Origin of the sequence: Xanthomonas vasicola (assembly GCF_000772705.2) — a bacterium.
Lineage (GTDB): Bacteria > Pseudomonadota > Gammaproteobacteria > Xanthomonadales > Xanthomonadaceae > Xanthomonas > Xanthomonas vasicola.
In genome coordinates this window covers 1-57,502 of record NZ_JSBW02000023.1, presented here as the reverse complement: position 1 = coordinate 57,502, position 57,502 = coordinate 1, and the positions used below count along the sequence as shown (strand labels likewise).

52 protein-coding genes and 5 pseudogenes are annotated in these 57,502 nt (G+C 62.2%); 33 read left to right on the top strand and 24 right to left on the bottom strand.

The genetic code is table 11. From position 1 onward, the window contains the following. Positions 1-306: 306 nt before the first annotated feature. Positions 307-1,122 (bottom strand): annotated as a pseudogene (locus tag NX05_RS21815) (GH12 family glycosyl hydrolase domain-containing protein). Positions 1,123-1,600: 478 nt separating this feature from the next. Between NX05_RS21815 and NX05_RS23585 the strand changes: the two are divergent. Together NX05_RS23585 and NX05_RS04915 are read left to right on the top strand one after the other, a co-directional pair. Further along, positions 1,601-2,564: pseudogene (locus NX05_RS23585) on the top strand (DegV family protein). Positions 2,565-3,011: 447 nt separating this feature from the next. Beyond that, entirely contained in the window at positions 3,012-3,350 is a 339-nt protein-coding gene (locus tag NX05_RS04915) for a hypothetical protein (protein ID WP_039432235.1), read from the top strand. On the opposite strand, the gene NX05_RS04910 is transcribed toward NX05_RS04915, so the two are convergent. From NX05_RS04910 to NX05_RS04880, 7 genes are all read right to left on the bottom strand, one after another. Beyond that, the gene (locus NX05_RS04910; protein ID WP_080764492.1) at positions 3,347-3,679 is read right to left on the bottom strand and encodes a DUF4386 family protein; all 333 of its coding nucleotides are present in this window, start codon (positions 3,677-3,679) and stop codon (positions 3,347-3,349) included. The two genes, NX05_RS04915 and NX05_RS04910, sit on opposite strands and share 4 nt — an antisense overlap. A 65-nt stretch (positions 3,680-3,744) precedes the next feature. Then, positions 3,745-4,575, bottom strand: a complete 831-nt coding sequence (gene fghA, locus NX05_RS04905; protein ID WP_010377839.1) for an S-formylglutathione hydrolase — start codon at positions 4,573-4,575, stop codon at positions 3,745-3,747. Between the two features lie 59 nt (positions 4,576-4,634). Next, positions 4,635-5,210 carry an S-(hydroxymethyl)glutathione synthase gene (gene gfa / locus NX05_RS04900; RefSeq protein ID WP_039432237.1) on the bottom strand — a complete coding sequence of 192 codons (576 nt, stop codon included), beginning with the start codon at positions 5,208-5,210 and terminating at the stop codon, positions 4,635-4,637. Positions 5,211-5,279: 69 nt separating this feature from the next. Further along, positions 5,280-6,389: an S-(hydroxymethyl)glutathione dehydrogenase/class III alcohol dehydrogenase gene (locus NX05_RS04895; protein WP_010365569.1), complete on the bottom strand. Its 1,110-nt coding sequence runs from the start codon at positions 6,387-6,389 to the stop codon at positions 5,280-5,282. Positions 6,390-6,453: 64 nt separating this feature from the next. Continuing rightward, positions 6,454-6,729 (bottom strand): metal/formaldehyde-sensitive transcriptional repressor, encoded by a 276-nt coding sequence (locus tag NX05_RS04890; protein ID WP_010365571.1) that lies wholly within the window; start codon positions 6,727-6,729, stop codon positions 6,454-6,456. 327 nt (positions 6,730-7,056) lie between these two features. After that, on the bottom strand, positions 7,057-7,425 hold the full coding sequence (locus NX05_RS24700; RefSeq protein WP_039438396.1) for a hypothetical protein: 369 nt from the start codon (positions 7,423-7,425) through the stop codon (positions 7,057-7,059). A 428-nt stretch (positions 7,426-7,853) separates the two neighbouring features. Continuing rightward, positions 7,854-8,954 (bottom strand): glycosyltransferase, encoded by a 1,101-nt coding sequence (locus NX05_RS04880; RefSeq protein WP_039432239.1) that lies wholly within the window; start codon positions 8,952-8,954, stop codon positions 7,854-7,856. A 138-nt stretch (positions 8,955-9,092) separates the two neighbouring features. Between NX05_RS04880 and NX05_RS04875 the strand changes: the two genes are divergently transcribed. Both NX05_RS04875 and NX05_RS04870 read left to right on the top strand, forming a co-directional pair. Further along, the gene (locus tag NX05_RS04875) at positions 9,093-9,812 is read left to right on the top strand and encodes a response regulator (RefSeq protein WP_010365575.1); all 720 of its coding nucleotides are present in this window, start codon (positions 9,093-9,095) and stop codon (positions 9,810-9,812) included. Next, positions 9,809-11,308 carry an ATP-binding protein gene (locus NX05_RS04870; RefSeq protein ID WP_010377830.1) on the top strand — a complete coding sequence of 500 codons (1,500 nt, stop codon included), beginning with the start codon at positions 9,809-9,811 and terminating at the stop codon, positions 11,306-11,308. Before NX05_RS04875 ends, NX05_RS04870 begins: the two co-directional genes overlap by 4 nt. Positions 11,309-11,340: 32 nt before the next feature. Here the strand turns inward: NX05_RS04870 and NX05_RS04865 are convergent, their stop codons facing one another. Both NX05_RS04865 and NX05_RS21805 read right to left on the bottom strand, forming a co-directional pair. Further along, complete coding sequence (locus NX05_RS04865; protein ID WP_039432242.1) at positions 11,341-12,261, bottom strand: hypothetical protein; 921 nt, start codon at positions 12,259-12,261, stop codon at positions 11,341-11,343. Further along, positions 12,261-12,707, bottom strand: a complete 447-nt coding sequence (locus NX05_RS21805; RefSeq protein ID WP_230597580.1) for a hypothetical protein — start codon at positions 12,705-12,707, stop codon at positions 12,261-12,263. Before NX05_RS21805 ends, NX05_RS04865 begins: the two co-directional genes overlap by 1 nt. A 527-nt stretch (positions 12,708-13,234) precedes the next feature. Here NX05_RS21805 and NX05_RS04860 point away from each other — a divergent pair. Beyond that, positions 13,235-13,720 (top strand): hypothetical protein, encoded by a 486-nt coding sequence (locus NX05_RS04860; RefSeq protein ID WP_039432244.1) that lies wholly within the window; start codon positions 13,235-13,237, stop codon positions 13,718-13,720. 62 nt (positions 13,721-13,782) lie between these two features. On the opposite strand, the gene NX05_RS04855 is transcribed toward NX05_RS04860, so the two are convergent. Both NX05_RS04855 and yihA read right to left on the bottom strand, forming a co-directional pair. Beyond that, complete coding sequence (locus tag NX05_RS04855) at positions 13,783-15,147, bottom strand: glutamate--cysteine ligase (protein WP_010377823.1); 1,365 nt, start codon at positions 15,145-15,147, stop codon at positions 13,783-13,785. A gap of 391 nt (positions 15,148-15,538) precedes the next feature. Then, on the bottom strand, positions 15,539-16,162 hold the full coding sequence (yihA, locus tag NX05_RS04850; RefSeq protein WP_017112268.1) for a ribosome biogenesis GTP-binding protein YihA/YsxC: 624 nt from the start codon (positions 16,160-16,162) through the stop codon (positions 15,539-15,541). A 144-nt stretch (positions 16,163-16,306) separates the two neighbouring features. On the opposite strand from yihA, the gene NX05_RS04845 reads away from it, so the two are divergent. From NX05_RS04845 to NX05_RS04815, 7 genes and pseudogenes are all read left to right on the top strand, one after another. Then, entirely contained in the window at positions 16,307-17,104 is a 798-nt protein-coding gene (locus NX05_RS04845; RefSeq protein WP_039432246.1) for a c-type cytochrome, read from the top strand. 94 nt (positions 17,105-17,198) lie between these two features. Further along, on the top strand, positions 17,199-17,849 hold the full coding sequence (locus NX05_RS04840; RefSeq protein ID WP_010365583.1) for a thiol:disulfide interchange protein DsbA/DsbL: 651 nt from the start codon (positions 17,199-17,201) through the stop codon (positions 17,847-17,849). 91 nt (positions 17,850-17,940) lie between these two features. Beyond that, complete coding sequence (locus NX05_RS04835) at positions 17,941-18,756, top strand: thiol:disulfide interchange protein DsbA/DsbL (protein ID WP_010377816.1); 816 nt, start codon at positions 17,941-17,943, stop codon at positions 18,754-18,756. A gap of 49 nt (positions 18,757-18,805) precedes the next feature. Beyond that, positions 18,806-19,543 carry an endonuclease/exonuclease/phosphatase family protein gene (locus NX05_RS04830; protein WP_010377815.1) on the top strand — a complete coding sequence of 246 codons (738 nt, stop codon included), beginning with the start codon at positions 18,806-18,808 and terminating at the stop codon, positions 19,541-19,543. 133 nt (positions 19,544-19,676) lie between these two features. Next, a pseudogene (locus NX05_RS04825) lies at positions 19,677-20,746 on the top strand (BCCT family transporter); the annotation flags it as partial. Further along, positions 20,734-22,051 (top strand): annotated as a pseudogene (gene betB, locus NX05_RS04820) (betaine-aldehyde dehydrogenase); the annotation flags it as partial. The pseudogenes NX05_RS04825 and betB, both read left to right, overlap by 13 nt. Before the next feature lie 168 nt (positions 22,052-22,219). Beyond that, positions 22,220-22,354, top strand: a pseudogene (locus NX05_RS04815) (choline dehydrogenase); the annotation flags it as partial. Positions 22,355-22,746: 392 nt separating this feature from the next. Here NX05_RS04815 and rimI read toward each other — a convergent pair. Genes rimI through pssA form a run of 3 tightly spaced genes read right to left on the bottom strand, consistent with a single transcriptional unit; the run spans position 22,747 to position 24,477 of the window. Further along, entirely contained in the window at positions 22,747-23,229 is a 483-nt protein-coding gene (rimI, locus tag NX05_RS04810; RefSeq protein WP_019768432.1) for a ribosomal protein S18-alanine N-acetyltransferase, read from the bottom strand. Next, the gene (locus NX05_RS04805) at positions 23,226-23,693 is read right to left on the bottom strand and encodes an alanine acetyltransferase (protein ID WP_039432250.1); all 468 of its coding nucleotides are present in this window, start codon (positions 23,691-23,693) and stop codon (positions 23,226-23,228) included. Before NX05_RS04805 ends, rimI begins: the two co-directional genes overlap by 4 nt. A 10-nt stretch (positions 23,694-23,703) precedes the next feature. After that, entirely contained in the window at positions 23,704-24,477 is a 774-nt protein-coding gene (gene pssA, locus NX05_RS04800) for a CDP-diacylglycerol--serine O-phosphatidyltransferase (RefSeq protein ID WP_039432252.1), read from the bottom strand. Positions 24,478-24,609: 132 nt separating this feature from the next. Here pssA and NX05_RS04795 point away from each other — a divergent pair, with 132 nt between their 5' ends. The 3 genes from NX05_RS04795 to NX05_RS04785 all read left to right on the top strand — a co-directional run bounded on the left by NX05_RS04795 (position 24,610) and on the right by NX05_RS04785 (position 27,441). Beyond that, positions 24,610-25,011: a DUF4124 domain-containing protein gene (locus NX05_RS04795; RefSeq protein WP_010365591.1), complete on the top strand. Its 402-nt coding sequence runs from the start codon at positions 24,610-24,612 to the stop codon at positions 25,009-25,011. Positions 25,012-25,144: 133 nt separating this feature from the next. Further along, entirely contained in the window at positions 25,145-26,839 is a 1,695-nt protein-coding gene (locus NX05_RS04790; RefSeq protein WP_039432254.1) for a proline--tRNA ligase, read from the top strand. Between the two features lie 143 nt (positions 26,840-26,982). Then, entirely contained in the window at positions 26,983-27,441 is a 459-nt protein-coding gene (locus NX05_RS04785) for an H-NS histone family protein (RefSeq protein WP_010365593.1), read from the top strand. 59 nt (positions 27,442-27,500) lie between these two features. Here NX05_RS04785 and NX05_RS04780 read toward each other — a convergent pair whose 3' ends face one another. Continuing rightward, positions 27,501-28,760 carry a threonine/serine exporter family protein gene (locus NX05_RS04780; protein WP_039432257.1) on the bottom strand — a complete coding sequence of 420 codons (1,260 nt, stop codon included), beginning with the start codon at positions 28,758-28,760 and terminating at the stop codon, positions 27,501-27,503. A 51-nt stretch (positions 28,761-28,811) separates the two neighbouring features. Here NX05_RS04780 and NX05_RS04775 point away from each other — a divergent pair, with 51 nt between their 5' ends. The 4 genes from NX05_RS04775 (at position 28,812) to NX05_RS04760 (ending at position 32,539) form a co-directional block, all read left to right on the top strand. Then, complete coding sequence (locus NX05_RS04775) at positions 28,812-30,041, top strand: MlaE family ABC transporter permease (protein WP_172645690.1); 1,230 nt, start codon at positions 28,812-28,814, stop codon at positions 30,039-30,041. A gap of 85 nt (positions 30,042-30,126) precedes the next feature. After that, positions 30,127-30,969: an ABC transporter ATP-binding protein gene (locus NX05_RS04770; RefSeq protein ID WP_039432259.1), complete on the top strand. Its 843-nt coding sequence runs from the start codon at positions 30,127-30,129 to the stop codon at positions 30,967-30,969. Positions 30,970-30,971: 2 nt separating this feature from the next. Beyond that, complete coding sequence (locus tag NX05_RS04765) at positions 30,972-31,898, top strand: MlaD family protein (RefSeq protein ID WP_019300849.1); 927 nt, start codon at positions 30,972-30,974, stop codon at positions 31,896-31,898. After that, the gene (locus tag NX05_RS04760) at positions 31,895-32,539 is read left to right on the top strand and encodes an ABC-type transport auxiliary lipoprotein family protein (RefSeq protein WP_010365606.1); all 645 of its coding nucleotides are present in this window, start codon (positions 31,895-31,897) and stop codon (positions 32,537-32,539) included. The genes NX05_RS04765 and NX05_RS04760 overlap by 4 nt, the downstream gene beginning before the upstream one ends. Before the next feature lie 549 nt (positions 32,540-33,088). Here the strand turns inward: NX05_RS04760 and NX05_RS04755 are convergent. Then, positions 33,089-33,694 carry an alpha-ketoglutarate-dependent dioxygenase AlkB family protein gene (locus NX05_RS04755; RefSeq protein ID WP_039432262.1) on the bottom strand — a complete coding sequence of 202 codons (606 nt, stop codon included), beginning with the start codon at positions 33,692-33,694 and terminating at the stop codon, positions 33,089-33,091. A gap of 115 nt (positions 33,695-33,809) precedes the next feature. Here NX05_RS04755 and NX05_RS04750 point away from each other — a divergent pair, with 115 nt between their 5' ends. Further along, a complete protein-coding gene (locus NX05_RS04750) occupies positions 33,810-35,459 on the top strand; it encodes an electron transfer flavoprotein-ubiquinone oxidoreductase (RefSeq protein WP_039432263.1) in 1,650 nt (549 codons plus the stop codon). Positions 35,460-35,568: 109 nt separating this feature from the next. Further along, positions 35,569-38,304 (top strand): rhamnan synthesis F family protein, encoded by a 2,736-nt coding sequence (locus tag NX05_RS04745; RefSeq protein ID WP_080764493.1) that lies wholly within the window; start codon positions 35,569-35,571, stop codon positions 38,302-38,304. A 23-nt stretch (positions 38,305-38,327) separates the two neighbouring features. Here the strand turns inward: NX05_RS04745 and NX05_RS04740 are convergent, their stop codons facing one another. Further along, a complete protein-coding gene (locus NX05_RS04740) occupies positions 38,328-38,966 on the bottom strand; it encodes a CoA transferase subunit B (protein ID WP_010365618.1) in 639 nt (212 codons plus the stop codon). Then, a complete protein-coding gene (locus tag NX05_RS04735; RefSeq protein ID WP_039432265.1) occupies positions 38,966-39,697 on the bottom strand; it encodes a CoA transferase subunit A in 732 nt (243 codons plus the stop codon). The genes NX05_RS04740 and NX05_RS04735 overlap by 1 nt, the downstream gene beginning before the upstream one ends. 133 nt (positions 39,698-39,830) lie before the next feature. Here NX05_RS04735 and NX05_RS04730 point away from each other — a divergent pair, with 133 nt between their 5' ends. Beyond that, complete coding sequence (locus NX05_RS04730) at positions 39,831-41,177, top strand: phosphohexomutase domain-containing protein (RefSeq protein WP_017118215.1); 1,347 nt, start codon at positions 39,831-39,833, stop codon at positions 41,175-41,177. A gap of 45 nt (positions 41,178-41,222) precedes the next feature. Beyond that, positions 41,223-42,626, top strand: a complete 1,404-nt coding sequence (locus NX05_RS04725; protein WP_010365623.1) for a mannose-1-phosphate guanylyltransferase/mannose-6-phosphate isomerase — start codon at positions 41,223-41,225, stop codon at positions 42,624-42,626. A 117-nt stretch (positions 42,627-42,743) separates the two neighbouring features. Here the strand turns inward: NX05_RS04725 and rfbD are convergent, their stop codons facing one another. From rfbD to rfbB, 4 genes are read right to left on the bottom strand one after another with little or no spacing between them, the layout of a single operon-like run. Then, positions 42,744-43,652, bottom strand: coding sequence for a dTDP-4-dehydrorhamnose reductase (rfbD, locus tag NX05_RS04720; RefSeq protein ID WP_039432267.1), 909 nt, complete (start codon positions 43,650-43,652; stop codon positions 42,744-42,746). Beyond that, positions 43,649-44,206, bottom strand: coding sequence for a dTDP-4-dehydrorhamnose 3,5-epimerase (gene rfbC / locus NX05_RS04715; RefSeq protein ID WP_039432274.1), 558 nt, complete (start codon positions 44,204-44,206; stop codon positions 43,649-43,651). Before rfbC ends, rfbD begins: the two co-directional genes overlap by 4 nt. Further along, complete coding sequence (rfbA, locus tag NX05_RS04710; RefSeq protein ID WP_017122399.1) at positions 44,203-45,090, bottom strand: glucose-1-phosphate thymidylyltransferase RfbA; 888 nt, start codon at positions 45,088-45,090, stop codon at positions 44,203-44,205. Before rfbA ends, rfbC begins: the two co-directional genes overlap by 4 nt. Before the next feature lie 53 nt (positions 45,091-45,143). Then, positions 45,144-46,199 carry a dTDP-glucose 4,6-dehydratase gene (gene rfbB, locus NX05_RS04705; protein ID WP_010377784.1) on the bottom strand — a complete coding sequence of 352 codons (1,056 nt, stop codon included), beginning with the start codon at positions 46,197-46,199 and terminating at the stop codon, positions 45,144-45,146. Positions 46,200-46,433: 234 nt separating this feature from the next. Between rfbB and NX05_RS04700 the strand changes: the two genes are divergently transcribed. The 10 genes from NX05_RS04700 (at position 46,434) to NX05_RS04655 (ending at position 57,335) form a co-directional block, all read left to right on the top strand. Then, a complete protein-coding gene (locus tag NX05_RS04700; protein ID WP_039432276.1) occupies positions 46,434-47,180 on the top strand; it encodes an electron transfer flavoprotein subunit beta/FixA family protein in 747 nt (248 codons plus the stop codon). Further along, positions 47,180-48,124 carry an electron transfer flavoprotein subunit alpha/FixB family protein gene (locus NX05_RS04695; RefSeq protein ID WP_039432278.1) on the top strand — a complete coding sequence of 315 codons (945 nt, stop codon included), beginning with the start codon at positions 47,180-47,182 and terminating at the stop codon, positions 48,122-48,124. Before NX05_RS04700 ends, NX05_RS04695 begins: the two co-directional genes overlap by 1 nt. A gap of 15 nt (positions 48,125-48,139) precedes the next feature. Continuing rightward, on the top strand, positions 48,140-49,126 hold the full coding sequence (locus NX05_RS04690; protein WP_039432280.1) for a lysylphosphatidylglycerol synthase transmembrane domain-containing protein: 987 nt from the start codon (positions 48,140-48,142) through the stop codon (positions 49,124-49,126). A 102-nt stretch (positions 49,127-49,228) separates the two neighbouring features. Further along, complete coding sequence (locus tag NX05_RS04685) at positions 49,229-50,617, top strand: UbiA family prenyltransferase (RefSeq protein ID WP_039432282.1); 1,389 nt, start codon at positions 49,229-49,231, stop codon at positions 50,615-50,617. Further along, positions 50,617-51,918: an FAD-binding oxidoreductase gene (locus tag NX05_RS04680; RefSeq protein WP_039432284.1), complete on the top strand. Its 1,302-nt coding sequence runs from the start codon at positions 50,617-50,619 to the stop codon at positions 51,916-51,918. Before NX05_RS04685 ends, NX05_RS04680 begins: the two co-directional genes overlap by 1 nt. Positions 51,919-51,920: 2 nt before the next feature. Then, positions 51,921-52,649: an SDR family oxidoreductase gene (locus tag NX05_RS04675; protein ID WP_010377771.1), complete on the top strand. Its 729-nt coding sequence runs from the start codon at positions 51,921-51,923 to the stop codon at positions 52,647-52,649. Position 52,650: 1 nt separating this feature from the next. After that, the gene (locus NX05_RS04670; protein WP_039432286.1) at positions 52,651-53,595 is read left to right on the top strand and encodes an NAD-dependent epimerase/dehydratase family protein; all 945 of its coding nucleotides are present in this window, start codon (positions 52,651-52,653) and stop codon (positions 53,593-53,595) included. A gap of 22 nt (positions 53,596-53,617) precedes the next feature. Then, a complete protein-coding gene (locus NX05_RS04665; protein WP_039432288.1) occupies positions 53,618-54,916 on the top strand; it encodes an NAD(P)/FAD-dependent oxidoreductase in 1,299 nt (432 codons plus the stop codon). After that, a complete protein-coding gene (locus tag NX05_RS04660; protein ID WP_017118209.1) occupies positions 54,913-55,317 on the top strand; it encodes a GtrA family protein in 405 nt (134 codons plus the stop codon). Before NX05_RS04665 ends, NX05_RS04660 begins: the two co-directional genes overlap by 4 nt. Before the next feature lie 47 nt (positions 55,318-55,364). Further along, positions 55,365-57,335, top strand: a complete 1,971-nt coding sequence (locus NX05_RS04655) for a hypothetical protein (protein WP_230597578.1) — start codon at positions 55,365-55,367, stop codon at positions 57,333-57,335. Between the two features lie 41 nt (positions 57,336-57,376). Here NX05_RS04655 and NX05_RS04650 read toward each other — a convergent pair. Continuing rightward, positions 57,377-57,502: integrase core domain-containing protein (locus tag NX05_RS04650; protein WP_147423373.1), on the bottom strand; the 126-nt coding region annotated here is incomplete at its 5' end.

The window sequence follows — 57,502 nt, the reverse complement described above, 5'->3', positions numbered from 1 at the left end:
AGTAGACGAACGAACCTCTCGCATCCGGCACGACGACGGCTTTGCGTCACCTACCGAATGTCTGCGCACTGACGGCGCGCAGACATGTCATCCATGCAGACCGGTCACCGTGGCCTCATCCGATGTGCGATGCCACGCTACAGGCGACGCACATCTTGCCACTTCGTTGTCGTGGGCGCAGTGAGCTGCGCAGAGATTAGCTATCGAACAGCAACAGGCAGCGCGCAGGTTGCGGCATACCCATCCCTGGCAAACCATGTGCCTGCCAGCCGGTGCTGGCCGCATGCACAACAGCAACAGCTGCACTTACTTCGCATCCATGGTCGCACTGACCTTGGCCCACCCATTGCCGCGCACCACCTCAAATCCCGCCCAGGCCGCATGGAGGTACATGCTGTTGTTGTAGCGGCCATCCTTGGAGCGATTGTTTTGCAGCCAGGTCAGAAACGGCTTGGCATCCACGTTGAGGCTGCCGCTGGTCTTGAGCGTCGGCTGGCCGGCGGTGCCAGTCGGGATGAAGGTGTAGACGTAATAGCCGGCGCCGGAATTGAAGCCTTCCCACAGGTCGAAAGTGCGCCCGCCAGCGGTGAAGACCTTCGTCGCAGTGACAGTGCCGATCGGCCAGGAGTTGTGGTTGCCCCAGATCATCACTTCCAGCTGCGGGTTGCCCTTGGCGGTATCCCAGCGGAAGAAGATGTCGTAAGCGAAATCGCCGGCCAGATTGGTGCCGCCTGCGCTGTAGTTGAATTTGAACGGCAACGCGCTGATCGACGAGATCTGCTTGGGAAACAGCGTGTCGCTGGTCGGATTCCAGTTGTAATGCCAGCCGCGCACGATCGCCGGGTAGCCATACAAGTTGTAGTCGGCGAAGTTGAAGGTGACGGTCAGCTCGGGCGTACTGCCGGTGCCGAACGTGCCCTAGATGATGTTGTTGGGATCGTTGAAATTGTTCACCCACGCATAGTGGTTGCCGAAGATCTTGTACGGGCCGGCAAGCGCCATGGGGACGAGTGCTGCCAGACCGAAGGCCAGCGCTGCGGTCCACCAGCTTGCTGCGCGCCGCCGCGTGGTCGGCGCCCGGGCGTCGGTGTGAGGAAGGGAGCTGGGTGGGCGGTTGTGCATGTTGACGCTTCGTATGATCCAGCACGGCGGCACTGTGCGGCGCCGTCGAGATCTGTCGTGCGGCGATCGGGCTTAAATCCTAGCAGTGGCGTCGCGAGGGGAGCTAGCGATTCCGGCAGCCCTAGCCCCCCAAGCGCGATAACGGGCGCTACCTTGCACTCGGAGCGTGCGCTGGCTATCAGTTAGCGACCAGGACAGCGCGCGGCGGCACGTGTCGCGTCAGGACAAGGGCGCACCAAGGTGGCCAACGGTGCACAGCCATATGCGCATCGGCCACATCTCGGCATGCCGACGCGGTGCCAGTTGTCCGTGAAATGCCTATCCCGGCGCAGTGGTGTAGTGACGCCTAAACCTACGTGCGCCGACCCCGCGGCCATCCACGCGATACACGCCACGAACCTCCATGTCAGGTCTACGCACAGGAGCGTTTGGGATAGCGTTCGCACTACAGACAACGCAACAGGCGGAGGGGGTGACGGTGCGTATCGGAATCGTAGTGGACAGTGCGTGCGACCTGCCGCAGGACTTCATCCAACGTAATAATGTCATTGTGCTGCCGATCAGCGTGCGCATCGGCGAGGCCGTGCTGGCCGATCACCGCGACGAAGAAGCCACGCTGAGCTTTCTGCAGGCGCATGTGGCCGAGCGTGGACACGAAGCGGAAACCACACCGTTTTCGGTCAACCAGATCCGCGATCTGTTTCTGCAAACAACTGGTCATCGACTACGACCATGTATTTTGTTTGACCATTTCCAAACTGCGCAGCCAGATCTTCGACAACGCGATGCAGACCAGCTTCGCGATCCTCAACGAGTCCAAGCCGATCCGACAGGCCGCCGGCCACACCTCGCCGTTTGCGTTACGGGTGATCGACACGCTCAACCTGTTCGCCGGCCAGGGCATCACCGCCGTAGAAGCAGTGTTCCTGCGCGACCAGGGCCAGAGCGTGGCAACCATCCGCACCCGCCTGGAACATCTGGCCGAGCACACCTACGGCTACATGATTCCGCGCGATCTCTACTACCTGCGCGCACGCGCGCGCACCAAGGGCGATCGTAGCGCCGGCCTGATCTGCGCTGCGCTGGGGAGCGCGCTGGACATCTAACCGGTGCAGCGCGCCTACCGCGGCGTCACCGAGCCGGTGGCCAAGCTCAAAGGCTTCGAGCCCTCAGCGGAGACGTTGTTCGGCTTCACCGTGCGCAAGATCCGCGAGGGGTTGATGACCCCAACGGTGTGCGTGGGCTACGGCGGCGAACTCGCCGAACGGCACGCCCTGCCCGGCTACGCCGCACTGCAAAGCGCCTGCCAAACCCGCGGCGTGGAATTGTTCGAAAGCGTGATGAGCCTGACCGGCATGGTCAACGTCGGCAGAGGCGCGCTGGCAGTCGCATTTGCCGCCGAACCACACACGCTTCGGCCTGAGGCGTGGGCTAGCGGTTGATCCTCACCACCGCCTGGAACTCAGCTTATTACGAGCTGAAACCTCGCGCACTGGCCGTCTCCAGGGGTCATCGCCCGCCTACCGTCGCGCAAGAACGGACAAGGACGTACTTGCAGCGGGTTTCGCGATGTGGGTCGGCGAGGAGTCTGCAACAAAGCCCCCCAGGCCAGCAGCTCGCCAACTGGGTGTTGTACCCCGGCGGCAGGTAGCACGCTACCGAGTCGTAACGACACTGACCGGTTGAAGATCGAAACTGGGTAGCTCAACACCAGCCTACCTAACACCGTTGGTATTCGCGCAACCATTGAGCGTTCACTCAAGCACCGGCATCCAGTCGTTTAGACAACGCCGAGAGGGTTCCTTCGCGGCTATACCCTGCCCGCCTGTCGACGGAATGCTCACCTACGCTGCACTAACGTGCCGGCGTCATCCATCTGAGGTTTGCATATGCCTGTCAGCTATTCGATCAGCCTGCCCGATCCCAAGCTCGCTCGCGGTAGCGCGCCCTCGGTGAGCTTTACCGCCAATGGCGCCGAGGCGTTCGCCGAACAGTTGCAGGCGGCGCTGCGCGATGCGGCCTGGTTCGATCGTTGGCGTCAGCTGCAGCCCGACCCGGACGAGGTGGATCCCAGCCTGGGCATCACAGACCCGGCAGCGACGGTGACTGGCAAACAGCACGACCTGCGCATCGACCTGGTTGCCACCACCAGCATTCCCGGTGACCTTTTCAAACAGCGCATGCAGGCGCTAGCCGGCTCGCACTGGGAAATGCGCGACGTCCGTTAAGCCGAAGATTCTGAAACCCGGGCATCCCAGTGCGCGCGATTGACGCCGTTGAGCAGCAGCCACAGGCACAGGGCTGTTTCGCCAACGAGCACTGACAACAGGATGCCCGGGGTAATCGTTGCAGCAAGTTCCGACGCCGACAGTTCGGCAAATGCGGTGATGCGATAGCTGATGCACGCCAACAGCATCAGCATACCCAACGCGCGCGGCAGGTAAGTGGAGCGATAGATCAAGCTGCCGCTGACCAGGCAGGCGGCGCCAAAAAAGATCAGCGCGCTATTGCACGCAATGCCGTGGACCAGCAAGGCGATCGATGCCAGTGCGAACATGCCTCCACGTCACGCAGCTATCAGTCGCCCTGCGCACCCATCCCACATACACAATCGCCCCGCGCTCACCCACGCAACGCCGCAGCATGATATGCAATGTGCTCGCCGATAAAGCTTGAGATGAAGTAATAGCTGTGGTCGTAGCCGGGCTGCAGCCGCACTGTCACCGGGTAGCCCGCGGTCTTGGCGGCATCTTCAAATAGCGCTGTTTTCAGCTGGTTTTGAAGAAATTCGTCGGCATCGCCTTGATCGATCAACAGCGGCAGACGCTCCTGAGCTTCAGCGATCAAGGCCGTAGCATCGTAGGCTTTCCACGTGGCGCGATCGTCGCCCAGATACTGGCCAAATGCTTTCTCTCCCCATGGCACCTGGCTGGGCGCTACGATCGGCGAAAACGCCGACACACTGCGATAGCGCCCCGGGTTTTTCAATGCAATGGTCAAGGCGCCATGCCCGCCCATCGAGTGGCCGCTGATCGCACGCACGCCAGTGGTGGCGAAGTTTGCTTCGATCAACGCCGGTAATTCGTTCACCACGTAGTCGTACATGCGGTAATGCGCTGCCCACGGTGCTTGCGTGGCATTGACGTAAAAGCCAGCACCCTTGCCGATATCGTAGCCGTCCGCATCCGCCACATCGTCGCCACGCGGGCTGGTGTCCGGCGCCACCAGGATCACGCCATGCTCGGCGGCGTAGCGTTGCGCGCCGGCCTTGCTGATGAAATTTTGTTCGGTGCAGGTCAAACCGCTCAGCCAGTACAGCACCGGCAACGGGCCGTCGGCGGCTTGCGGCGGCAGGTACACGCCCACCTGCATGCTGCAGTTCAAGGTCTGCGACTGATGCCGATAGACATCCTGCCAACCGCCAAAACAGGCACGGTGTTCGATACGTTCCATGAAGATTCCTTACGAAGAGAAAACCCTGCAGCCGGCTCGCCGGCTTCAGGGTTGGACCATCAATGCAACAGACCCTTCTTGCGCGCTCCATGTGCAGACAGGGCACCCATCAACGCCGGCGACAGGCAGTCGTACGGCGACAACCCAAGTTCGCTCAGGCGCGCACGCACCCCATCCATCTGCTCCGGCTGCGTGCCGGTTTCGGTGATGGATGACACGAACGCTGCAAAACCGGGCGCCGACCAGCCCTGTTGCTTCGACAACCCGGTGTGCACGAAATCCAGACCATAGAACGCATGGTCCTTGTTCTCGATCCGGCCATACAGATGCACGCCGCAACCGGTGCACGCGTGACGCTGAATCGTCGCGCTTTCATCGACGATCTCCAGCTTCTCTTCGTGCGCCGTCACTTTGACGCTATCTCGCGGCACCACGGCCACCACAGAGAACTTCGCGCCGTCGGGCTTCCAGCATTCACTGCAACCGCAGGCGTGGTTGTGCGCGGTCTGCGCAGACAGGTCCACGGTCGCCTTGTTACTGGCGCAGTGGCATTCAAGCGTGCCGCCTTGAAAACCTTCTGCGCCGCCTCGCGCAACACCGCCATCTACGGAAGGATGAATCGACACATTCGTCATTACGCCCCTCCCCGGAGTCTCGGGTACTACGTGCGCGGAAGCGGCCGCGCGCCGATCCTGGCCGTACGGTCAGAAATGGATCACGGTGCGGATCGACTTGCCTTCGTGCATTAGGTGGAAGGCTTCGTTGATCTCTTCCAACGGCATGGTGTGGGTGATGAACGGATCCAGGTCGATCTCGCCCTTCATCGATTGCTCCACCATGCCCGGCAATTGAGTACGTCCCTTGACACCACCGAAGGCCGAGCCGCGCCACACGCGCCCAGTCACCAGTTGGAACGGACGTGTGCTGATTTCCTGGCCCGCGCCGGCCACGCCGATAATGACGCTCTCGCCCCAGCCCTTGTGGCAGCACTCCAGCGCCGAACGCATCACGTTGACGTTGCCGATGCACTCGAAGCTGAAGTCCACGCCGCCATCGGTCAACTCGACGATGACCTCCTGGATCGGCTTGTCGTAGTCCTTCGGATTGATGCAATCGGTGGCGCCCATGCTGCGCGCCAGGTCGAACTTGCCCGGGTTGGTGTCGATGGCCAGGATGCGCCCGGCCTTGGCCTGCACCGCGCCCTGAATCACTGCAAGGCCGATGCCGCCCAGGCCGAACACCGCCACGCTCTCGCCCGGCTTGACCTTGGCGGTGTTGTGCACCGCGCCGATACCGGTGGTGACGCCGCAGCCAAGCAGGCAGACCTTCTCCAGCGGCGCCTCCGGGTTGACCACGGCCAGCGAAATCTCCGGCACGACGGTGTATTCGCTGAACGTGCTGCAGCCCATGTAGTGATAGATCGGCTCACCGTTGTACGAAAAGCGCGTGGTGCCGTCGGGCATCAGACCCTTGCCCTGGGTGGCACGCACGGCCTGGCACAGGTTGGTCTTGCCGGACAGACAGAATTTGCACTGGCGGCATTCGGCCGTGTACAGCGGGATCACGTGATCGCCCACCTTGACGCTGGTCACGCCTTCGCCGACCTGTTCGACGATACCGCCGCCTTCGTGCCCGAGCACCGACGGGAAAATGCCTTCCGGGTCATCGCCGGACAGCGTGAAAGCATCGGTATGGCACACGCCAGTGTGCGTGATGCGGACCAGCACTTCGCCGGCTTTCGGCGGTGCGACGTCGATTTCGACGATTTCCAGCGGCTTACCGGGTCCGAATGCAACTGCTGCGCGGGATTTCATTAGATGACGCTCCTGACGATGAGGTTCAAGGAAGGGCACGGCAAGCACCGACCCGGTGGGCGTTCTATTTGAGGTAGGACCGGACCAAGCCGAGCAGCTCCTGTACCCGCTCGGCGCGTTGCGCGTCGGATGCGGCGGCATGCCCAAAATCTTCGCGGATGTGCGCTTCAAGCACCTGGGACATCAGCCCGTTCACGGCACCCCGGATCGCGGCGATCTGCTGCAAGACAGGCGCGCAGTCTGCGCCCGCCTGCAGCGCCCGCTCAACCGCGTCGCATTGCCCGCGCAGACGGCGCACGCGTGCTAGCGCTCGCTTTTTCTCGTGCGGCGAATGCGGCATGGCGGCTCCGGCAAAATACTGGGGAGCAGTATATGGACTGCTTCGGAAAAAGCTATGACTGGCCGCTTGCTGGCCGTCATCGTGGCGAGCGCGATCACCGCCGTTCTTTGGTGGACGGGCGCTGCGGTCACTGCGCGCTGACGGAACAAGACCAGCGAGGCGACTGTTAGCCCCAGTGCGGCACGCGCATTGCGCAGATGTGCCCGGTGAGTCGCACCCTGCATGCAGGCGGGGTGCGCACCGAACTCTGTGGTTATGGGCCATTGCCGCAGCGTCTGATCCTTCGACAGTCCTACGGCTGCCGGCCGCTGACGTCGCATATCCGCATCAGCGCGGTGGCGGTGGCGGTGGCGGTGGCGGTGGCGGTGGCGGTGGCGGCTCAAATCCTGCAGCATCCAGAGATTCCGCCAGCACGTCGGGCGGCAGCTCCGGCATCGGCGCTGCGACACCTTCCGCGGTGGCGCATGCCTGCAGCGCTGCGTCGAATTCCGAATCGTAAGGCGGAGCACCCGGTGGTCCGTCTGCTGCATCGGGTGCGTCGAATGCGTCCCTATCCGCACCTGGCGGTGGCGGCGGCGGCGGCGCTACGCCGTTGTATACAAGGCAGCCGTCGAAGGCTGACCGGTCCAGCCGCTCCGGCGCAGCGCGGTGCGCGACGTCGGCGGGGTTGGGACCAAACCATGTTCTGGCGCACAAGCCCCTAATGCATCGATTGTTCTTGCACTCGATGGCGGTGGCGGTGGCGGTGGCGGTGGCGGCTCACGATGCGCGTATGGACGAGGCGCATCATGCGTAGCACGACAAAAGTTCGCACAACCTCCCCAGCTGAGCGCTGCGAGGACTGCAGTGATAACGGCAACGTGTGGCCGTGTGTGGGCTATCGTAAATTTCCCTGGCTAGATGACGCATCTGCGCACGGCATGCAGATGGCGGACGCGGGCTGTGCCGCGCTCGTCAGGGAAGATTTGCAGCTGACTGTGCTATGCATTTGCCGCCGCGCCCCGCGTGCCGGCGTCTATTTGCGCTTGCCGGCATCCGCAGGGCGATGCACCGTGCGAACAACACCGTCTTCGGCTTACGCGCTGGAAGATGCAGCAGGTCTGGCAGTGATGACGGTGACGCCGTCAGTTTTCGACAGCAGCCGGCGCCACGATAGCCACAGGATCCACTGCATGCTCCGGCAGCGACGCCAGGACTGCATTGCGAAAGCGCGCGGCAAATGCCGCGTCGTTGGCCTGGTAGAACGCGCGTGCGTTGGCCGACAACTGATCCAGCTGCGCCTGCGGCAATGCCAGGGCGGTTTCTACTGCCTGCGCAATGCCCGCCGCGTCTGCGTAGTAATACGATGCCAGACGGCGCTGACGCACCTCGGCCACCGGAATCAATACACCATGTTCTGGCCTGATCAGCTCGTTCATCGGCTCGCCGTCGGTGGCCAGTGTCACCGCGCCAACGCTCAGCGCTTCCATCAAGTAATGGCCAAACCCCTCGGCCTCGGAGGGGCACAGATGGAACAGATGCGCGTTTTGCATGCGGCGCAGTTCGGCATCGTCCAGGTATCCCACGCGGTGGTCGATATTGGGCGCCACCACCGGCTTGCCGGCGGTGCGCGGGTTCTGCACCACCGTCAGCAGCGGCCACTCCGGATGCCGCTGCCAGGTCTCCAGCAGCACGCGCGTCCCCTTGGCGGTACTGCGCCCGGCCAGGTGGAAGAAAGCGCGCTGACGAAACACGCGCGCGTCGTACCGATCCGGGCTGGTGAAGCCGATAAAGCGTGTGGCACACCCCAAGCTGCGGAAGATCCGCTCGGCATGGTGGGTCTTGCACAACACCGCATCGAAGCGCGGCAGCAATGGCAGCCACTTGGGCAGCAGCCATTCCGGATTAGGCACCAGCAGGTTGATCTGCCCTAGCAGCAGGCAGCGCTTGTACACGCGTTCGGAAAAGATCTGTAGCGGCACCCGCCCGAATAGCACGCGGCTGGCCCAAAGGCGCGCCTCGCGACCGGTGTCGTGCAGGCGCTGGCTGGTGAATCCTACTTCCTGCACCGGCACCCCGCCGGCGCGCAGTGTTTCGGCCATCAGCACCATGTCGCGGGTCAGGCCAACGCCATTGTCGCGACTGATCACCCGCATCATCGGAAACGCCTTGTCATGCGCGCACGCGCCAGTACAGCGGCATAGTGTCGATGCCATAGATTCCTGCGCGATGTCCAGTTCTGTCATGGTGCGTTACACGTGTGCCAATGGTTGACAAATTCGATCATTATGATGCGTGCTTCCAGCCTTGCAATTGCCAGCACCATGTCTACGGCAGCCACCACCTTGCGCGGGCCAACCTCCGCGCCACAGACGATGACCCCCATGGACCTGCAACAACCCTGCGTTCTCGTGGTAGACGACGACCCGGACCTGCGCAAGCTGATCGGCGAATTTCTGAGCGCGCACGGCTACCAGGTGGATATGGCTGAAAACGTGGCAGAGATGCGCACCGCCATGGCGCAGCGCCGCCCGGACCTCATCGTACTCGACGTGATGATGCCGGGAGAAGATGGGCTGAGCGCCGCGCGTGCCCTGGCCAGCGAGCGCGGTTCACCTGCGGTCATCATGCTCAGCGCCCTGGGCAACGACACCGACCGCATCATCGGCCTGGAAGTCGGCGCCGACGATTACCTGGCCAAGCCCTGCAATCCACGCGAATTGCTGGCCCGTGTGCGCGCCCTGTTGCGGCGCAGCCAGGCCAGCAACGAGCAGGCCGATCAGCGCGGCAATGTCTACGAATTCGCCGGCTGGCGGCTGGATGTGGTGCGCCGCGACCTGCGCGACCCCACCGGCATCTTCATCAATCTGTCCGATGGCGAGTTCGCGTTGCTGCGTACCTTCGTCGAACACCCGCAGCGCGTGCTCAGCCGCGACCAGCTGCTGGACTACGCCCGCGGCCGCGACACCGACGTCTACGACCGCGCCATCGACAGCCAGATCAGCCGCCTGCGTCGCAAGATCAATGAGCGCGTCCATACCGAGTTGATTCGCACCGTACGCAACGAAGGTTACATGCTGCTGCCGGGCGTCTCGCGCTTGTGAGCAAACCGGCACGTCGCGGGCTGTCGATCTTTGCCCGGACTTTTGTGTTGTTGGCGGTGGCCCTGCTCACCGCCCAGGCGGTGGGCATCGCCCTGCTGGTGATGCGCACCCCCGTCTATGAGCCGCCGGTGCATCCGCCGGAAGTGGTGGCGCTGCTCTCCACCCGCATGCCGGCCGGCACCCAGACCCTGAAAGTGCATGAAGCGGCGCAGGCGCCCATGCCGCCAATAGGCCAGGTGCGCGACCCGTTCGCCGAAGTGCTACTTGCCCATTGGCTGGATGTGCCCGAAGCGCAGGTGCGGTTCTATCGCTACGCCAACGATCGCGAAGCACCGCAGCCGGACATGCTCCCGGCGAAGCGGTGGTCCACCCAGGAGCACCCAGCCGATGCCGGTGGTGTTGCTGACGAACGCCCTGGTGCGCAACCACTGCCCCCCTTTCCGGACGACTGGCCGCGCGACGGCCAGCCCGGTGCACTGTCCGGCACCGGGCTACGTCCGGATGAAATGCCCGGCGCATGGGAAAGCGAGCGGCTGACCCCCGGCGTCCCGCTACTGGACGGCTTCACCGCCGCCCTGCAACAGCCCGACGGCAGGTGGCGCACGGTGGAATCGCCACGTCGAGGCCTCTCGGGCGAGTTCGAGACCCATGTCGTGCTGCTGTTTCTGGCCGGCCTGCTGGCCAACGTGCCGTTGGCATGGTGGTTTTCGCGGGCACTGTCGGCACCGATCAAGCGCTTTGCCGAAGCCGCCGACCGCCTGGGCCGTAATCCCGATGCCGCCGCGCTGCAACGTAGCGGCCCGCCGGAAATTGTGCGCGCAGCCGATTCGTTTAACGCGATGCAGGCGCGCCTGAACCGCCTGATCAACGAACGCACGCATATGGTCGCGGCGATCGCGCACGACCTGCGCACGCCGCTGGCGCGGCTGTCGTTCCGTCTGGACGGCCTGCAGCCAACGCTGCGCGAAAAGGCGCTGGCCGATATCGACGAAATGAAGGCGATGATTTCCGCAGCGCTGGACTTCATCCAGAACGATCGGCATCGCGGCGAACGCGCGCGGCTGGATCTGCGCTTGCTGGTGGAGAGCGTGGTTGACAACGCCACCGATATTGGCGCCGATGCCGAGCTGCTGCCTGGCCCGGAAATCACCCTGGACGGCGACCCGCTGGCATTGCGCCGTGCAGTCATGAACCTGCTCGAAAACGCCTTGAAATACGGCAAGCGCGCCCGCCTGCAACTGCATCGCGAGGGCGAAGACGGCGTGTTGTGGATCGACGACGATGGTCCCGGCATCGATCCCACCCAACGCGAACAGCTGTTGCTGCCGTTTGTGCGTGGCGAGTCCTCGCGCAATCGCGACACCGGCGGCATCGGACTGGGCTTGTCGGTGGCGCACAGCATCGTGCTGGCACACGGCGGCGAAATCGAGCTGAACAACCGTCCCGAAAGCGGCCTGCGGGTGTGCGTGACACTGCCTTGCCAGCCGAGCACATGAATTTACACGTAAGACACACGAGACTGATCTGACTAGCGCCGTTGTCGACTGCCGTGTCCTGCCGCGCTTTCCCGCTGCAACGCCGCCTTCATCCTGGCCAGTCCATCGGAATTGGGCCAGCCCGCGAACGTCTCGAGGATGGTGCTGCCACGCACCAAATAGAACGTCGGCGTAGCGATGCTGTGCAGGAAAGCCCAGTCGCTGCGCTGATACATCAGGTGCATCGGCAGCATGGGCTGGCGGCGATTCCATTGCGCGATGCCGTCGATGGGCGGGCTAGCGCCCGGTGCGACCAGCAGCACGAGCCGCTCGCGTAGCCAGCGGTCGTCCTCGCTGCTCACGATCTCGTTGGGCCCGTTCGCCGCGAAATGGCAATCCGGATGGACCACCGCGAGTATGGCCAGACGGTCATCGTGTAGCGCGAACACACGCACCACAGCCTGGGTCGGCGAGACGATGTCTATCACGCGTCGCGACGATCCCAACGGTCGCTCGAATGCAAGCGTGGGCAGCGGTGCGAGAGGCCGCGTCGGCAACGCAGCCAGTATCCGGTTCGCCGCGTCGAACCGGCTGATCGAGGCCAACGCATCGGCATAGGAAATGATGTGCCAGCGGGTTACCCGCCCCTGTCGCTGCAAGCGCGCATAGAGACATCCCAGTTTGTGCACATGCCGGGGGTCGAACGAATAGCCCTCGGCGAGCACCGTCGCCCGGAACAGATCGTCCTCGTCAAAAGGCAGCTTGGCGGCAGCGCAGGGATCGGCGGTGCCGACCATGCGTTCGTACAGAGAAACGACCGCCTCTGAGCGCTGGGCGCCAGGCAGGCGTTCAACGTTCAGGTCGGCGAGTGCATCGTAGAGCGAACGGTCGTGCGCTTGCGCGCAGGCCAACGGCGCTGCCAAGGCAAGCAGGGCAGCGCCGATGAAACGAACCGCTGGGTGCAGCAATGGCATCAGCACCCGCTCATGCAAATCTTACCTACGCTTTCCTCGCAAGTATGATTGCCTATGCACGCGTAATCTTTATGATCATCTTCGCCTTGGCGCCGGTCAGGAGTGAAGGTTGACGCTGGATAGGCCCGACTCACGGCTCTGTCTTCTTCGGAATCGACGCGAATCTTTCGCATGCTGGAGACCTTGCTTTCCAACCCAAACAGCGACAGTAGCCGATACGCCTGACTAGCCGAAAGCTCTGCTTCTATATCGCTGTATCTAAACGATGTCACACCGGATGCGTTGAAACGCAAGGATTCGACAAACCTTTTCCTTGCAGCGGGGGAAAGCAAATTAATCGGACTGGAGGCATCTGCTTTGACCAGGTATTGCGCGAGACCTTCGGCAGAATGAATCTGAGCCGTTCTCAACCGCAATGCTTTCTGTGCATCCTGATTGGTAGCCAACTATGCAGCAACTTGCTCAGCGGCCGTGTTACTCGACACTTCTTCAGCTCGCCCGGACGCATTGACCGACAAACCGGACACCAGGCAGAAAACAGCAACGCAATGCGTCATTCCAAGCTTCATGATTGATCCTTTTTCGTGAGACGTGTTACTTCATTTAGAGAACAACAAAGTATTTGCTTTACTACTGGAAATTTTCGAAGCAAGCCTAAAGTGGAGGTTTCAGCAACGCTCTAATCAAAAAAATCTTGTGTACTGCCACACTCAGATCATCCTGGTCGATGGATGATCGCCACCTCCTCGCTCTTGCCTACCGTTGCGTTTTTCTATATCGATACCGACTCAACGTCAACACCTGCTCGGCGCGACGCAAAGCAGAAAAAAGAGAAGGGCAACACAGACTCAGAACTCCCCCATCGCTCCCCCCCGTCGACCACCATCCATCACTGAGAATTGACATCCATCGTTGGCAATCTCACCGAATTCTCCCATCGCGCCGCTCGGAGAGAGCCTCCAAGGAGATCGCAATGAAACCGGAATCGAAAAGGCTGGCAGCATTGCTGGCAGCGGTGACCTGGGTGTCGGCAGGATTTCTTGATTGCGCGATGGCACGTCCGACCGACGCAGCACCAGCGGCAGCGGCAAAGCACGTCGATGCACAAGACGCTTCGCGGTTGCCAACGGCTCCCATTCGTTCCACCGAGCAACTTGATCGTTACCTGGCGAACGCGGATGCGTCCAACCCGCTTGCGTTGCTTTCGCCGGCTTCGCGGAAGCGCTTCATTCAATCGCTGCGTTTCAACGCAAGCGGCGTGACGACGTTCACTTACACCGATATCGAAGCGGAACTTTCAGCCAGCCAGGCCTGCCGTCTGCTGACCCTGTTCGGCATCCAACACACTCTCGCCTCGATGCGCAAGATCCGCATCGAAACCCAGGAAGACGAAAAGGCGATGCAGTCCTGTGCGGCGACCCGCCTTCAACCGCCCACCGCGAACAGACCCCAGCACTGACATCCGGTGACGCTGGCACTCGCATCGCCCGCCACGGCATCTGGCTCGGCGACGAGCACATCTCAGTAAGCGAACTCGCGGAACACGCGGTCGATATCGCCGTTCCATGCGCCGTGATACAGCGCCAGCTTGCGTTCGGCCGCCGTGACGCCGCTTTCGGCGATCTCGGCGATCACATCCAGAAAACCGGTTTCGTCCTGCCCATCGCGGTTCAGGCGTGCACGGCGACGCAGGCCTTCGCGGGCGATGTTGACCGCTTCCACTGCCAGATCGCGCGCCGTGCCGTTGCGGAACGGCAAGCCCAACGCGTGCTTGGGCACGCCGTCGCGCAGCGCATGCCGCTCGGTCGGGCTGAAATCCTTGACCAAGTCCCAGGCCGCATCCAGTGCGGTCTGGTCGTACAACAGGCCCACCCAGAACGCCGACAACGCGCACAGGCGATCCCACGGGCCTGCATCGGCACCGCGCATTTCCAGATACTTCTTCAACCGCACTTCCGGAAACGCGGTGGTCATGTGGTCAGACCAGTCGCGCAGCGTCGGCAACGCGCCCGGCAGCGCCGGCAGCTTGCCCTGCATGAAATCGCGGAAGCTCTGCCCGCTGGCGTCGTGGTACACGCCATCGCGGTAGGAAAAATACATCGGCACATCGAGCAGATAATCGACGTAGCGCTCGTAACTGAAGCCGTCTTCGAACACGAAATCCAGCATGCCGGTGCGATCGGCATCGGTATCGGTCCAGATGTGCGAGCGGTAGCTCAGGTAGCCGTTCGGCTTGCCTTCGGTGAACGGCGAATCGGCGAACAACGCGGTAGCGATCGGCTGCAACGCCAGCGACACGCGAAACTTCTTCACCATGTCCGCTTCGGTGGCGTAATCCAGGTTGACCTGCACCGTGCAGGTGCGCGTCATCATGTCCAGGCCAAGCGAGCCGACCTTGGGCATATAGTTCTTCATGATCTGGTAGCGACCCTTGGGCATCCACGGCATCTCATCGCGACGCCACTTGGGCTGGAAGCCCATGCCCAGAAACCCCAGCTGCAACTCGCCGGCGACCTGCGCCACTTCGTCCAGATGGGTGCCGGTTTCCACGCAGGTGTGATGCAGGGTTTCCACCGCAGCGCCGGAGAGCTCCAGCTGCCCGGCTGGTTCCAGCGTTACCGACGCGCCGTCGCGCAGCAGCGCGATGGTGTTGCCGTTTTCCTGCACCGGCTCCCAGCCAAAACGGGTCAGCCCGGTCAGCAAGGCCTCGATGCCGCGTGCGCCTTCAAAAGTGGGCGCGCGCAGGTCATCCAACTGGAAGCCGAACTTCTCGTGCTCGGTGCCGATCCGCCAGTCCGCACTCGGCTTCTCGCCAGAGGCCAGCACCTGGACCAACTCCGCGCGTTCGGTGATAGGCGTTTCGGCAACGTGGCTGGGACTCGACAAGGGCAGGCTCGCAAACGAAAGGGGTGGGACGATGTGGGGATACTCCCCAGCCACCGCAAGGCCCGCACTATACCCGCCCGACGCGAAAGGATTGGCGACACCCGCGGGGCATGACATTTCCATCAATGCATGCCCGGCATCGATCGCGACGATGGCGTGATCCGGGTCAACCTGAGCGGGCTACGCGTTCCGCAGCGCCAGCATCCGCTTGCACAGCCCGATCATCACCGCAAGCATTGTCATGCTCGCCCTACCCAATGGTCAGGCCGCGCATCGCTCCGCATGCGAGCCACCGATCACTGCTGGTGGAAATGACAACGGCAGACCGAAGTCTGCCGCCATGACGACGCGCTGGGCATCCACCCGCGTCAGACAATCGTGTTGCACGGCATCATTCCGCCGCGGTGGTTTCCACATCCAGGCCCAGCCAACCACCGACGATACCGCGCAGTTCGTCCACACCCTGGCGCGATTCGCCGGAGTAGGTCTGCACGGTCACGCTGTCGCCGAAGCGCGAGGTCACTTCCTTCTTGACCTTCTGCAAGGTCTGCATCTGCTGGCCACGCCCGAGCTTGTCGGCCTTGGTCAGCAACCCGTGTGCGGGCAGGCCGCGTTCGGCCGCATAACCGAGCATCTGCAGGTCGTAATCCTTCAGAGGGTGGCGGATATCCATCACCACCACCAATCCGCGCAAGGCTTCGCGGGTGCGGAAATAGCGGTCGATGAAAGCCTGCCAGTGCGCCTGCAGGTCCTGCGGCACCTTGGCGTAGCCGTAGCCGGGCAGGTCCACCAGGTAGCGCTCGGGCTGGATCTGGAAGAACACCAGCTGCTGGGTGCGGCCGGGTGTCTTGGACACGCGCGCCAGCGAGTTCTGGCGGGTCAGCGCATTGAGCGCGCTGGATTTTCCGGCATTGGAGCGGCCGGCGAAGGCCACCTCGAAGCCGCCATCGTTGGGCAATTGCCGAGCGTTATGGGCGGACAGGTGGTAACGGGCTTGTTCGATAAGGAGCGACATCCCCCTAGGATCGCACGTTCGGGGCCTGGCAGTTTTGCTGCACTGTGCGTTGACCCTGGCGCAAAGGCGTGTCGATAATCGAAGCACGCCTGCCACTGCCAGTACCCAACGCGCGCGGGCCGGGTCCATACGGAGCTTTAGCTGATGCGCCATGCTCGTGTGCTAGTCCTCGCCGCTCTTGCCGTACCGGTCATTGCGGCCGTGGCGTTTGCGCAATCGGCGGTCACGCCGATCCCCGATCCGCCGCCGGTGCGCGTTGCGCCGCTGGAGGTAGACCTGGCCAAGACCACCTGGGGCAATGCCAAGGCCGGCCAGACCAAAGCCGCCGCGTGTGCGGCCTGCCACGGCCCGGACGGCAATCCGGCGGTGGCGATGTACCCACGCATTGCCGGGCAAACCGAGCGCTACGTTGCGCATCAGGTGGCATTGATTGCCAGCGGCGAGCGCAATACCGGCATGTCGGCGGTGATGGTGCCGTTCGTCAAGGACCTCACCGCGCAGGACATGCGCGACCTGGGCGCTTATTTCGCGACCCAGAAGGCCTCCTCTGGTGTCGCCGACGACGCGGCGATTGCCGAGGGCCCCTACCAGGGCATGAAGTTCTACGAGGTCGGCGAGAAGCTCTACCGCGGTGGCGATATCGCGCGCGGCGTGCCGGCCTGCATGGCCTGCCATGGGCCGGCCGGCGGCGGCAATCCGGGCCCGGCCTATCCGCGTCTGGGCGGCCAGCACGCCGAGTACGTGGCGCGGCGCCTGAAGGAATACCAGGCCGGCACCACCCAGGAGCGCAATCCGGCGCTGTTCAATATCATGGCGCAGGTGGCGCATCCGCTGACCGAGCAGGAGATCCAGGCGCTGGCCAGCTATCTGCAGGGCCTGCATGATCGTGCCGACGATGCTGCAGCGGCGCAGCCGCCTGCCGGAGCACCCGCACGCTCGTAAGCTGACACCTGCCGTTGCCACACCGCTTCACGACGCCGGTCCCGTGACCGGCGTTGTCATTTCCCGCCCTTCCCCTTGCCCCCACGGAGCCCGCATGAAATTGCTTTCCCGTCTGCCCCTGCTGGTGTTGTTCCTGTTGCCACTGGTGGCCTGTGCCGCCGATAAAAAAGCCGCGCCGCTCGAAGGTGAGGACTACACCCTGATCGACGGCGGCCAGCCGTACGCGCCGCTGGCCGGCAAGGTCGAAGTGACCGAAGTCTTCGGCTACACCTGCCCGCACTGCGCGCATTTCGAGCCGGTACTGGAAGCCTGGGTGGCCAAGCAACCGTCGTATGTGCGCTTCACCCCGGTGCCGGCCGCCTTTGGCGGCTTCTGGGACGCGTTTGCGCGTGCCTACTTCGCCGCCGACATGCTGGGCGTGGCCAAGCGCAGCCATCGCGCCATGTTCGACGCCATCCATGAAAAGCAGACCGTGCCCACCCAGAACGTGGCGCCGGAAGAACTGGCCGCGTTCTACGCCAATTACGGCATCCCGCAGCAGCGCTTCATCGAGACCTACAAAAGTGAGGCGGTGGATGCCAAGCTCAAGGCCGCACGCGAGTTCGCGCTGCGCAGCAAGATTCCCGGGACGCCGGCGATCATCGTCAACGGCCGCTACCTGATCGGCGCGCGCAATTACCCGGACATGCTGCGCATTGCCGACTATTTGATCGCCCGCGAGCACGCGGCGCCAGCCAGGCGCTGAACCGCATAACCGCCAGCGACGGCCGCGCGTGGCATCATGCGCCCCGCGGCCGTCCGGCCCTTTTCTCGCCCCACGCTGGAGATCCAATCCGATGAAGACCCGCTTCGCCCTGACGCTGATGGCGCTGTTGCCGATCCTGGTCGCCTGCAAGGCGCAGGACGGCTCGTCCGATACCGCACCTGCCGCCACCACCCCAGCTGCCGAAACGGCGCCCACGCCTGCTGCCGCTGCCCCGGCCGCAGATCCCGCCGCCCCGCCTGCAGTCGGCGAAAGCGCCACCACTCCGCCGTCTGCCGCGCCCAGCGCTGCGCCGCGCGCGCCGAATGGCCCGGAGCCGGTCGCCGGCACAGATTATCTGGACATCGACGGTGGCCAGCCGTATCAGCAAGCCGCCGGCAAGATCGAAGTGGCCGAAGTCTTCGGCTATGTCTGCCCCGCCTGCAATGCGTTCCAGCCGCTGATCGGGCCGTGGAAGGCCGGCCTGCCCTCGGACGTGCATTTCGTCTATGTGCCGGCCATGTTCGGCGGCCCGTGGGATGACTACGGCCGTGCCTTCTATGCCGCCGAAACACTGGGCGTGCAGGAAAAGACCCACGAAGCGCTGTACAAGGCCATCCATGTCGACCAGACCCTCAAGGGCGAGCGCGGCAAGGATTCGGTGCAGGACATCGCTGCGTTCTACGCCAAGTACGGCGTGGACCAGAAGACCTTCATCGACACCATGAGCAGCTTCGGCGTCTCGGCCAAGACCAACCGCGCCAAGCAGTTCGCCACCCGCAGCAAGATCACCGGCACGCCGTCGCTGATCATCAACGGCAAGTACCTGGTCAAGGGCCAGAGCTTCCCGGACATGCTGCGCATTGCCGATCACCTGATCGCGCGCGAACGTGCCACGCTGGCCAAGTGAGTCGAGCGAACGCAACGTCGTGAACGCTTCGGAATCGCGCACCCTGCGGGTGCTGACCGCCAATATCCAGGCCGGCTCCAGCACCCGCCGTTACAGCGACTATGTGACGCGCAGCTGGTCGCACGCATTGCCGCTGGGCAGCAAGCGCACCAGCCTGGACAGCATCGCCAAGCTGGTCGGCGAACGCGACATCGTCGGCTTGCAGGAGGCCGACCCCGGCAGCTTGCGCTCGGGCTTCACCAACCAGACCCACTATCTGGCCGAGCGCGCCGGCTTCGATTACTGGAGCCATCAACCCAACCGCCGCATGGGCGGGGTGGCCTCCAGTGCGAATGGTTTGCTGAGCAAGCTGGAACCGGTGGAAGTGCAGGATCACGCCCTGCCCGGCCGCATCGGCGGACGCGGCATCCTGCTGGCCAAATTCGGCGAAGGCCGCGATGGTTTGGCCGTGGCGGTGGCGCATCTGTCGCTGGGCGCGAACTCGCGCATGGCCCAGCTGGCCTTCATCGCCGAACTGTTGTCCGACCATCCCAACGCGATGTTGATGGGCGATTTCAATTGCATGGCCGATCGACCGGAAATGCAGTCGCTCTATCGCCATACTCGTCTGCAACCGCCGAGCTGCGAAGTACACACCTTTCCCAGCTGGCGTCCGGACCGGGCGATCGACCACATTCTGGTCAGCGACAGTCTGGTGATCGAACATACCGAGGCGATTCCTGCTGCGTTTTCAGATCATCTCGCGGTGGGCATGGATATCCGCGTGCCACGGCAATTGCTGCGTTAAATAACCAGAAAAGTGACATGGGTTCGTATTGGCGAACTCGACCGCTGACACCCCTCGCACCGCCTGTGCGATCACGCAGGCGGCTTTTCGTTGGGAGCACAGCACGTGATACGCATCGTATGAGTGCGTCGCCATGAGTGCGACAGCGCCAAACACGTTGCCGGTACGCACACTGCCCGGTGTTCGTGCTGGCAGCCACGGTCGTGTGCACGTTTGCCTTGCTGGTGTCGCTGTTTCCGCTCGAATCAGGAGGTGTCCTGCTCGATGCGCAGATCTGGGCGTCGCGCAATGTTGGCTGGTACTGCCTGCTGGCGATGACGTTGTATCTTGTGTTTGTACTCGCCACGGCCTTGTCCAGCTTCGGCAACATCAAGCTCGGCGCCGATCACGACGAACCGGAATTCAGCTACCTCTCCTAGGCCGGCATGCTGTTCGCGGCCGGCATCAGCATCACGCTGTTCTTCTGCGTCTCCGAACCGCTGACGCATTATCTGCAACCGCCGCAGGGCGGTACCGGCAGTGGCGAGGCATCCGCGCGTCAGGCGATGCAGGTGCTGTTCCTGCATTGGGGCCTGCATGGCTGGGGCGTGTTCGCGCTGGCTGCCATGGCCTTGGCGTATTTCGCCTTACGCCATAACTTGCCGCTTGCGTTGCGCTCGGCGTTGTATCCACTGATCGGCAAACGCATCAACGGGCCGATCGGCTATACCGTGGATGCGCTGGGCATCGTGGCCACCGTCTTCGGCCTGGGCGCGGATATGGGCTTTGGCGTGCTGCATTTAAACGCCGGCCTGAGCACTTTGATGGATGTGCCGCATACGCATTGGGTGCAGGTGGCACTGATCGTGGCGATGATGGGCGCGGCCATTGTGTGGCGGTCTCCGGCGTTAAAAAGGCGTGCACTGGATGTCGGACATCAACATGGTGCTGGCGATTGCGCTGTTGTTGTTGATGCTGTTTGCCGGCCCAACGCAGTACCTGCTCAATGCGCTGATGCAGAACCTGGGTGACTATCTCGGCAGCGTGGTCAACAAAAGTTTCGACGTGTACGCCTATGGCGGCCGTGCCGATTGGCAGGGCAACTGGACGGTGTTCTATTGGGCCTGGTGGATCGGCTGGGCGCCTTTTGTGGGACTTTTCGTTGCACGCATCGCGCGCGGCCGCACCATTCGCGAATTCGTACTGGGCGTGCTGCAAAGGCCGGCCAGCAGCAGTGGGCTGCGCTCACCACGGTAGAGCGTTCGCGCACTTTGTTGCGCGCAGTGGCCTTGCTGCGCGAGCGCAACGATGCGTTAGCCGGGCTGGAAACACTTAATACCGGTAAGCCATTGAGCGAAACACGCAGCGTCGATATCGTCACCGGTGCTGACGTGCTGGAGTACTACGCCGGCGTTGCGCAGGCGCTGCAGGGCGTGCAGGTGCCGCTGCGCGAAGGCAGCTTCTTCTACACCCGCCACGAACCACTGGGCGTTGTAGGCGCGATCGGTGCGTGGAATTACCCCATCCAGATTGCGCTATGGAAGGCGGCACCGGCGCTGGCCGCCGGTAACGCGATTATCTTCAAGCCCAGCGAAGTCACCCCGCTTACTGCGCTGACGTTGGCAGAAATGTTCACCGAGGCCGGCTTGCCCGATGGCGTGTTTAGCGTATTGCCTGGCGATGGCGCCAGCGTGGGCAGCGCGCTGACCGAACATCCGCAGATCGAAAAGGTCAGCTTTACGGGCGGCACCGCCACCGGCCGCAAAGTGATGGCCAGCGCATCGAGTTCGTCGCTGAAAAACGTGGCCATGGAGCTGGGCGGCAAGTCGCCGCTGATTGTCTGCGCCGATGCCGACCTGGACCTGGCCGCGGACATCGCCATGATGGCCAACTTCTACAGCTCCAGGCAGGTGTGCCCCAACGGTACTCGCGTGTTCGTGCCGCGTGCCTTGCGCAACGCATTCGAAGCGCGCCTGCTGGCACTCGTGCAGCGCATCCACATCGGCGACCCGCTCGATGAGCGCACCACCTTCGGCCCGCTGGTCAGCGTCGCGCATATGCAGCGCGTGCTGGACCATATCGAACAGGGCAAGGCCGAAGGCGCGCGTTTGCTGTGCGGCGGCGAGCGGCTGCGCGATGGTGCGTTGGCACAGGGCTATCACGTAGCGCCGACCATCTTCAGCGACTGCACCGACGTGATGACCATCGTGCGCGAAGAAATCTTCGGGCCGGTCTTGAGTCTGCTCACCTACGACGATGAAGACGAAGCAATCACCCGCCAATGCCACCACCTATGGGCTGGCTGCGAGCGTGGTTACCCCGGATCTGGCACGCGCGCATCGGCTGATCCATCGGCTGGAGGCCGGCATCTGCTGGATCAATACCTGGGGCGAGTCGCCGGCACCGATGCCGGTGGGCGGCTACAAGCAATCGGGCGTGGGCCGCGAGAACGGTCTGGCGACCTTGCAAGCCTACACACGCACCAAATCGATCCAGGTGGAACTGGAACGTTACGCGTCGGTGTTCTGACGGCGGCCAGCTGGCGCAGGCAAGCGCTGGAGGTGCACCACGACCGCGGCGAGCGCATGCACGCCGCTCGCACTTTCCGGACCACTCCCTTTCGATCTGCCATGCGCCTTGATTGCCATCGCACCGTCACCGCATCAGGAGACCACCATGCAACACGAATACGACTACATCATCATCGGCAACCTCAACGCCACCACCATCACGATTGCCGAGAAAATCGCCGACCGCATGCACGGTCGCGCCCCGTTGCCGCCTAGCGCCGCCGATTACTACATCGCTGGCGATGCACCGGTGCGCGGGTGATGTCTCTAACTGATCGAGGCCACGCTTCCCTCGCCAATGAGGGCAGCGTGTTTATCGATGTTGAGGGAACCAGAAACCTGCTGCCGAACTCCATCGCCACTAGACTGCGCGTCCGCCGTCAAACAGCACAGCACTGCATGCCCTTGCGGGCCGCGCTGAATGTTGAAGAGTCCTCAAGGCTGATAGCGGCATACGATAAAGGGCGCGGCGATTACACCGGCTTCGCTCAACTGCGCTTGGTAGCGCGATACAAGTCAAGCCGATCGCACAGATGCAGGCCGGCAGTCGCGTCGGCACCCGCCAAAGCTCATCCACAACAATCATCGTCGGCAGCCAACCAACCTCGCATCGCAGCAACAACCAGTCGCATCCTCAACGACGACTACGTTCGCTCAGGAGAATCCTTCGAAAAACAACTCGATCGCCATCACCAACGCATCTTCGCGCCCGGTGCTGGAGGGGTAGTAGCGTGGGCGCCGGCCAATTTCGTTAAAGCCTTCGGAGTGATACAGCGCAATCGCGGATGGATTGGACGGGCGTACTTCCAGAAACGCGCGCCGCGCGCCGCGATCGCAGGCGCCCTTGATCAACGCGCGCAGCAACACGCGGCCGTGGCCTTGCGATTGCGCTTCCGGTGCGATGCAGACGTTGAGCACGTGTGCCTCGTCGGCGGCGATGCTGATCACGCCATAGCCGATGACCCGGCCGCCCTGCTCCATCACCCAGCCGGGATAGCCGGCCTGCAGACAGTCGCGAAAGATGTTGCGCGTCCACGGAAACGGATAGGCGCGGAGCTCGATCTCCATCACCGCATCCAGGTCGCTCTCGCGCATTGCGCGCAGCGAGGTGGGTTGCGGCGCGTTCAATGCGCTCACGCCGGGTCCCGGCGCCGCCGCAGCGCGCGCAGCTGCGGCCACAGCGCGCGCTTGGCGGCCGGATTGCCGCGCAGTTCTGCCAGCGGCCAGGACGCCATCAAGGCCTGAGTCGCGGGATCGCCCGGATTGCAACCGGACGCGCGCAACAAGGCCATCTGCAGACGATCCGGCATGCCGGCGCGGCTACGCCGTTGCGGCGCCGCTGCCGGCGCGGTGCTAGGCGCACGTGGCGCTTCGGCAGGTGCAGAAGTTGCGCTGCGCCGCGCGACGGGCGCATTGACAAGTGCAGACTGCGGAGCACGCTCCACGCGCGCAGGTGCGGCCATCTCTGCGCGCTCGGCAACTTCGACAGCTGCAGGTAACGCATCGACCGCATCGCGATCCAGATACACCGTGTGCCCCAACGCCTGCAGATACGACACCTGCAGATCGGACCATATCGGCTCGGACGCCGCGTCGCTCACGAAAACGCGCTCATGGCAGCTCGGGCGCGCGCCGCCACCGTCGCCACAGCCACATCAGCGGGCCGGACAAGGCGTACAGCACGCCGATCACCAGAAACGAGCGCGCCAAGTCGATCACCAGCAGCGCGATGACCACTGTGGCGATCGCCAATGCCAGGAACGGCACGCGGTCGGCACGCGGACCACGCGCACCGCCCTTGAAGCTCCAGAAGCGGATCCGGCTGACCATCAGCAACGCCGACATCACCGTAATCGCCAGCGCCACATAGCGCAGCTGCTCGCCATCGAACCCCAGGCTGTCGTCAGCGAACGCCCAGACGAACGACATCATCAGCCCAGCCGCCGCGGGGCTGGCCAGGCCAATGAACCAGCGTTTGTCGACCACGCCCACCTGGGTGTTGAAGCGCGCCAGCCGCAGCGCCGCGCAGGCCGCGTAGAGAAAGGCAGCCGACCAACCGACCCGGCCCATCACACTGCTGTCGTACTTCAGCGCCGACAGCGACCAGTGGTACATCACCAGCGCCGGGGCCATGCCGAAGCTGACCAGATCGGCCAGCGAGTCGTACTGCACGCCGAATTCGCTGCTGGTATTGGTCAGGCGCGCAACCCGGCCATCCAGCCCATCCATCACCGCAGCCACGAACACCGCCATGGCGGCCTGGACGAACTGCCCATTGGCGGCGGCGATGATGGCGTAAAAACCGGAAAACAGCCCGGCGGTGGTAAACAGGTTCGGCAGCAGGTAAATCGTGCGCGAGCGCGGGGGCGGTCTCATCTCATCCATCCGCCAAGTGTAGGGCCTGAGGTCCGTCCGGCGGTAGCGCGCCTGCTGGTTCAGCACCCTGCGCGCCCGATCACTTGCCAGCGCCGGCCGTGGATGCTGCAATCGCGGCGGGAATCATCCAAGGGAAGCCACATGCAATTGTCGTCCGGGCTTTGCGCCCTGTTGATGCTGGTCAGTGCCGCCGCCGGCGCGACCGATCTTTATAAGTGGAAGGACGCCAAGGGCGTGACCCACTACACCGAGACCCCGCCACCGACCGGCCAGCGCTATGAAGCGCGCCGAATCGATGCGCGTAGCGGCACCGCCGCAACTTCCACGGCAGACGCCGCCACGCCCGAATCGCCCGACTGCGCCAGCGCACGCCGAAATTTGGAGCTGCTTAACAGCAAAGGCGAGGTCACGATGGGTGCCGGCGTTGACGGCAAGCCAGCCGCGCCGCTGGATGCGGAGGCCCGCATCGCCCAGCGAAACCTATCCGAGGCTGCCGTTAAGGCCTATTGCAAGCCTACCGCCCCAGGTAACCCAGCCACCTGAGCCACGCTCTCCGCCACTCAGCGATCGCCGCCGCAGCGCGGCGGCGGCGGCGGCGGCGGCTCGAAGTAGTCCGGCAATGACCGGCAGGGCGCGAGACTGGCAAACTATGGGCTTTCCGCCCAAGCGAAGCCCGATGCGTCTTTCCCAGTTCCACCTGCACACCACCAAGGAAACCCCGGCCGACGCCGAGCTGGTCAGCCACCGTCTGATGCTGCGCGCGGGCATGATCCGCAAGCTGGCCTCCGGGCTGTACACCTGGTCGCCGCTGGGCCTGCGCGTGCTGCGCAAGGTCGAAGCCATCGTGCGTGAAGAGATGAACCGCGCTGGCGCAGTGGAAGTGCTGTTCCCCACCATCCAGCCGCGCGAGCTGTGGGATGCCACCGGCCGTTGGGAAAAGTTCGGCGGCCAGTTGCTCAAGATCAAGGACCGCAAGGAGCAGGAGTTCTGCTACAGCCCTACCGCCGAAGAGGCCGCCGCTGAATTCGCGCGCCAGGAAATCAACAGCTACAAGCAGCTGCCGCTGAATTTCTATCAGATCCAGACCAAATTCCGCGATGAGATCCGCCCGCGCTTCGGCGTGATGCGTGCGCGCGAATTCCTGATGAAGGACGCCTACTCGTTCCATCTCACCGATGAGGACATGGCGCGCGAATACGACAACATGCGCGCCGCTTACACCCGCATCTTCACCCGCCTGGGACTGGATTTCCGCGCCGTGCAGGCCGATTCGGGCGCCATCGGCGGCGATGCGTCACAGGAATTCCACGTCATCGCCGACTCCGGCGAAGACTCGCTGGCGTTCTCCACTGCTTCCGATTACGCCGCCAATGTGGAAACCGCCAGCGCCGCCCTGCCTGCTCCGCGCGCCGACGCAAGCCAAGCGATGCAGCAGGTGGCAACGCCTACACAGAAGACCTGCGAGGACGTCGCCCAGTTGCTCGGTATCGCGCTACAGCGCACGGTCAAGTCGGTGGCGGTGATGACCGAAGCCGGCTTTGTGCTGGTGCTGGTGCGTGGCGACCATGCGGTCAACGAGATCAAGCTGGCCAAGGTGCCCGGGCTGGCCGGCTACCGCCTGGCCAACGAAACCGAAATCCGCGAGCACCTCGGCTGCGAGCCGGGCTTCCTGGGACCGGTGAACACCGCGCGCCCGGTGCGCGTGGTGGCCGACCGCGATGTTGCGGCACTGGCAGATTTCGTAGTCGGTGCGAATGCGTCCGGCGCGCATCTGGTCGGCGTCAACTGGGGCCGCGACCTGCCCGAACCGGAGACCGTGGCCGATGTACGCAACGTGGTCGAAGGCGAGCGCGCGGCCGATGGCGGCGAACTGCGCCTGGCCCGCGGCATCGAGGTGGGCCATGTGTTCCAGCTTGGCAGCCAATACGCGCAGGCGCTGCAAGCCACCGTCATCGACGAAGGCGGCAAGGCGGCGGTGATGAAAATGGGCTGCTATGGCATCGGCATTTCGCGCATCGTGGCGGCGGCGATCGAACAGAACCATGACGAGGCCGGCATCATCTGGCCCGCGTCGATGGCGCCGTGGCAGGTGGTGGTCTGCGTGATCAATCCCAAGCAGGACGCCAACGTTGTGGCCGCGGCCCAGGCCTTGCTGGACGAATTGATCGCCGCCGGCCTGGATGCCGCCCTGGACGACCGCGGACTGCGCCCGGGCGCGATGTTCGCCGATATGGAACTGCTTGGCATTCCGCATCGGGTGGTGGTCTCGGAACGCGGATTGGCGGCCGGCACATTTGAATATCGCGCCCGTACCGCCGATGCCGCAGAAAACCTGGATAGAGCCGGGTTATTCTCCCGTCTGGGGCATTGATCAAACCCCGGGCATCGGCTTGAAACGGATGAACACAAAGCGTCGAATTATTTCGGCGCATTTGTCACACCGGTTTTCTCACATTATGATGGCCACCGCTGCCACGGACCGGCAGTCTTTCTCTCTCATCTTCTGGAGTAGTGATGTCGATCGATCTTAGTGGCCTGTCGGCCAAGCAGTTGGCTGCCCTGATTAAAAATGCAAAGAAGCAGCAGACCGTGGTTGCCAAGCGCGCGCCGATCGCCAAGGTCCGCACGCAGCTGACCCGCGCCGCAAAAGCCCAGGGTTATTCCATCGAGGAATTGTTTGGCGCCTCCGCTACTGCTGGCCCGGGCCGTCCGGCCGGTGCCGCCAAGCCGGGCCCGCGTGCCGGCCGCAAGCTGGGTAAGGTGCCGCCGAAGTATCGCAACCCCGCCAACACCCAGGAAACCTGGACTGGCCGTGGCAAGCAGCCGCGCTGGCTGGCCGAACTGACCGCCGCCGGCAAGAAAGTCGAAGACTTTCTGATCAGCAAGGTCGGCGCTGCCAAGAAGGCAGCAAAGAAGGCGTCGCCGCGTAAAGCAGTCACCAAGCGCGCCACCAAGAAGTCCAAGGCCGCTTGATTCACACCAATAAAAACGCCGGCATTGCCGGCGTTTTTATTGCGCGGCATTTCCCCCGCTCATAAATTCTTGCGCGCCGGAATGAGTAGATTGCCGAACAGCAATCCAGCCATCAATGCCATCACGATATTGGTCACCGCCAATAGTGCGGCTTGTCCCACGCTGACATCCTGTTGCTGCACCAGGGTCAAAAAGCCACGCAAACTGACGCTTCCTGGAACCAGCATGATGATGCCGGGCAAACGGATCAGCGCACCGGGTTTGTGCACCACGCGCCCGAATAGATTTCCCGCAGCGGTCAATGTCATCGCCGAGGCGAATACCCCGGCAGGGCCGCCCCAGGCATGCCCCGCATAACGCGCAATGACATAACCCAACATCGCCGCCGCCATGATCCATAAATAATCGCGTCGATTGGCTTTGAACAACACTGCAAATGCATAAGCGGCCACCACTAACGACGCCCATTCCACCCAACCGGCCTGCGGCCGCAACGCGGCCACCTGGGGATGTAAGCCAACCAGCTGCGTCAGCGTCACCGCGATGACCGCACCCACCGTCAGCTTGAGCACCGTAGTGACAGCACCGGCCAGGCGCGCCGTGCCGGAGACCCAGTGCTGGCTAGCCAGCTCGTTGAAGGCATTGGTCAATGACATCCCTGGCAGCAGCACCACCAGCGAGGCAATGATCACCGTATTGAGGTTCAACGGCCCCAACAACGAGGCCACCAGCGCCGCCACCACCCCGGCCAGCAGGCCGGCCAACGCTTCGCCGGCTTCCTTGGTGGCAGCGCGTTTGTCGGTGTACTGGGTGAGCAGGCCGATCGACATGCCGATCGCCCCCGCCGTGGCGATATCCAGCCATGGCAGCTTCCACAGCCCGGCCACGCCCGCTGCGGCCAGCCCGAAGGCCAGTACCTGCATGGTCTTGCCGCGCCGGTCCACTTCGCGGTCCAGCCGGCGCAATGCAGTGTGGCCCTGCGCGATGCTCATGCGCCCGTTGGCCACGCTGTCGGCCACGTAGTCGGCCACGCTGAGCTTGTACAGATCGTTCTCGCCCGGAGCCAGCCGAATCACTCGGGTGATGTCACTGGAGCCGATCGCCTTGGTCGGGTCACTGAAGCTTATGATGATGCCGGTGGGGTTGGACCAGGGCTCGCAATCCAGACCCAGCTTCTGCGACAGTCCGACCACCGCCGCCTCCAGCCGCTGCGCGGTGGTTCCATAAGAATGTAGGCGCCCGGCAATTTCGGACACGAAGGCAACGCGCTGGGCGTAGGTGGCGCTGGCGGACGGGAGGACAACGGTGGCAGCGGACATGCGTGGCGGGTCGGATCGGAGAAACGCCGTCTCCGGCGAGGCCGTCAGTGTATGCCGCAGCGCGCGTGGCCGGCGTTCTCATTGATGGCCGCAGGCACACCACTGCTGCAGCGCCCCCATCCGCCGCTCACACCGGCCATGTATGCTGGCGCCACGGACAGGCCACCCATGATCAAACCGCAACCTCCACGCATCGAACAAGACTCGCAGGATCAGGCACAGCTCCGCCTCGCTGGCAGTTGGGTACTGGCGACTGCCCTGCCCCAGGCAGAATTGCTGCAGACCGTGCCCGACGGGGTGCGTCGCATCGACGCGCGCGGCATCCAGCAGTTGGATTCGGCCGGCGTGCTGCAGTTGCTGCGCTTTGCCAGCCGCATGGGCCTGAAGGAAGACGCGATCGATTTCCGCGATGAGCACCAGGCGCTGGTGTGCACCATCGAGGAACTCAACGACGAGCGCCCCAAGCCCAAACGCGATTACGGCTTTGTCGCTGCGCTCGACCGCCTGGGTCGGGCCACCCACCGCGTCGGTCAGGACATCCTGGAGTTGAACAGTTTTCTGGGCGAAAACCTGGTCAAGATCATGCGGCTGATCCACGAGCCGCGCCGCTTCCGGCTGACCTCCACCGTGCACCACATGGAGCAGGTGGGCCTGGATGCGGTGCCGCTGGTGGTGCTGCTGTCATATCTGGTCGGCGCGGTGATCGCGTTCCTGGGTTCGACCATCCTGCGCGACTTCGGCGCGGAAATTTATGTGGTGGAGCTGGTCAGCATTGCCTTCCTGCGCGAATTTGCGGTGCTGCTGACGGCAATTGTGCTGGCCGGCCGCACCGCCAGCGCCTTTACCGCGCAGATCGGTGCGATGAAATCGCGCGAGGAAGTGGACGCGATTCGCACCCTGGGCCTGGACCCGATCGACCTGCTGGTGATCCCTCGCCTGCTTGCGCTGATCTTTACCCTGCCTCTACTGACCTTCATCGCGATGATCGCCGGCCTGGCCGGTGGTGTCACCGTGGGCGCGTTCGATCTGGATATTCCCCCGCAGATGTATCTGGCGCGCATGCACGACACCATCCAGCTGCGGCACTTCCTGGTCGGGCTATCGAAGGCGCCGTTGTTTGCGCTGGTGATCGGCCTGATCGGCTGTCTGGAAGGATTGAAGGTCACTGGCACCGCGCAATCGGTGGGCGAACGCACCACCTCGTCGGTGGTGCAGACGATTTCCTTGGTCATCATCCTCGACGCGATTGCGGCGTTGTGGTTCATGAAGATGGGGTGGTGATGGAGCCGGGATTCGACATTCGGGATTTGGGATTCGCGCACAGCCGCAGTGCGGCGCTTGCATTGGTGTTCGAGAGGAAGGTGCCGTGACCAATCCCGAATCCCCACGCCCCACTCCCGGCCCAGAGACTGACGCCGACAACGACCAGTTGGCGATTTCCGTGCGCGGTCTCACCAACCGCTTCGGTAGCCAGACCGTGCACGAAGACCTCGATCTGGACGTGCGCCGCGGCGAGATTCTCGGCGTGGTCGGCGGTTCGGGCACCGGCAAATCGGTGTTGATGCGCAGCATCCTGGGCCTGCGTGAGCCAGATGCCGGTAGCATCCATGTGCTGGGCGCGGATGCGCGCTCGGGCCGGTTCGCCGACCGCCAGCACATCACCCGCAATACCGGCGTGCTTTTTCAGGATGGCGCACTGTTTTCGTCGATGACCGTGGGCGAAAACGTCCAGGTGCCGTTGAAGGAACACCACGGCGAGTTCCCGGAACGCTGGTATTTCGAACTGGCGCTGCTGAAGATCAAGCTGGCCGGCCTGCCCGCCGATGCGTTGGACAAGCTGCCATCGCAATTGTCCGGCGGCATGCGCAAGCGCGCCGGGTTGGCGCGTGCGCTGGCGCTGGACCCGCCGCTGCTGTTTCTGGACGAACCCACCGCCGGGCTGGACCCGATCGGCGCGGCCGCCTTCGACCGTTTGATCCGCACCTTGCAACAAGCCCTCGGCCTGACCGTGTTCCTGATCACCCACGACCTGGATACCCTGTACGCCATCTGCGACCGCATCGCCGTGCTGGCCGATCGCAAGGTGATCGCCAACGCGCCGCTGTCAGAGGTCGAGCAGATCGATCACCCCTGGATCCAGGAATATTTCCACGGTCCGCGCGCCCGCGCCGCGCGCGCGGCCAAGACCGACTCCACCGAGACCGCCTGAGCATGGAAACCAAAGCCAATTACGTCCTGATCGGCGCCTTCACCATCGTGGCCGGCCTGGCCCTGCTGTTGTTCGGGCTGTGGGCCGCCAAGTACTCCTCCGACCGTACCTGGCAGCAATACCGGGTGGTGTTCCGCGAGGCGGTGACGGGCCTGTCGGTCGGTAGCCCGGTGCAGTACAACGGCATCGCGGTGGGCTCGATCACCGAACTGACCCTGGCACCGAACGACCCGCGCCAAGTGGTCGCACACGTACGGGTCAACTCCACCACGCCGATCAAGAGCGACACCCGCGCCAAGCTGGCCATCACCAGCCTGACCGGCCCGTCGATCATTCAGCTCTCCGGCGGCACGCCCGAAGCGCCGGCGCTGACCACCATCGACAAGAGCGACGCGCCGATCATCCAGACCACCCCGTCGGCGCTGCAGAACATCACCGACACCGCCAACCGCATTGTCGAGCGCATGGACCAGATGCTCTCGGACAAGAACGTGGCCAGCATTTCGGCCACCTTGCAGAACCTGGAAAAGATCAGCGGCGGCATTGCCGATCGCGATGACGGCATGCAGGCGCTGATCGTCAGCGCACGCGATGCCGCGCGTAATCTGGACACCACCCTGACCACCACCAACGGCACCATCAAGCGGCTGGATCAGAACCTGGTGCAGCAGCTGCCGGGCATTCTGGAAAAACTCGATGCCACCCTGGTCAAGCTGGACTCGGCCGCCGGCAACGCCGACAACATCCTTGGCGAGAACCGCGCGGCCATCAATAGTTTTGCAAACGACGGGCTGGGCCAGCTCGGCCCGACACTGACCGAGTTGCGCGGGCTGATCCGCGATCTGCGCCGGGTCAGCGACAAACTGGACAACAACCCTGCGCGCTACCTGCTCGGCCGCGACGCACCCAAGGAGTTCGAACCGAAATGACTGCCATGCGCCTGTTGCGTCCCATGCTGTGCGTCTCGTTGCTGGCGCTGGGTGGCTGCTCGGTCCTGACCGGCGGCGACCAGAAGCCGGCCACGATCTATTCGCCCACCGTGCGAGTGACGCCGAACCCGGCGTGGCCGCAGGTGACCTGGCAGCTGGTGGTGGCCAAGCCCAGCGCCGCACGCATCATCGACAGCCCGCGCATCAATGTGCGGCCAACCCCTGGCGAGCTGCAGGTATATCAAGGCGCAGGGTGGGCGCAGCCAGCCACCGACATGCTGGAAGACAGCGTGGTGCGCGCGTTCGAGGACTCCGGCAAGATCGCCGCGGTGGCGCATATCGGTACCGGCATCCGCTCGGACTACAAACTGGCGATCGACCTGCGCCGTTTCGAATCCGATTACGCCGGCCAGTCGCTGCCTTCGGCCACGATCGAGCTCAACGCCAAACTGCTGCATTCGGCCGATCAGCGCGTAGTCGCCTCGCGCACCTTCCTGGTCGCACGCCCATCCACCGGCACCGATACTGCGGCAGTCGCCGTCGCGTTCGAGCAGGCACTAAACCAGGTCACCACCGAGTTGGTCGGCTGGACATTGACTACCGGACAGCAGGACAGCCAGAACTTGCCGCGTTCGTTGTAAGCGAAAACGACAGACTTAAAGCGGCTGACAGACGACTTCACGCCGGTCTGCTGCAGAGCGGCTGATCGGTGCCGTGGCTGCAGGACCCTTGCCCGCCCACCATCGCGGGACACGCTGCAAGTACGTCCCTGTGGGCTCCTTGGCGGCATCCATGCCGCCAAGGGTCCGGCCACGGTAGGCGAGCAAGGACCAGTTGAGATGATCGGTGCGCACAGCTTTCAAAAAAGCAGCCAGCGGCTGCGCGACGCGGTTTCCTCGCTGTTCAAAACAGCAGCCAGTCGACTGCCTGGGCGCGGCGCCCTCGCTCTTCAATAAATCACCAATGAACTTTCTGGTGCGGTGTCCTCACCGCTTGCGGGCTCGATGGCGGCATGGATGCCGCCATCGACTTCCAAGGGATGAGCTCACGGCGTGTTCCGCAAGCGGTGAGGACACCGCGCACGTGAACCACTCATCGTTTTTGACCTGGGCTGCTGATTGCGCCCACGCAAGCCGCGGCGCCGACAAAACGACTGCACTCACCAACACGCAAGCGCGCGCTACGTGTCGCTAGCTGCTTCGCTGGGGCACGCGCACCGCGATCTGACGAAAAGTTAGGTTGATGCGCTCGCCGACCGGCTTCGCGGTGCGCGGCAACGCGTGTTTGTAGTGCCGCTGGGTATCGCCGCCCATCAACAACAGATCGCCGTGGCCCAGCTCCAGCGCCTGCTTCACCGCAGCATCGTCGCGATGCTTGAATGCGAAACGTCGCGTCGCGCCCAAGCTCAGTGAAGCAATCAACGGCTGCGCGCCCAACTCCGGCTCGTCATCGCTATGCCAGCCCATTGCATCGCTGCCACTACGGTAGCGATTGACCAACACGCTGTTGAACTGGTAACTGGTCTCGTCCTCCAGCCGCGTACGCACTGGCTGCAGCACGGCCAGCCACGGCTGTGGCGAGAAGCGTGTGCCCGAGTAGCGATAGCTCGCCTCCGGTTCGCCAATCCAGCTGCTCAGGCGCGGCGAATCCACCATGCGTCCGAACAACCGGATGCGGTGTACCTCCCATTGCGCCTGCGCCAGCAGCGCCTGCATCAGCGCATCGGCCTGCACGGGCGGCAGCCAACCCCGCCACCAGTGGATCTCCGCTTCCGGCAATGTCACCCGAATCTTCATGCCGGAAACGCTAGCACGCAGCCCCGCATGGCGCGGATGAATCGACCCGATTTGCCGCCGTCACATGCAATCCCGGAAAATGCGCACCAGCCATCGAGCCAACGGGAGCGGAGCAATGTCGGAAGCGGGAGTGGGCGCACACGCGTCAGAGGCGGTCGAGCGTGACGTCATGGAATACGACGTCGTCACCGTCGGTGCCGGTCCGGCCGGGCTGTCGTTTGCGATCCGGCTCAAGCAGCTCGATCCGAACATCAGCGTCTGCGTGATCGAAAAATCCAGCACCATCGGCGCGCATATCCTGTCTGGTGCAGTGATCGAGCCCGGCCCGCTGGATGCGCTGCTGCCAGGCTGGCGTAACAACCCGCCGCCGATCTGCGTGGCGGCCACCGACGACGAATTCTGGTTCCTCGGCAAGGACAGCGCACGCAAGTTTCCGGTGGTTCCGCCGGGCATGCGTAACCACGGCAACTTCATTGTCAGCCTGGGCGCGATGTGCGCCTGGCTGGCGCCGCAGGCCGAAGCGCTGGGCGTAGAGATCTACCCTGGCTTCGCCGCCGCTGAGACGCTGCACGACGACAGCGGCCAGGTGGTGGGCGTGCGCATCGGCGACATGGGCATTGCAAAAGACGGCTCACACAAGCCCGGCTACACCGCCGGCATCGACATCCGCGCCAAGGTCACCGTGCTTGCCGAAGGCGCGCGTGGTCACCTGACCAAGCAGCTGCTCAAGCGCTTCGACCTCACCGCCGACAGCGACCCGCAAGGCTATTCGATCGGCATCAAGGAGCTGTGGCAGGTGCCCGAAGGCCGCGTCACGCCGGGCAAGATCGTGCACACCATCGGCTGGCCAGCCGACAACCGCACCTACGGCGGCAGCTTCGTGTATCACCTGGACAATAACCAGATTGCGCTCGGTTATGTGAGCGGGCTGGACTACAGCGACCCGGCCTACCAGCCTTGGGAAGCCTTCCAGCAATGGAAGAACCACCCCATGATCAAGCCGTTGCTGGAAGGCGGCAGCATCTTGTCTGCCGGCGCACGCGCACTGGTCAGCGGCGGTTGGCAATCGCTGCCGAAAGTGGACATGCCCGGCGCCTTGCTCATTGGCGACACCGCCGGTCTGCTCAATGTGCCCAAGATCAAGGGCACCCACCAGGCGATCCGCAGCGGCATGCTGGCCGCCGAACACCTGGTGCAATCGCAGCTGGCGCCGCAGGGCTTCGATGCCAAGCTGCGCGCCTCCGAGGTCATGGCCGAGCTGAAGCAAGTCCGCAACATCAAGCCCGGTTTCAAAAAGGGCCTGTGGTTCGGCCTGCTCAATGCGGCGTGGGAAACCGCGCTCAAAGGCGCCTCGCCGTGGACGCTGAAGAACAAGCCCGACTGGTCGGCGCTGCACAAGCTCGGCGAGTACGAACAACCCAAGCGCGACTACGTCACCCGCGACCTCGCACCGCGCGATCGCCTGCAAGCGGTGTATTTCGCCGCCACCGAGCACGATGAAGACCAACCGGTGCATCTGAAGGTGCTGGACACCGACGTGTGCGCCACCCGCTGCGTAGCGGAATACGACAACCCCTGCACGCGCTTTTGCCCGGCCAACGTCTACGAAATGGTCGCAGACGCCGCCAGCCCCTCGGGCAAGCGTCTGCAGATCAACGCCGCCAACTGCGTGCACTGCAAGACCTGCGACATCAAAGACCCCTATGAAATCATCACCTGGGTCACACCGGAGGGTGGTTCGGGCCCGAACTACCAGAACCTGTGAACAACGAATGGCGCACCGCGTGACTGGCAGCCTCACCAAATTCATGGCTGCGGCACGCCGCTCGATAGAACTCCATGGAGGTGGCTTGTCTGGTGCCACCGCGGTTGCGATGCGCGCGTTCAAGGTGATCCGTGCCCTGGGAATACGTGGCTTTCTAGAGCGAGTTCGATTGGCTGGACGCAAGCAGCCGGCAGCTCATCGCCTGGCGGACCAAGCACCATTTGGCAGGCCAGTGCCTTCGGCGCAGTTGCAGGTAAAGGTGGGCGTGATGGTCCACGTCTTTTATCCGGACCTGATCGAAGAATTCGCACAGTCGCTCCAGCAGATGCCGGTCGGCTATGACCTGCTCGTCTCTGTGATGGACAACGCGGCCGAAGCCCAGGCGCGTGATCGCTTTTCAAAGCTGCCGCGGATCGAGAAGCTAGATATCCGCATCGTGCCCAATCGCGGCCGTGACATCGCGCCGCTGCTGGTAACGTTCCGCGAGCAGATTCTGGCCTTGGACGTTGTCGGCCATCTGCACACAAAGAAATCGCTATACACCGGCAGCGAGCAAGGTCAGTGGCGCCGCTATTTGGTGTCCTCCCTGATGGGCAGCGCGGAGCGCATCGCCTGGCAACTTGGCATGTTTCAGGCCGAGCCGCGCCTTGGCATGCTCTACCCTGAGAGTTACGAACGCGTTCCTCTTTGGGCACATACCTGGCTTAGTAATTTTGAGGTGTGTCGCACGCTGGCCCAGCGGCTCGGATTCGACATCAATGCGTCGGAATATATCGACTTTCCAGCGGGTTCGATGTTTTGGGCGAAAGTGGACGCGCTGCGGCCTTTGTACGCGCTGAATCTGGAGCTCAAGGACTTCCCGGAAGAGCACGGACAGATCGATGGCACCCTGCACCACGCGATGGAGCGCATGTTTGTCGCTGTCGTGCGCCATCAGCATTATCGAATCGGTATATTGCCGCAAGACGGTACGCTGTCACTCAGCGGAGAAGGTGAACGCAACTGGCAGGCTTCGTTTGAAGCGCCGATCGCCACGCGATTGACACTGTCCTCTCTTCAGGCTCGACTGGTTTCGCTAGATATCTTCGACACGTTGGTAGTGAGGCCGTTCCTGTTTGCTGCCGGCGCCCGCGCTTATCTTGCCCACTTGGTCGCTCGTCAGTTCGGGGTCGTAAATCTTCTTGAACTCCGCGAACTTGCCGAGTCAAAAGCACGACATCAATCTGGCGGCGATGTCGACCTTTCAACTATCTACACAACACTGTCTGGCTTGCCCGATGCGAAGGGACTTCCAATTGATGCACTTCAGGCATTGGAAGTGGCCCTAGAAGCCAGCTTGCTACGACCGCGGCAAGGTGTGATCGCAGCAGCCACCGGCTTGCAACAACGTGGCATCCGCCTCGTTGCGCTTTCGGATATGTATCTAGGCAGCACGTTGCTGAAGCAGGTGCTTCCTACCGAAGTCACCGCGCTGCCAGCCGCCTGGTATGTCTCCTGCGAGACGGGTTGGCGCAAGGATGCCGACAGTGCCTGGAGGGAGCTGCCGAACATCGAGAAAATAAGCCCTTCACAATGGCTACATGTCGGCGACAATGAACACGGAGACATTCAGCGTCCACAGATGCACCATCTGTTGACACCGGTGCATGTAATCCGACCATCCGCGTTATTGGATATAGTTCCTGGGTTGCGCCCGCTTAGACCGTCGTCAGCTGCAGCAACGCGGTGGCAAGATCAGTTGTGGCTCGGCTTACTGGCCAATCGGTTCGCCGATCTTGCCGACCGGCAACCAGAGACCTTGATGCCAATGCCGATTCTTTCCCCAGCATGTCTTGGCTATGTGGTTCTCGGCCCGTTGATCTTCGATTATCTCGCTTGGCTGATCCGCACGGCAAAGCAAAGCAATATCAAAACGATTTTATTTTTGAGTCGAGAAGGCCACCTTCTGGAGCAAGGCTTTCAGCTAGTAAGGCAAGCTTGTCCTTCATTACCGCAGCTGCGCGGCAAGTATCTGCTCGCATCGCGACGGGGAACCGGAACACCTTCATTGCACGCACCGGATGATCTTGCATTGGTGCTAGACAGCACCTACACCGGAACGCTGAGTGACTTGATACAGGCGCGCCTGGGAGATGCTGCAGCAGATATTTTGGAACGTCGCCTAGGGCGCTCGGCGATGCAGCGCGATGTTTATCTGCCGGAGATGCACGCCGAGCTTGTGGAACTCATTGCCCCAGTCATCAATGACTTACTGGCGCTTGCCGAAACTGAAAGGACGGCTTACCTGCAGTACTGGAGAGCCACCGTGGGTGACTGCGCCGCCATGGTGGCGGACATAGGGTATTCGGGCAGCATCCAGGCCAACCTCGCACGGTTAACCCGGCAGCCGCTGGGTGGCGCTTATTTTGCATTGAACGCGCGTGCTACAAAGATCACTGATCAGAGCTGGGCTGCTGCCCGCTACTTCGATGGACGTACCGAAGGTGATGCGGATCAATCGACGATCCTGCGCCACGATTTGCTGCTGGAAACACTACTCACAGCTCCCTCGCCGCAGTTTTCCTACTTCGCGAGCACCTCCGAGGTTCCAACTGCGGTCTACGCCAATCCAGAGCTATCGCCAACGCAATGGGCAACACTCGCGCAGGTACATGAAGGCGCGCTAGCTTTTATTGCAGACGTTTGCAGAGTTACCCAAGACGAAAGCTATCTATTGGACTTCGACCGCGCTTCGATCCAGATCCCGCTGCAGTGCGTCGGTTCCGCGCGCTGGCAGGCGCCATGGTTGGCGGACCTACAACTCGACGATCGCTTTACCGGACGCGGATTGATTCAAGCCGGATGACCCAACGGCCATCCGGCTTCTCCTCACGGCTGAGACGTCAAGATCTCCACACCGGTCTTCTGGCGCAACTCTTCCAGCGCCACACCTTCTGCAGCCTCGACCAGCACCAACCCATCTGCAGTGACATCGAACACCGCCAGGTCGGTAATGATGCGATCCACCACGCCGACGCCGGTCAGTGGCAGGTCGCATTCGCGCAGGATCTTGTGGCTGCCGTCTTTGGCGACGTGTTCCATCAGCACTACCACGCGCTTGACGCCGGCCACCAGGTCCATTGCGCCACCCATGCCCTTGACCATCTTGCCGGGCACCATCCAGTTGGCCAGGTCACCGCGCTCGGTGACCTGCATTGCGCCGAGAATGGCCAGGTCGATATGCCCGCCACGGATCATCGCGAACGAATCGTGGCTACCGAAATAACTGGCACCCGCACGCGCGGTTACGGTCTGTTTGCCTGCGTTGATCAGGTCTGCGTCCACCTCGTCTTCGGTAGGAAACGGGCCAATGCCGAGCAGGCCGTTCTCCGATTGCAGCCACACATCCACACCGTCGGGGATGTGATTGGCTACCAGCGTCGGCAAGCCGATGCCCAGGTTGACACAAGCGCCATCGGTCAGTTCGCGTGCCGCGCGTGCGGCCATCTGGTCTCTGGTCCAGGCCATTACTGCTGTCCTTCGCGCACGGTGCGCTGTTCGATGCGCTTTTCCGGCGAGGCGTTGAGCACCAGGCGGTCCACGTAAATACCGGGCAGATGCACCTGATCCGGGTCGATCACGCCCAGCTCCACGATTTCCTCCACCTCGGCAATGCACACGCGCCCGGCCATGGCGCAGGCCGGATTGAAATTGCGCGCCGTCTTGCGAAACACCAGATTGCCCGCGGTATCGGCGCGCCATGCCTTGACCAGCGCCACATCGGCGTGCAACGCAGTTTCCAGCACATAGTGCTTGCCGTCGAATTCGCGCGTTTCCTTGCCCTCGGCCACAATCGTGCCGTAGCCAGTGGCCGTGTAAAACGCAGGAATGCCCGCCCCAGCCGCACGTAAACGCTCGGCCAGGGTGCCTTGCGGATTGAACTCCAGCTCAAGTTCGCCGGCCAGGTATTGGCGCTCGAACTCCTTGTTTTCGCCCACATAGGACGAAATCATCTTGCGGATCTGCCGGGTGGCCAATAATTGACCAAGCCCGAAACCGTCGACGCCAGCGTTGTTGGAGATCACGGTCAAACCGCCGATCCCACTGTCGCGCACGGCTGCAATCAATGCCTCCGGAATGCCACACAACCCAAAGCCGCCCACTGCCAGGGTTTGACCATCGGCCAGCACCCCATCCAGCGCTGCTTTGGCATCGGCATAGCGTTTGCCGCTTGCCCCATCGCTCACTTCATTGCGCATCACCGCCCTCACCCGCTGATGTGAAGCGCCCATTCTATCCGCTGACTGTTCCCTGTCCCCGGTCGCAATTCCGCCACACCCAAGACACGGCCCAGCCGCTAAACTCGGCTGTCCCCCACTTCAGGATTTGTCCATGACGCTACCCGCCTTCAAGGCCTACGACATTCGCGGCCGTGTGCCGGATGAACTCAACGAGGACTTGGCCCGCCGCATCGGTGTGGCGCTGGCGGCGCAGCTGGATCAGGGGCCCGTGGTCCTGGGCCACGATGTGCGCCTGGCGAGCCCGGCGTTGCAGGAAGCGCTCTCGGCCGGTCTGCGCGCCAGCGGCCGTGAAGTGATCGATATCGGCCTGTGCGGCACCGAGGAGGTCTATTTCCAGACCGATTACCTCAAGGCCGCCGGCGGGGTGATGGTTACCGCCAGTCACAACCCGATGGACTACAACGGTATGAAGCTGGTCCGCGAGCAAGCGCGGCCGATCAGCTCGGACACCGGCCTGTTTGCCATTCGCGACACGGTCGCGGCCGATACCGCTGCGCCGGGCGAACCTACCGCGGGTGAGCAGAGCCGCACCGACAAGACTGCTTACCTGGAGCACCTGCTCAGCTACGTGGACCGCAGCACGCTCAAGCCGCTCAAGCTGGTGGTCAACGCCGGCAACGGCGGCGCCGGGCTGATCGTCGATCTGCTCGCGCCGCATCTGCCGTTCGAATTCGTGCGCGTGTTCCATGAGCCCGATGGCAACTTCCCCAACGGCATCCCCAATCCGCTGCTGCCGGAAAACCGTGACGCCACGGCCAAGGCAGTGAAGGACCACGGCGCCGATTTCGGCATCGCGTGGGACGGCGACTTCGATCGCTGCTTCTTCTTCGATCACACCGGCCGCTTCATCGAAGGCTATTACCTGGTCGGCCTGCTCGCGCAAGCCATCCTGGCCAAGCAGCCGGGCGGCAAGGTCGTGCACGACCCGCGCCTGACCTGGAACACGGTTGAGCAGGTTGAAGAAGCCGGCGGTATTCCGGTGCTGTGCAAGAGCGGCCATGCCTTCATCAAGGAAAAAATGCGCAGCGAAAATGCCGTCTATGGCGGCGAAATGAGCGCGCACCACTATTTCCGTGAGTTCGCCTACGCCGACTCCGGCATGATTCCGTGGTTGCTGATCGCAGAGCTGGTGTCGCAGTCGGGCCGCTCGCTGGCCGATCTGGTCGAAGCGCGCATGCAGAAATTTCCCTGCAGCGGCGAGATCAACTTCAAGGTGGCCGATGCCAAGGCCTCGGTCGCCCGCGTGATGGATCATTACGCGTCGCTGTCGCCGGAGCTCGACTACACCGATGGCATCAGCGCCGATTTTGGCGAATGGCGTTTCAACCTGCGCAGCTCCAACACCGAGCCGCTGCTGCGTCTGAACGTGGAAACGCGCGGCGATGCCGCACTGCTGGAAAGCCGCACGCAGGAAATTTCCAATCTGCTGCGCGGCTGATTGACCCCTCTCCCATCTAGACGCACTTTGGAGTTTCCCCCGCCCATGAGCGACGTCCTACCCATTATTTTGTCCGGCGGCTCCGGCACGCGCCTATGGCCGCTGTCGCGCGAGTCCTATCCGAAGCAGTTCCTGCCGCTGGTCGGCGACAAGAGCATGCTGCAGTCCACCTGGCTACGTGCAGCTCCTGTTGCAGGCCACGCCCCCATCGTGGTTGCCAATGAAGAACACCGCTTCATGGCGGCTGAGCAGTTGCAGCAGTTGGGCGTGAAGCCATCGGCGATCTTGTTGGAGCCGAAGGGACGTAATACGGCCCCGGCGATTGCGGTTGCCGCACTCGAAGCGACCCGCGACGGTGCCGACCCGTTGCTACTGGTGCTGCCTTCGGATCATGTCATCGGTAACGAGGCGGCATTCCAGGCAGCGGTGAAGGTTGCGGCCGAAGCGGCCGCACAGGGCAAACTGGTCACCTTCGGCATCAAGCCGACTGCACCTGAAACCGGCTACGGCTACATCAAGGCCGGTGCTGGCACTGGTGTGAGCGCGGTCGAGCGCTTCGTCGAGAAGCCCGATCTGGCGACTGCGCAAGGCTACCTGGCAAGCGGCGAGTACTACTGGAACAGCGGCATGTTCCTGTTCCGCGCGTCGCGTTACCTGGAAGAATTGCGCAAGTTTCATCCTGCCATCGCCGATGCGTGTCAGAAGGCGTGGGAAGGTGGCAAGCGCGATGCTGATTTCACCCGTCTGGACAAGGACGCTTTCGCTGCCAGCCCGTCGGATTCGATTGACTATGCGGTGATGGAAAAGACCGCCGACGCGGTTGTGGTGCCATTGGATGCCGGCTGGAACGATGTCGGTTCGTGGTCCTCGCTGCTGGATGTCTCCACGCAGGATGCGCAAGGCAACGCGCATCATGGCGATGTGATCCAGCTGGATTGCCAGAACACCTATGCGTACGGTTCGCGCCTGATCGCAATGGTCGGGCTGGAGGATGTGGTGGTCGTCGAGACGCCGGATGCCGTACTGGTCGGTCACCGCGACCGCATCCAGGAGGTCAAGGACGTGGTCAGCCAGATCAAGACGGCCGGCCGTTCCGAGGCAACCTGGCACCGCAAGGTCTATCGTCCTTGGGGTGCTTACGATTCCATCGACATGGGCCAGCGTCATCAGGTCAAGCGCATCACCGTCAAACCCGGTGCAGTGCTGAGCCTGCAGATGCATCACCACCGTGCCGAGCACTGGATCGTGGTGAGTGGCACTGCCGAAGTGACGCGCGGTGAAGAAGTGCTGCTGCTGACCGAAAACCAGAGTACCTACATCCCGCTGGGCGTCACCCATCGCCTGCGCAATCCGGGCAAGTTGCCGCTGGAATTGATTGAAGTACAGTCCGGCAGCTATCTGGGCGAAGACGATATCGTGCGCTTTGAAGACACCTACGGCCGGGCGTGATCGGTCGTTTGTAAAAGGTTGCGCCGTATAAGCAAACAGCCGGGAATTCCCGGCTGTTTGCCTTTCGGAGGGTGGGCATTAGGCGTGAATGCCGCCCGTCTTCGACTTGCTATCGGACTACTTCTTCGCCGCAGACAACTCGGCAATCACACGCTGCAGGCCAATGCGCCACTCGGGCAATTCGATGCCGAAGTCGCCCTGCAATTTATCGATGGACAACCGCGAATACGCAGGACGCTTGGCCGGTGTCGGGTAGTCGGCCGTCGTGATCGGCACCACACGCGGTGCACGCTCGAGCAGACCGGCACTGACCGCTTCTTCGAAGATGGCCTCGGCAAAGCCATGCCAGCTGGTCTGGCCAGCTGCGGTGAGATGCCAGGTACCGGATGTGTCGGGTGTGCGCTGACGCAGCAACTGCGCAGTGACATCCGCGATCAAAGCAGCTGGTGTCGGTGTTCCCATCTGATCGGCCACCACACGCAGCTCGTCGCGCTCGGCACCCACCCGCAACATCGTGCGCAGGAAGTTCGCGCCATGCGAGGCATACACCCAAGCAGTGCGCAGGATCAGATGCTGCGCGCCGGAGGCACGAATGGCCTGCTCGCCAGCAAGCTTGGTTTCGCCGTACACGCCGAGTGGCGAGGTGTGTGCGTCCTCACGATATGGCGCTGTACCCTGGCCGTCGAAAACGTAATCGGTGGAGTAATGCACAAGCGGCACACGATTGGACGCGCACCAGGCTGCGATGACGCCGGGCGCCGTCGCATTGGCACGGACCGCACTTTCGCGATCCTGCTCGGCACCATCCACCGCCGTGTAAGCGGCGGCATTGACTACGCGCGATGGTCTGATCCTATCCAGCAAGGCGCTCAGCGTCGCAGGTGCATCGAAGTCTGCTGTTTCGCACGTACTGCCGTCAGGCAACTGACCACTACGGGTAGTGGCCTGAACTGGGCCATCGACTGCCAGCGCACGTAGCAATTCCGTACCCACCTGCCCATTTGCACCAAGAACCAGCGTGGTCACGGCGTATACACCGGCAAGCGCTCAGCGGGCACATCGGCCAGGAACGGCGCAGCGGCGTCCTTTGCAGAAAGCAACGGATCGCTGATCGGCCAATCGATACCAATCGCCGCATCATCCCAGCGCACGCCGGCATCGGCCTCTTTCACGTAGACATCGGTGCATAGGTAGCTGAACACTGCTCGCTCCGACAGCACTGCAAAGCCGTGGGCAAACCCTTCTGGAATCCAGAACTGCTTTTTATTTTCTGCACTTAGCACCACCGCTGCCCACTGCCCGAAGTTGGGCGAGCCATGGCGGACATCGACCGCCACATCGTAGACCTCACCTTCCAGCACGCTGACCAGCTTGCCCTGAGGACGCGGCCACTGGTAATGCAAACCACGCAGCACGCCTTTGGCCGACGTGGAGACATTGCTCTGCACGAACTGCGTCGGCAGGCTATGTTGCCCGAAGCGCTCGGCATTCCACGTTTCAAAGAAATATCCGCGCTCATCGCCGAACACTGCCGGCTCGATGACGACACAACCTGGTAAACGCGTTTCGACGATTTTCACGGTACTACTCCTCGCACAGCCAATTCGTGCAAATATTTGCCATAGTCGTTTTTCAGCAACGGAGCGGCAAGGCGCTCCAATTGCTCCGCATCGATCCAGCCCTGACCGAATGCAATTTCTTCGGGGCAGCACACCTGCAGGCCCTGACGCATCTGGATGGTCTCGATGAAGTTGGCCGCTTCGTGCAGCGATTGGTGCGTGCCGGTATCCAGCCATGCATACCCTCGCCCCAGCGGCTCAAGATGCAGGTCGCCTGCATCGAGATAGCAGCGATTGAGATCGGTAATCTCCAGCTCTCCACGCGGCGAGGGTTTCAAGGCAGCAGCATACTCGCTGGCTTTTCCATCGTAGAAATACAGACCGGTGACTGCATAATTGGAACGAGGCTTCTCCGGCTTTTCGGCGATATCGATGACTTTGCCTTGCTGATCGAATTCGGCCACGCCATAGCGCTCAGGATCGTTGACCCAATAGCCGAAGACGGTTGCTCCGTGCTCACGCGCATCCGCGCGGCGTAGCGTCTCGGTCAAACCGTGGCCATGAAAAATATTGTCGCCCAAAACCAGGCAACTTGGCTTGCCATCGACAAAGTCGCGACCGATCAAATACGCCTGCGCAAGCCCGTCCGGGCTGGGCTGTACGGCGTATTGAATATTAATTCCCCATTGAGAGCCGTCGCCCAACAAGGATTGAAATAACGCCTGCTCATGCGGCGTATTGATGATCAAGATATCGCGAATACCCGCAAGCATCAGGACGCTAAGCGGGTAATAAATCATCGGCTTGTCATACACCGGCAACAGCTGCTTGCTGACGCCTTTGGTGATCGGATACAGGCGCGTACCCGAGCCACCAGCCAAAATAATGCCTTTACGTTGTGTCATGAGATAGTTCCTTGTGAGGCCCACACAGCTGCGCGAGCTCTTGCGGGGGCGCTTTACGCCGAGGCGCCGATCCGTTCCAGCCGGTAGCTGCCATCCAGCACGCCCTGTACCCACGCCTGGTTGGTCAGGTACCACTCCACCGTCTGCGCGATGCCTTGCTCGAACGTGTAGGCAGGTTCCCAACCCAGTTCCTTCTTCAGCTTCGAGGCGTCGATCGCGTAACGGCGGTCATGACCCGGGCGATCCGTCACATAGGTGATCTGGCTCGCACGCGGCTTACCATCGTCACGTGGACGATGCTGATCCAGCAGTGCGCAGATCGCCTGCACGACTTCGATATTCTGGCGTTCCGAATTGCCGCCCACGTTGTAGGTCTCGCCGACCTTGCCCTTCGCCAGCACGGTACGAATCGCCTCGCAGTGGTCGCTGACGAACAGCCAGTCGCGCACCTGCTTGCCATCGCCGTAAACCGGCAGTGGCTCGCCGGCCAGCGCTTTGGCGATGACCAACGGAATGAGCTTTTCGGGGAAGTGGTAAGGACCGTAATTGTTCGAACAATTGGTGGTCAATACCGGTAGACCGTAGGTGTGGTGGAACGCACGCACCAGATGATCCGAGGCCGCCTTGGACGCCGAATACGGCGAGTTCGGCGCGTAAGGCGTAGTTTCTGTGAACTTTCCGGTCTCACCGAGCGTTCCATAGACCTCGTCTGTGGACACGTGCAGGAAGCGGAAGGCATCGCTACGCGCAGCAGGCAGCGCCTTCCAATAGTCGCGCACTGCTTCAAGCAAGGCCAACGTCCCGACGACGTTGGTTTGAATAAACGCGCCCGGGCCTTCGATCGAGCGATCTACATGGCTCTCGGCTGCGAAATTCAGCACTGCATCGGGCTGGTGCTCCTGCAGCAGGCGAGCGACCAGAGCGCCATCGCCGATATCGCCCTTGACGAAAACGTGGTCCGGATTACCCTCCAAGGATGCCAACGTGTTCAGGTTTCCCGCATAGGTCAGCGCATCGAGATTGACCACGCGCACCCCGCGAGCCACTGCTTCAAGAACAAAGTTGCCACCGATGAAGCCGGCACCGCCGGTCACTAGCCAAGTTGCCACTGCCTCAATCTCCTGGCCGGACGCTGCGCTCAGCCCAATAACCCAGCAGGATATACGGTCGACGCCGCGCAGACCTTAAGAACATTCGCGATCCTCCGGTGGACAGGCGCGTGAGCGCCCGCAGCTACCCCATACGCCATCGCATGGTGTGCCGCGCCCGGTTAGAATGACCGCACTCCCGAGCCTGCCGCCGCGGCCGGGCCTTCCCGCAATAGCTGAAGGATCTCGTACACGATGAAAATCCTCGTCGCCTACAAGCGCGTGGTGGACTACAACGTCCGCATTCAAGTCAAGCCGGATGGCTCCGGCGTGGTGACCGACGGCGTCAAGCTTTCGCCCAACCCGTTCGACGAAATCGCCCTGGAAGAAGCATTGCGCCTGCGCGATGCCGGTATCGCCACCGAGGTGGTGGTCGCCACCCTGGCGCCGGCAGATGCGGCCGCGCACCTGCGCAACGGCCTGGCCATGGGCGCCAATCGCGCTATCCATGTGGTCACCGATGCGGCTGTTCAGCCGCTGACTGCCGCGCGTGCGCTGCTCAAGTTGGTCGAAAAGGAACAGCCTGATCTAGTGATCCTCGGCAAGCAGGCGATCGATGACGACGCCAACCAGACCGGCCAGATGCTCGCCACACTGTGGGGCCGGCCACAGGCGACCTTCGCGGGCAAGCTGGTCGTTGCCGATGGCAAGGCCACCGTGACGCGCGAGGTCGATGCTGGCCTGGAAACGTTGGAAGTGGAACTACCGGCGGTGATTACCACCGATCTGCGCCTGAACGAGCCTCGTTTCATCAAACTGCCAGACATCATGAAGGCCAAGAGCAAGCCGCTAGAAACGCTGGCCTTTGCAGATCTGGGTGTCGACGCGCATGACAGCCTGACCACCACCCATTACGCCGCGCCGTCCAAGCGCAGCCGCGGCGTGATGGTCAAGGACGCCGCCGAGCTGGTGGCCGCACTCAAGCAGAAGGGGTTGCTGTAATGGCCAAGGTTCTCGTTGTTGCCGAACATCTCAACGGTCAGCTCAATGCGGCCACCGCCAAGACGCTGAGCGGTGCGCTGGCGATCTCGGCCGAATCCATCGATGTGGTCGTGCTGGCAGCCGACCCGGCCGCAGTCGCAGCGCAAGCCGCGCAGCTAGCGGGCGTCGCCCGTGTACTGACTGTGGCCAACGCTGCCAACGAGCACGCCATCGCGCAGGTGCTGGGACCGCAGATCGCCCAGCTAGCGGGCCAGGGCTACACGCACGTGTTCGGCCCCTCGACCACCTTCGGTAAAGACCTGATGCCGGTCGTGGCCGCGCTGCTGGGCGTCAATCAGATTTCCGATCTGATGTCGGTCGAAGACGCTTACACCTTCAAGCGCCCGATCTACGCCGGCAACGCCATCATCACCGTCAAGGCGCCGGCCGAGCAGATCGTGGTCGCCACGGTGCGCAGCGCCTCGTGGCCGGAAGCCGTCAGCGGTGGCAGCGCGACGGTTGAGTCAGTCACTGTGGATGCTGCGTTACCGACCCACACCCGCTTTGTCGGCTTGGCCGCGGGCAGCTCCGATCGCCCCGACCTGCAGAGCGCAAAGCGCGTGGTCTCCGGCGGCCGTGGCGTCGGCTCGGCGGAAAACTTCAAGCACATCTACAGCCTGGCCGACAAACTTGGCGCTGCCGTGGGTGCCTCGCGCGCTGCGGTCGATGCCGGTTACGTGCCCAACGAACTGCAGGTCGGCCAGACTGGCAAGATCATCGCCCCTGAGCTGTACATGGCAATCGGCATCAGTGGCGCCATCCAGCATCTCACAGGCATCAAAGACGCCGGCACGATCGTAGCGATCAACAAGGACCCGGAGTCGCCGATCTTTGAGATTGCAGATATTGGATTGGTGGGGGATTTGTTCACGCTGCTACCGGAGCTGGAGGCTGCGCTGGGCTGAGGTCCATCTGCTGCAATGGACTCACCCTCGCCCCCTGTCATCAACGGTGCCGCAAAATTGCGGCACCGTCTGGATTATCTGGCCGCCTTTGTCGTCCTGCTCTGCGCCAGTTATGTCGCCGTCTTGGTGTGGGTGGACAACGGGAACGGAACGTTTTCGCGGTTGGGTGACGTCTGGCACCTGATGCTGCTTGCAATCGTGCCAGTCTCGCTGACCTACCTGTTTCGGTACTGGCGCTGGCAATGGCTGCTCGGTCGCAAAGGACATCACGTACCAGTAGGACTTGGCCTGGCTGGCTATTTGGCAGGCTTCGCGCTGACCGCTACGCCGGGCAAGGCAGGCGAACTGATGCGAATCCGCTACTTCGCGCGGATGGGCATTCCGGCTGAGCGCACCTTGGGTGTCTTCGTCTTCGAGCGCGCATCCGACCTACTGGTCATCCTGTCGCTGTCTTTGCTGGCCACGTCGGTATTTCCCACATTGGGCGCGCTAGCCGCACTAGTGCTGGGATTTGTCTGTGTGCTATTCGGTGCGGCCGCTTGGCCAGCCTTGTTGGACAACTTGGTAGGCTTGACCGCGCGCCTTCCCGGCCGCTGGCTGCGACGCCTCGCTCACTTTTGCCTTGCGGCAGCGTTGGAACTGCGTAGCTGCCTGGATCTGCCAGCGTTCGGGCAAAGCATGCTTGCCGGAGTCATCGCCTGGGGACTGACATCGGCAGTTTTCGTGAGTCTATGCGTCGGCATGGGCTTGCACCTGGATCCTATTGTCGCGTTCGGTATTTACCCGCTTGCGATGCTGATCGGCGCGCTGTCGTTCGTCCCCGGTGGCGTTGGCACGACCGAATTGGCGATCGTATTGATGCTCAATCGGCTCGGAGTTTTTACTGCAGACGCCATTGCAGTCGCCGTCGCGGCGCGCCTGGTGACGCTGTGGTACGCCATTCTCGTAGGCGCAGTGTCCGTGCTTGCCGCAGAATTTGCCATTCGCAAGAGCGCGCGGTGATCGGCAGGTATAATCGGCGCCCCGCAATGGATCGCCAGGCAGTCGATGTCCGCCCCTACCAACAGCTCCACCCGTCCGGTTGTTTCGGGACGCGCCTTGTGCGTGGATCTGGATGGCACGCTTTTGAATTCGGACATTCTCTACGAGTCGGTGCTGGCGTTGCTGGCACGAAACCCGCTGTACCTGTTCTTGCTGCCGTTGTGGCTGTTGCGCGGTAAGGCTGCGCTAAAGCGGGAGCTTGCGTCCCGGGTCGTTCTGCCTGCAGAAACCTTGCCCTACAACCACCAAGTGCTAGAGCTGTTGCGCACTACGACGCAACGCCCGCGTGTGCTGTGCACGGCGTCCGATGCACTCTTGGTGCAGCCTATTGCAGAGCATCTAGGTCTCTTCGAGCAGGTCATTGCCAGTGATGGCAAGCGCAATTTGTCTGGCCGCAACAAGGCAGATGTGCTGGTCGAAGCGTTTGGTCAAGGCAACTTTGATTACGCGGGCAACGGCAGCGTGGATTTGCACGTATGGGACAAGGCCGGTGGCGCCTGGGTCGTCAACAACGGCACCGCCCTGGCCAAAGCGGCCGCGCAGCGGACAACCGTGCATGCGCATTGGCCTGCCCCGTCGCGCGCCCGTGCATGGCTGAAAGCGTTGCGCCTGCATCAATGGCTGAAGAATCTGCTGGTATTCGTTCCGCTGCTGACCGCACACCGCTTCCTGGATCTGGAATCGGTCCTGCAATCCACGATCGCGCTGGTCGCGTTCGGGCTATGCGCTTCTGGCGTCTATGTGCTCAATGATTTGCTGGACTTGACGCCTGACCGTCAGCATCCGCGCAAGCGCAAGCGCCCGTTTGCGGCAGGTCGGCTTCCTCTTTTGCAGGGCTTGCTGGTTGCCCCTGCACTGACAGTGGCAGGCCTGCTGCTGTCGCTGGCGTGCAACATCGAATTTACCCTGGTCTTGCTTGCTTACTACGTCATGACCTTGGCGTATTCGCTGCGCTTGAAGCGCATCGTAATGATCGACGTGGTGCTGCTGGCCGCGCTTTACACCGTCCGCATCATCGGCGGGGCGGTGGCGATCGGCATCGAGCTATCGTTCTGGCTGTTGGCGTTTTCGATGTTCATGTTCCTGTCGCTTGCGCTGCTCAAGCGCTACACGGAACTGCAGGCCATGTTGAGCAGCGGCAAGACCAGGGCCAGTGGCCGAGCCTATTCGGTAGAAGATCTCTCGCTGTTGCAATCGATGGGCGCAGCTGCCGGCTACATCGCAGTAATGGTGATGGCGCTGTACATCAACAGTCCCGAGAGCGTGGAGCTGTACCGCAATCCCAAGCTGCTCTGGCTGGTGTGTCCGGTGCTGCTGTACTGGGTGAGCAGGGTCTGGATCATTGCGCATCGCGGAGAGATGCATGATGACCCGATCGTGTTCGCTGCCACCGACCGCGTCAGCCAGATCGTTGTGGTGCTGTGCGGGTTGTTCGCCCTGAGCGCCATCTGATGGCGGCGGGGCAGTCCTGGGGCCGCTATCCCAGAGCGCAGCAGGCGCTGCTACCGATCAACGATCGCGCGGCAGACCTACCGCCATTCGTCGGCCTTGCCCTGCCGCGTGGCAACGGACGCAGTTATGGCGACAGCTGCTTAAACCCGGACGGTGCGCTGCTGTGCGCACGCGGGCTTGATCGATTCATCGCCTTCGATCCTGCCAGTGGCGTACTTCGCTGTGAGGCAGGCGTCACGCTTAACGAGATTATCGAACTGGTTTTACCGCAGGGCTGGTTTCTGCCAGTAACGCCCGGCACGCGCTACGTCACCGTTGCCGGCGCAATTGCCAACGATGTGCATGGCAAGAACCACCATCGCACCGGCAATTTTGGCCACCATGTGCGCGCATTCGAACTGCTGCGTAGCGACGGCGGACGACGAGTGTGCACACCCAATGATGCCGATCACTGGTTTGCAGCCACGGTAGGCGGGCTGGGGCTTACGGGCCTGATCACCTGGGCTGAAATCCAGTTACGCCGCGTCGGCAGTCACACACTGGAAGCAGAAAACATTCGCTTCGGCTCGCTCGATGAATTCTTTGAGTTATCGAAGGCATCGGCGGAAAGCCACGAGTACAGCGTGGCCTGGATCGACTGTCTGGCAAGCGGCACGGCACGCGGACGTGGGCACTTCACCCGTGCCGATCACTGCACCGGGCTTGGTCAGGAACAGCCGAAATCGCCGGGCGCAGGTTTATCCATGCCTCTCACCCCACCAATTTCTTTGGTGAACAAGTTATCCCTGCGGCCTTTCAACGCGCTTTACTACTGGCGCCAGCCCGCGCCGCGCAAACGCTTCGTCAGCCACCTCTTACCGTTTTTTTACCCACTTGACGGCATCCGTGACTGGAACCGCATGTACGGTCCTTCCGGCTTTCTGCAATATCAGTGTGTCTTGCCGCCCGCAACCGCGCGGGACGGAGTTGACAAGCTGCTTGCCGAGATCGCGCGCAGCGGCAGCGGCTCGTTCCTGGCTGTGTTGAAAGAATTCGGCGACACACCATCCATCGGCATGCTGTCTTTTCCAAGGCCGGGAACGACCTTGGCCTTGGACTTTCCCAATACCGGCCCTGACGTCTTCCGCCTGCTTGAGCGACTCGACCGGATCGTCGACGAGGCAGGCGGCGCTCTGTACCCTGCCAAGGACGCACGTATGGCAGCACAGTCGTTTCAGCGTGCCTATGGTCGCTGGCGCGAGTTCGGCAGCTATCTCGATCCACGTTTTTCTTCCGGCTTTTGGCGCCGGGTCACGGAGTAGACATGCAACGCGTCCTTATTATCGGGGCCACCTCGGCCATTGCCGAAGCAACCGCCCGACGCTACGCCGCACGCGGGGCGGCCATCCACCTGCTCGGCCGCCAGGCCGCGCGCCTGCAAACAATTGCGGCCGACCTCACGACCCGCGGCGCGCGAAGCAGCATCGGCGTGCTGGATGTCAACGATAGTGCACATCATGGCGACATCCTGGATGCGGCCTGGGCTGCATTGGGCGGTGTCGATGTTGTGTTGATCGCACATGGCACGCTGCCGGATCAGGCTGCGTGTAACGCATCGGTCGAACTATCGCTGCGTGAATTTGCAACCAACGGCACCTCCACGATTGCCCTGTGCGCCGCGATTGTGCCGCGACTAACGTCGGGCGCCACGCTTGCAGTGATTTCTTCCGTGGCGGGAGACCGCGGCCGAGCCAGCAACTACCTCTATGGAAGTGCCAAGGCCGCTGTAACCGCCTACCTGAGCGGTCTGGGACAGCGCCTGCGCCCGCAAGGCATCAACGTGCTCACGATCAAGCCGGGCTTCGTCGACACCCCCATGACTGCGGCGTTCAAAAAGGGCGCACTGTGGGCAAAGCCGGACCAGATTGCCAAGGGAATCCTCAGTGCAGTGGACAAGCGGCGCGCTGTGGCGTACCTGCCTAGTTTCTGGTGGGCCATCATGCTGGTGATCAAGAACATCCCGGAATTCGTTTTTCGTAGGATTAAGCTCTGACATGACCGACAAACACGCCAAGATCGTCATTACCGGCGCCGCGGGCCTGGTCGGCCAAAACCTGATCGTCGAACTCGAACAGCAGGGCTACACCCAGCTGGTGGTGATCGACAAACACGCGCACAACCTGCAGATCCTGCGCGAACTGCACCCTGCGGTGCGTGTGGTGCGTGCGGACCTGGCAGAGCCTGGCGACTGGGCACGCGAGTTCGAAGGTGCGGCGTGCGTCGCCCAACTGCACGCGCAAATCACCGGCAAGACCACCGACCTGTTCACCCGCAACAACCTGACCGCGACCGCGCACGTGCTCGACGCCTGCCGCGCAGCGAAGGTGCCCTACCTGGTGCACATCAGTTCCTCGGTGGTGAACTCGGTGGCCAAGGACGACTACACCAACACCAAGCGCGCACAGGAAGAGATGGTGGTCGCCAGCGGCCTGCGTCACTGCGTGCTGCGCCCGACCCTGATGTTCGGCTGGTTCGATCCCAAGCACCTGGGCTGGCTGTCGCGCTTCATGGCAAAGACGCCGGTGTTCCCGATTCCGGGCGACGGCCGGTTCATGCGCCAGCCGCTGTACGAACGCGACTTCTGCCGCTGCATCGCCACCTGCATCGAACGCGAGCCCGAGGGTCAGGTCTACGACATCGTCGGCGACACCCGTGTGGACTACGTCGATATCATCAAGACGATCAAGCGGGTCAAGAAACTGCACACCTTGATCGTGCATATCCCGATCGGCTTCTTCGCCTTCCTGCTGCGTGTGTATTCGCTCTTCAGTTCCAAGCCGCCGTTCACCGCCGACCAGTTGAAGGCGCTGAGCGCCGGCGACGACTTCAAGGGCGTCGATACCGAAGCGGTGTTCGGCGTACGCCAGACGCCGTTCGAAGACGCCATCCGCGAAAGCTATACCGACCCGCGCTACAGCCACATCGTGCTCAAGCGCTGAACCGTCATACGAGACTAGAACCATGAGTAGATTCGCGATCGTCGGCAGCGGCCCCATGGGCCTGATGGCTGCCATGGAACTGTTGAAAAAGGGCCAACAGGTCGACGTGTACGAACGCGACGACCGCATCGGCGGCATGTCTGCGGACTTCGATTTCGACGGCCTGCGCATCGAGCGTTACTACCACTTCATCTGCAAGACCGATTTCCCGCTGTTCAAGCTGCTCGAGGACCTGCAGCTGTCCGACCGCCTGCACTGGACGGACACCAAGATGGGGTACTACTACCAGGGCAAGCTGCACAAGTGGGGAACGCCGTTCGCGCTGCTCGGCTTCCCGCACCTGGGGCTGGTCGACAAGATCCGCTACGCTTTGCACGTCATGCACACCAAGGGCATCAGCGACTGGACCGCGCTGGACAAGGAAAACGCGCGCGACTGGATCACCCGCTGGATCGGCCCCAAGGCTTACAAGGTGATGTGGGAGAAGGCGTTCGCGCTGAAGTTCTTCGAGTACCAGAACGACCTGTCCGCCTCGTGGATCGGCACCCGCATCAAGCGCGTGGCCCTGTCGCGGCGCAACCTGTTCAACGAAAGCATGGGCTATCTGGAGGGCGGTTCGGCCGTGCTGCTGCAACGCATGGCCGCGGAAGTCACGCGCCTCGGCGGACGCATCCTGCTGTCGCAGCCGATCGAGGAAGTCGCCTCAGTCGACGGCAAAGTCACCGGCATCCGCACCCGTGATGGCCATCATGCCTACGACGGAGTGGTGTCCACGGCGCCGATCCAGTACGTGCCCGGCATGGTGCCCGGCCTGCCCAAGACCTTCGCCGACCAAGTCGCCGCGATCGAGAACATCCCGGTCGCCTGCGTGATCCTGAAGCTGTCCAAGCCGGTCAGCGAGAACTTCTGGATGAACATCAGCGACGACTGCATCGCCATTCCCGGCCTGATCGAGTACAGCAACCTCAATCCCGGCAAAGGCCCGGGCGAACATATCGTGTACGCGCCCTATTACATGCCCAAGACTCATCCGAAGTGGCAGTGGAGCAATCAGCAACTGATCGACGAAGTCGTCAGCTACCTTCAGATGATTAACCCGGACTTCAAGCCGGAGTGGATTCGCGCCACTCACTGCCATCGCTACGAGTATGCGCAGACCATCTGCCCGCCCGGATTTCAGGACATGCTGCCGCCAATGAAGACGCCGCTGCGTGGGTTCTTCATGGCAGATACGGCCTATTATTATCCCGAAGACCGCTCGATTAATGAAAGCATTTTGGTAGGCTCCAAGATCGCTAAAACGGCACTGTCGGAAATATGATTAGTCGACAGTTCATCGGGTTTGTCGCCGTTGGGGGCATTTCTGCCGCGGCCAATTTTTCCTCAAGAGTCCTCCTTAGCCACTGGTTTGCTTATGTGCCGGCTATTGCGATGGCCTACCTCATCGGAATGACGATCGCGTTTCTGCTGAACCGCCGCTTCGTGTTCCGAGAATCAGCGAATGCGCTGCATAAACAAGCCTTCTGGTTTGTGACAGTCAATATACTAGCCATATTGCAGACAATCACCATAAGCTTACTGCTAGCGCGCTGGCTTTTCCCATTGATCGAGTTCAAATTTCACCCCGAGGCCGTTGCGCACGCTGTCGGAGTGGTCACCCCTATTTTCACTAGCTTTATTGGACACAAGCATCTGAGTTTCAAGATCGCCACACCACAATGACTGCGCCTCGTTGAACTCACCTGCATGGATATTCAGATACGATGCTCATGAAACACACAAAAGCTCTCCTTTTCCCGACAGGGCCAACCACGTCCAGTTTGACGAAGACAGATCTGTCTACAATCTTCTTTACGGCGTTCGTGGTGATTCTGTGCACCCAGCTCGTTGGAACGCTTCACTTCATTTTTGGTCCCGCAGTCCTTGAATCCGGCGACTTCGCGGCAAACGCACTGCAGATCTCCAATGCAGGAAGAATGAAGGAGTTGCTTGGAAACTATTCTCGCTGGCATTTCCATCATCCTGGCCCGGCATTCTTCTATGTATATGCGCTTGGCGAACTGGTTTTCTTCAAGGCATTGCACCTAGTAAACAGTCCGCATCAAGCCCATGTCCTAGCAGGAGTAATCCTGCAGAGCTTTTTTGTGGCACTCTCAACTTGCCTCTGCGCGCTTACATGCGACTCTAAGAGGGCGTCAAGCAGCTTGGTACTTTCTGTCATCATCGTCTTGGGCCTGACAACCTTCGGAAGTCTCTCCAGCATTTGGCCACCTCACGTGCTGTTCGGGCCGTTTCTATTGCTCGTCATTGCTGCAGCTGCTGCCTCGAGAGGACAAGATTCGGGCTTGGTGGCCCTGACTCTTGCGTCAGGCTTCTGCGTGCATGGGCACATAGCGCAAGCGGCCCTAGTCATTCCCGTGGCCGCTTATGGAGCAATCGGCTGGATCCTGAGCACGGGAGGGAACTGGAGACCGCATGTCCGGACGCTGACCTGGCTGCTTGCGATAGCTTTTGTTTTTGCGCTTCCTATTCTCATCAATGCGGCTTTTGTAAGGCCATCTAATATCCAGGAAGTTATTGCATACCTGCACGCGAACCAAGATCCACGCCCATCTTTTCATTCGGCCCTGCGCTACATTCTGGGCTTCTGGTTGTTTGATCCATTTCCAGAGGCAACGGCAGACAATGGCGCCACATTAGCAAGTGCGTGGCTCCCGGCGCTCTTTCTATGCCTGTCTAGTTTAGCCGTTTTCTTCACGCCATTGGGCCATCGCGCTTCCGGGTACAGGACCATCTTCCTCTCCGCGTTGCTCGCCTTGATCATGTCCATATTTTGGGCTACCCGTATCACGGGCCCTCTCTACGAATTCAACTCTTTCTATGTCTACGCACTGGTCGCAATTAACGCCTTCTTGATCATGGAGAGCGTTGCGGTGCTGCTACAAAAATACGCAAAACCCATCGCTCCTGCGGTCTTTTTGTTGGCCGGCGTAATCATCATCTTGAGTTACCGCCCCCACTCGGCATTCTCTAGCGGTGAAGCATATGTACTCCCATCCCCGATCATGCCTTCTGCACGTGGCAAATCCGCTCTGATCTCTGTGACAACAGAATCATGGCCCATGACGACGGCGCTGGCTCTTGAGCTGCATCGCGAAGGGGCATCGGTACATGTAAATAAAGATTGGGAGTTTATGTTTGGAAAGAAATACTCTCTTGATGTCTTGTCACTCAGCACCATTTCTAACCCAATATTTATCAACCCACGCCTGGGCGCAAATCCTGCCAAGCAATCACCGCTTGGTCTAGATGCGTTCTGTATACCTGCAATGGAACAGAAGAGGTACGTGGGAGATCATTCAATAGGTGAGGCCCTTAGGGACTGCTCCCTCGCTTCGTTTTCAACCACTGAACCAAGCGGCGATTTCGTTTTTTCTTTGGGACATGGCGCCGCCTTGCAATTTAAAGCTAATCGAGGCGATCGCATGACCTTGCAACTCGCGCCCTTCCTTGGAGTAAACGTCAAGAAGCAACATGTTGAAATTCTGCTCTCTGGGAAAAGTATCCACTCCGCTACGCTGAAGGGCTCTGCTTCCGTGGAAGCCGAACTCAATTGCGACTTGTGCACCCTCGAAATTAGAACACCCGACGCGTTCAGCCCTCTCTCTGCAGGGATCGGGGGGGATGGACGAGAGTTGGGCTTCGCTCTGCAGCGATTCTCCATTAGGCCAGCTAACTAATCGTAACGAGCACGACTGAAGCGTTGTCGACTCCCCGCAGTTCAGTGCCAGCCAAAATTAGAGGTCTGCGGTTGATGTTGATCACGGAACTCGGCGGGCGTTAGCCCGCCCAGGCTGTCGTGCGGGATCTGCTGGTTATAGTCGGCCAGCCAGTGTTCGGTCTGTTG

Coding starts and splice junctions, on each gene's coding strand:
- NX05_RS04915 (WP_039432235.1), top strand. CDS start 3,012: ATGCCTGTCAGCTATTCGATCAGCCTGCCCGATCCCAAGCTCGCTCGC.
- NX05_RS04910 (WP_080764492.1), bottom strand. CDS start 3,679: ATGTTCGCACTGGCATCGATCGCCTTGCTGGTCCACGGCATTGCGTGC.
- fghA (WP_010377839.1), bottom strand. CDS start 4,575: ATGGAACGTATCGAACACCGTGCCTGTTTTGGCGGTTGGCAGGATGTC.
- gfa (WP_039432237.1), bottom strand. CDS start 5,210: ATGACGAATGTGTCGATTCATCCTTCCGTAGATGGCGGTGTTGCGCGA.
- NX05_RS04895 (WP_010365569.1), bottom strand. CDS start 6,389: ATGAAATCCCGCGCAGCAGTTGCATTCGGACCCGGTAAGCCGCTGGAA.
- NX05_RS04890 (WP_010365571.1), bottom strand. CDS start 6,729: ATGCCGCATTCGCCGCACGAGAAAAAGCGAGCGCTAGCACGCGTGCGC.
- NX05_RS04880 (WP_039432239.1), bottom strand. CDS start 8,954: ATGACAGAACTGGACATCGCGCAGGAATCTATGGCATCGACACTATGC.
- NX05_RS04875 (WP_010365575.1), top strand. CDS start 9,093: ATGGACCTGCAACAACCCTGCGTTCTCGTGGTAGACGACGACCCGGAC.
- NX05_RS04865 (WP_039432242.1), bottom strand. CDS start 12,261: ATGCCATTGCTGCACCCAGCGGTTCGTTTCATCGGCGCTGCCCTGCTT.
- NX05_RS04860 (WP_039432244.1), top strand. CDS start 13,235: ATGAAACCGGAATCGAAAAGGCTGGCAGCATTGCTGGCAGCGGTGACC.
- yihA (WP_017112268.1), bottom strand. CDS start 16,162: ATGTCGCTCCTTATCGAACAAGCCCGTTACCACCTGTCCGCCCATAAC.
- NX05_RS04845 (WP_039432246.1), top strand. CDS start 16,307: ATGCGCCATGCTCGTGTGCTAGTCCTCGCCGCTCTTGCCGTACCGGTC.
- NX05_RS04840 (WP_010365583.1), top strand. CDS start 17,199: ATGAAATTGCTTTCCCGTCTGCCCCTGCTGGTGTTGTTCCTGTTGCCA.
- NX05_RS04835 (WP_010377816.1), top strand. CDS start 17,941: ATGAAGACCCGCTTCGCCCTGACGCTGATGGCGCTGTTGCCGATCCTG.
- pssA (WP_039432252.1), bottom strand. CDS start 24,477: ATGGATGAGATGAGACCGCCCCCGCGCTCGCGCACGATTTACCTGCTG.
- NX05_RS04795 (WP_010365591.1), top strand. CDS start 24,610: ATGCAATTGTCGTCCGGGCTTTGCGCCCTGTTGATGCTGGTCAGTGCC.
- NX05_RS04790 (WP_039432254.1), top strand. CDS start 25,145: ATGCGTCTTTCCCAGTTCCACCTGCACACCACCAAGGAAACCCCGGCC.
- NX05_RS04785 (WP_010365593.1), top strand. CDS start 26,983: ATGTCGATCGATCTTAGTGGCCTGTCGGCCAAGCAGTTGGCTGCCCTG.
- NX05_RS04780 (WP_039432257.1), bottom strand. CDS start 28,760: ATGTCCGCTGCCACCGTTGTCCTCCCGTCCGCCAGCGCCACCTACGCC.
- NX05_RS04775 (WP_172645690.1), top strand. CDS start 28,812: ATGCCGCAGCGCGCGTGGCCGGCGTTCTCATTGATGGCCGCAGGCACA.
- NX05_RS04765 (WP_019300849.1), top strand. CDS start 30,972: ATGGAAACCAAAGCCAATTACGTCCTGATCGGCGCCTTCACCATCGTG.
- NX05_RS04760 (WP_010365606.1), top strand. CDS start 31,895: ATGACTGCCATGCGCCTGTTGCGTCCCATGCTGTGCGTCTCGTTGCTG.
- NX05_RS04755 (WP_039432262.1), bottom strand. CDS start 33,694: ATGAAGATTCGGGTGACATTGCCGGAAGCGGAGATCCACTGGTGGCGG.
- NX05_RS04750 (WP_039432263.1), top strand. CDS start 33,810: ATGTCGGAAGCGGGAGTGGGCGCACACGCGTCAGAGGCGGTCGAGCGT.
- NX05_RS04745 (WP_080764493.1), top strand. CDS start 35,569: ATGCGCGCGTTCAAGGTGATCCGTGCCCTGGGAATACGTGGCTTTCTA.
- NX05_RS04740 (WP_010365618.1), bottom strand. CDS start 38,966: ATGGCCTGGACCAGAGACCAGATGGCCGCACGCGCGGCACGCGAACTG.
- NX05_RS04735 (WP_039432265.1), bottom strand. CDS start 39,697: ATGCGCAATGAAGTGAGCGATGGGGCAAGCGGCAAACGCTATGCCGAT.
- NX05_RS04730 (WP_017118215.1), top strand. CDS start 39,831: ATGACGCTACCCGCCTTCAAGGCCTACGACATTCGCGGCCGTGTGCCG.
- NX05_RS04725 (WP_010365623.1), top strand. CDS start 41,223: ATGAGCGACGTCCTACCCATTATTTTGTCCGGCGGCTCCGGCACGCGC.
- rfbA (WP_017122399.1), bottom strand. CDS start 45,090: ATGACACAACGTAAAGGCATTATTTTGGCTGGTGGCTCGGGTACGCGC.
- NX05_RS04700 (WP_039432276.1), top strand. CDS start 46,434: ATGAAAATCCTCGTCGCCTACAAGCGCGTGGTGGACTACAACGTCCGC.
- NX05_RS04695 (WP_039432278.1), top strand. CDS start 47,180: ATGGCCAAGGTTCTCGTTGTTGCCGAACATCTCAACGGTCAGCTCAAT.
- NX05_RS04690 (WP_039432280.1), top strand. CDS start 48,140: ATGGACTCACCCTCGCCCCCTGTCATCAACGGTGCCGCAAAATTGCGG.
- NX05_RS04680 (WP_039432284.1), top strand. CDS start 50,617: ATGGCGGCGGGGCAGTCCTGGGGCCGCTATCCCAGAGCGCAGCAGGCG.
- NX05_RS04675 (WP_010377771.1), top strand. CDS start 51,921: ATGCAACGCGTCCTTATTATCGGGGCCACCTCGGCCATTGCCGAAGCA.
- NX05_RS04670 (WP_039432286.1), top strand. CDS start 52,651: ATGACCGACAAACACGCCAAGATCGTCATTACCGGCGCCGCGGGCCTG.
- NX05_RS04665 (WP_039432288.1), top strand. CDS start 53,618: ATGAGTAGATTCGCGATCGTCGGCAGCGGCCCCATGGGCCTGATGGCT.
- NX05_RS04660 (WP_017118209.1), top strand. CDS start 54,913: ATGATTAGTCGACAGTTCATCGGGTTTGTCGCCGTTGGGGGCATTTCT.
- NX05_RS04655 (WP_230597578.1), top strand. CDS start 55,365: ATGAAACACACAAAAGCTCTCCTTTTCCCGACAGGGCCAACCACGTCC.